General features: G+C 64.2%; 57 protein-coding genes and 1 pseudogene (2 of these 58 only partly in view). 25 read left to right on the top strand and 33 right to left on the bottom strand.

Features of this window, described 5'->3' with window-relative positions; genetic code table 11:
- From minD to IVA78_RS30160, 3 genes are all read left to right on the top strand, one after another.
- Nucleotides 1–721: the 3' portion of a septum site-determining protein MinD gene (gene minD / locus IVA78_RS30170; RefSeq protein ID WP_247277290.1), read on the top strand. It extends 95 nt beyond the left edge of the window; 721 of the gene's 816 nt are visible here — the last part of the coding sequence; its start codon lies beyond the left edge, outside the window; it ends in the stop codon at nt 719–721.
- Nucleotides 718–1002 carry a cell division topological specificity factor MinE gene (minE, locus tag IVA78_RS30165; protein WP_247277289.1) on the top strand — a complete coding sequence of 95 codons (285 nt, stop codon included), beginning with the start codon at nt 718–720 and terminating at the stop codon, nt 1000–1002. The genes minD and minE overlap by 4 nt, the downstream gene beginning before the upstream one ends.
- A 172-nt stretch (nt 1003–1174) precedes the next feature.
- Entirely contained in the window at nt 1175–1360 is a 186-nt protein-coding gene (locus IVA78_RS30160; protein WP_247277288.1) for a hypothetical protein, read from the top strand.
- Nucleotides 1361–1380: 20 nt separating this feature from the next.
- Here IVA78_RS30160 and IVA78_RS30155 read toward each other — a convergent pair whose 3' ends face one another.
- Nucleotides 1381–1629: a hypothetical protein gene (locus tag IVA78_RS30155; RefSeq protein ID WP_247277287.1), complete on the bottom strand. Its 249-nt coding sequence runs from the start codon at nt 1627–1629 to the stop codon at nt 1381–1383.
- Between the two features lie 113 nt (nt 1630–1742).
- Nucleotides 1743–2135, bottom strand: a complete 393-nt coding sequence (locus IVA78_RS30150) for a hypothetical protein (RefSeq protein WP_247277286.1) — start codon at nt 2133–2135, stop codon at nt 1743–1745.
- A gap of 128 nt (nt 2136–2263) precedes the next feature.
- Here IVA78_RS30150 and IVA78_RS30145 point away from each other — a divergent pair, with 128 nt between their 5' ends.
- On the top strand, nt 2264–3049 hold the full coding sequence (locus tag IVA78_RS30145; RefSeq protein WP_247277285.1) for an SDR family oxidoreductase: 786 nt from the start codon (nt 2264–2266) through the stop codon (nt 3047–3049).
- Here IVA78_RS30145 and IVA78_RS30140 read toward each other — a convergent pair whose 3' ends face one another.
- A complete protein-coding gene (locus IVA78_RS30140; RefSeq protein ID WP_247277284.1) occupies nt 3050–3280 on the bottom strand; it encodes a hypothetical protein in 231 nt (76 codons plus the stop codon).
- Between the two features lie 371 nt (nt 3281–3651).
- Entirely contained in the window at nt 3652–4665 is a 1014-nt protein-coding gene (locus IVA78_RS30135) for a hypothetical protein (protein WP_247469115.1), read from the bottom strand.
- 288 nt (nt 4666–4953) lie between these two features.
- Here IVA78_RS30135 and IVA78_RS30130 point away from each other — a divergent pair, with 288 nt between their 5' ends.
- Nucleotides 4954–5607: a L,D-transpeptidase gene (locus IVA78_RS30130; protein WP_247277282.1), complete on the top strand. Its 654-nt coding sequence runs from the start codon at nt 4954–4956 to the stop codon at nt 5605–5607.
- Nucleotides 5608–5676: 69 nt separating this feature from the next.
- Here the strand turns inward: IVA78_RS30130 and IVA78_RS30125 are convergent, their stop codons facing one another.
- Together IVA78_RS30125 and IVA78_RS30120 are read right to left on the bottom strand one after the other, a co-directional pair.
- A complete protein-coding gene (locus IVA78_RS30125; RefSeq protein ID WP_247449176.1) occupies nt 5677–6105 on the bottom strand; it encodes a hypothetical protein in 429 nt (142 codons plus the stop codon).
- A gap of 118 nt (nt 6106–6223) precedes the next feature.
- Entirely contained in the window at nt 6224–6688 is a 465-nt protein-coding gene (locus IVA78_RS30120; RefSeq protein WP_247277280.1) for a MarR family transcriptional regulator, read from the bottom strand.
- A gap of 101 nt (nt 6689–6789) precedes the next feature.
- Here IVA78_RS30120 and IVA78_RS30115 point away from each other — a divergent pair, with 101 nt between their 5' ends.
- From IVA78_RS30115 to IVA78_RS30095, 5 genes are all read left to right on the top strand, one after another.
- A complete protein-coding gene (locus IVA78_RS30115; RefSeq protein ID WP_247449172.1) occupies nt 6790–8712 on the top strand; it encodes an FAD-binding monooxygenase in 1923 nt (640 codons plus the stop codon).
- A gap of 154 nt (nt 8713–8866) precedes the next feature.
- Nucleotides 8867–9829: an SH3 domain-containing protein gene (locus tag IVA78_RS30110; RefSeq protein WP_247277278.1), complete on the top strand. Its 963-nt coding sequence runs from the start codon at nt 8867–8869 to the stop codon at nt 9827–9829.
- A gap of 169 nt (nt 9830–9998) precedes the next feature.
- Nucleotides 9999–10277, top strand: coding sequence for a hypothetical protein (locus IVA78_RS30105; RefSeq protein ID WP_247277277.1), 279 nt, complete (start codon nt 9999–10001; stop codon nt 10275–10277).
- A 68-nt stretch (nt 10278–10345) separates the two neighbouring features.
- On the top strand, nt 10346–10747 hold the full coding sequence (locus tag IVA78_RS30100; RefSeq protein ID WP_247277276.1) for a hypothetical protein: 402 nt from the start codon (nt 10346–10348) through the stop codon (nt 10745–10747).
- Between the two features lie 70 nt (nt 10748–10817).
- Entirely contained in the window at nt 10818–11138 is a 321-nt protein-coding gene (locus IVA78_RS30095) for a hypothetical protein (RefSeq protein ID WP_247277315.1), read from the top strand.
- Between the two features lie 22 nt (nt 11139–11160).
- On the opposite strand, the gene IVA78_RS30090 is transcribed toward IVA78_RS30095, so the two are convergent.
- Both IVA78_RS30090 and IVA78_RS30085 read right to left on the bottom strand, forming a co-directional pair.
- Nucleotides 11161–11505: a multidrug efflux SMR transporter gene (locus IVA78_RS30090; protein ID WP_247277275.1), complete on the bottom strand. Its 345-nt coding sequence runs from the start codon at nt 11503–11505 to the stop codon at nt 11161–11163.
- A 207-nt stretch (nt 11506–11712) separates the two neighbouring features.
- Complete coding sequence (locus IVA78_RS30085) at nt 11713–12378, bottom strand: class I SAM-dependent methyltransferase (protein WP_247277274.1); 666 nt, start codon at nt 12376–12378, stop codon at nt 11713–11715.
- Between the two features lie 97 nt (nt 12379–12475).
- On the opposite strand from IVA78_RS30085, the gene IVA78_RS30080 reads away from it, so the two are divergent.
- Together IVA78_RS30080 and pdxY are read left to right on the top strand one after the other, a co-directional pair.
- The gene (locus IVA78_RS30080; RefSeq protein WP_247277273.1) at nt 12476–13108 is read left to right on the top strand and encodes a TetR family transcriptional regulator; all 633 of its coding nucleotides are present in this window, start codon (nt 12476–12478) and stop codon (nt 13106–13108) included.
- 110 nt (nt 13109–13218) lie between these two features.
- Nucleotides 13219–14037, top strand: coding sequence for a pyridoxal kinase (pdxY, locus tag IVA78_RS30075; RefSeq protein WP_247277272.1), 819 nt, complete (start codon nt 13219–13221; stop codon nt 14035–14037).
- Between the two features lie 2 nt (nt 14038–14039).
- Here pdxY and IVA78_RS30070 read toward each other — a convergent pair whose 3' ends face one another.
- Complete coding sequence (locus tag IVA78_RS30070; RefSeq protein ID WP_247277271.1) at nt 14040–15341, bottom strand: hypothetical protein; 1302 nt, start codon at nt 15339–15341, stop codon at nt 14040–14042.
- A 345-nt stretch (nt 15342–15686) separates the two neighbouring features.
- Here IVA78_RS30070 and IVA78_RS30065 point away from each other — a divergent pair, with 345 nt between their 5' ends.
- The 3 genes from IVA78_RS30065 (at nt 15687) to IVA78_RS30055 (ending at nt 16574) form a co-directional block, all read left to right on the top strand.
- Entirely contained in the window at nt 15687–15857 is a 171-nt protein-coding gene (locus tag IVA78_RS30065; protein ID WP_247277270.1) for a Flp family type IVb pilin, read from the top strand.
- Nucleotides 15858–15943: 86 nt separating this feature from the next.
- Entirely contained in the window at nt 15944–16150 is a 207-nt protein-coding gene (locus IVA78_RS30060; RefSeq protein ID WP_247297183.1) for a hypothetical protein, read from the top strand.
- Between the two features lie 169 nt (nt 16151–16319).
- Nucleotides 16320–16574 (top strand): hypothetical protein, encoded by a 255-nt coding sequence (locus IVA78_RS30055; RefSeq protein ID WP_247277268.1) that lies wholly within the window; start codon nt 16320–16322, stop codon nt 16572–16574.
- A 92-nt stretch (nt 16575–16666) separates the two neighbouring features.
- Here the strand turns inward: IVA78_RS30055 and IVA78_RS30050 are convergent.
- A pseudogene (locus tag IVA78_RS30050) lies at nt 16667–16862 on the bottom strand (helix-turn-helix domain-containing protein); the annotation flags it as partial.
- A gap of 289 nt (nt 16863–17151) precedes the next feature.
- Here IVA78_RS30050 and IVA78_RS30045 point away from each other — a divergent pair.
- From IVA78_RS30045 to IVA78_RS30030, 4 genes are all read left to right on the top strand, one after another.
- Nucleotides 17152–18558 (top strand): adenylate/guanylate cyclase domain-containing protein, encoded by a 1407-nt coding sequence (locus tag IVA78_RS30045; protein WP_247469113.1) that lies wholly within the window; start codon nt 17152–17154, stop codon nt 18556–18558.
- A 113-nt stretch (nt 18559–18671) separates the two neighbouring features.
- Entirely contained in the window at nt 18672–19073 is a 402-nt protein-coding gene (locus IVA78_RS30040) for a VOC family protein (RefSeq protein ID WP_247469111.1), read from the top strand.
- Between the two features lie 252 nt (nt 19074–19325).
- Entirely contained in the window at nt 19326–19961 is a 636-nt protein-coding gene (locus IVA78_RS30035; protein WP_247469110.1) for a cell envelope biogenesis protein TolA, read from the top strand.
- Nucleotides 19962–20758: 797 nt separating this feature from the next.
- Nucleotides 20759–21265 carry a hypothetical protein gene (locus tag IVA78_RS30030; protein ID WP_247277264.1) on the top strand — a complete coding sequence of 169 codons (507 nt, stop codon included), beginning with the start codon at nt 20759–20761 and terminating at the stop codon, nt 21263–21265.
- A 144-nt stretch (nt 21266–21409) separates the two neighbouring features.
- Here the strand turns inward: IVA78_RS30030 and IVA78_RS30025 are convergent, their stop codons facing one another.
- The 3 genes from IVA78_RS30025 to IVA78_RS30015 all read right to left on the bottom strand — a co-directional run bounded on the left by IVA78_RS30025 (nt 21410) and on the right by IVA78_RS30015 (nt 24872).
- Nucleotides 21410–22207, bottom strand: coding sequence for a transglycosylase SLT domain-containing protein (locus IVA78_RS30025; RefSeq protein ID WP_247277263.1), 798 nt, complete (start codon nt 22205–22207; stop codon nt 21410–21412).
- A gap of 618 nt (nt 22208–22825) precedes the next feature.
- Nucleotides 22826–23803 carry a hypothetical protein gene (locus IVA78_RS30020; protein ID WP_247469130.1) on the bottom strand — a complete coding sequence of 326 codons (978 nt, stop codon included), beginning with the start codon at nt 23801–23803 and terminating at the stop codon, nt 22826–22828.
- A gap of 286 nt (nt 23804–24089) precedes the next feature.
- On the bottom strand, nt 24090–24872 hold the full coding sequence (locus tag IVA78_RS30015; protein ID WP_247469109.1) for a class I SAM-dependent methyltransferase: 783 nt from the start codon (nt 24870–24872) through the stop codon (nt 24090–24092).
- A 109-nt stretch (nt 24873–24981) separates the two neighbouring features.
- On the opposite strand from IVA78_RS30015, the gene IVA78_RS30010 reads away from it, so the two are divergent.
- Complete coding sequence (locus IVA78_RS30010; protein ID WP_025575662.1) at nt 24982–25248, top strand: DUF2312 domain-containing protein; 267 nt, start codon at nt 24982–24984, stop codon at nt 25246–25248.
- Nucleotides 25249–25465: 217 nt separating this feature from the next.
- Here IVA78_RS30010 and IVA78_RS30005 read toward each other — a convergent pair whose 3' ends face one another.
- The 3 genes from IVA78_RS30005 to IVA78_RS29995 form a co-directional block, all read right to left on the bottom strand.
- A complete protein-coding gene (locus IVA78_RS30005; protein ID WP_247469108.1) occupies nt 25466–25693 on the bottom strand; it encodes a DUF2442 domain-containing protein in 228 nt (75 codons plus the stop codon).
- Nucleotides 25694–26783: 1090 nt separating this feature from the next.
- Nucleotides 26784–27704 (bottom strand): hypothetical protein, encoded by a 921-nt coding sequence (locus IVA78_RS30000; protein WP_247469107.1) that lies wholly within the window; start codon nt 27702–27704, stop codon nt 26784–26786.
- Between the two features lie 13 nt (nt 27705–27717).
- Complete coding sequence (locus IVA78_RS29995) at nt 27718–31491, bottom strand: vitamin B12-dependent ribonucleotide reductase (RefSeq protein ID WP_247469106.1); 3774 nt, start codon at nt 31489–31491, stop codon at nt 27718–27720.
- A gap of 758 nt (nt 31492–32249) precedes the next feature.
- On the opposite strand from IVA78_RS29995, the gene IVA78_RS29990 reads away from it, so the two are divergent.
- Nucleotides 32250–33146: a DMT family transporter gene (locus IVA78_RS29990; RefSeq protein WP_247469105.1), complete on the top strand. Its 897-nt coding sequence runs from the start codon at nt 32250–32252 to the stop codon at nt 33144–33146.
- On the opposite strand, the gene IVA78_RS29985 is transcribed toward IVA78_RS29990, so the two are convergent.
- The 3 genes from IVA78_RS29985 to IVA78_RS29975 all read right to left on the bottom strand — a co-directional run bounded on the left by IVA78_RS29985 (nt 33112) and on the right by IVA78_RS29975 (nt 36717).
- Nucleotides 33112–35403, bottom strand: a complete 2292-nt coding sequence (locus IVA78_RS29985; RefSeq protein ID WP_247469104.1) for a CHASE3 domain-containing protein — start codon at nt 35401–35403, stop codon at nt 33112–33114. The genes IVA78_RS29990 and IVA78_RS29985 overlap by 35 nt on opposite strands.
- Nucleotides 35400–35822 carry a response regulator gene (locus IVA78_RS29980; RefSeq protein ID WP_247469103.1) on the bottom strand — a complete coding sequence of 141 codons (423 nt, stop codon included), beginning with the start codon at nt 35820–35822 and terminating at the stop codon, nt 35400–35402. The genes IVA78_RS29985 and IVA78_RS29980 overlap by 4 nt, the downstream gene beginning before the upstream one ends.
- A gap of 226 nt (nt 35823–36048) precedes the next feature.
- A complete protein-coding gene (locus IVA78_RS29975; RefSeq protein WP_247469102.1) occupies nt 36049–36717 on the bottom strand; it encodes a BA14K family protein in 669 nt (222 codons plus the stop codon).
- 241 nt (nt 36718–36958) lie between these two features.
- On the opposite strand from IVA78_RS29975, the gene IVA78_RS29970 reads away from it, so the two are divergent.
- Nucleotides 36959–37369 (top strand): NADH:ubiquinone oxidoreductase subunit NDUFA12, encoded by a 411-nt coding sequence (locus IVA78_RS29970; protein WP_247277255.1) that lies wholly within the window; start codon nt 36959–36961, stop codon nt 37367–37369.
- A 414-nt stretch (nt 37370–37783) separates the two neighbouring features.
- On the opposite strand, the gene IVA78_RS29965 is transcribed toward IVA78_RS29970, so the two are convergent.
- On the bottom strand, nt 37784–38470 hold the full coding sequence (locus tag IVA78_RS29965; protein WP_247469101.1) for a DJ-1/PfpI family protein: 687 nt from the start codon (nt 38468–38470) through the stop codon (nt 37784–37786).
- 91 nt (nt 38471–38561) lie between these two features.
- On the opposite strand from IVA78_RS29965, the gene IVA78_RS29960 reads away from it, so the two are divergent.
- Nucleotides 38562–39500 (top strand): GlxA family transcriptional regulator, encoded by a 939-nt coding sequence (locus IVA78_RS29960; RefSeq protein ID WP_247469128.1) that lies wholly within the window; start codon nt 38562–38564, stop codon nt 39498–39500.
- Nucleotides 39501–39721: 221 nt separating this feature from the next.
- Here IVA78_RS29960 and IVA78_RS29955 read toward each other — a convergent pair whose 3' ends face one another.
- Entirely contained in the window at nt 39722–40459 is a 738-nt protein-coding gene (locus IVA78_RS29955) for a hypothetical protein (RefSeq protein WP_247469100.1), read from the bottom strand.
- Nucleotides 40460–40960: 501 nt separating this feature from the next.
- Here IVA78_RS29955 and IVA78_RS29950 point away from each other — a divergent pair.
- Nucleotides 40961–41578: an NYN domain-containing protein gene (locus IVA78_RS29950; RefSeq protein WP_247469099.1), complete on the top strand. Its 618-nt coding sequence runs from the start codon at nt 40961–40963 to the stop codon at nt 41576–41578.
- 1113 nt (nt 41579–42691) lie between these two features.
- Here the strand turns inward: IVA78_RS29950 and IVA78_RS29945 are convergent.
- Nucleotides 42692–43699, bottom strand: coding sequence for a Na+-dependent transporter (locus tag IVA78_RS29945; RefSeq protein WP_247469097.1), 1008 nt, complete (start codon nt 43697–43699; stop codon nt 42692–42694).
- Between the two features lie 11 nt (nt 43700–43710).
- Nucleotides 43711–44658: an alpha/beta hydrolase gene (locus tag IVA78_RS29940; RefSeq protein WP_247449166.1), complete on the bottom strand. Its 948-nt coding sequence runs from the start codon at nt 44656–44658 to the stop codon at nt 43711–43713.
- A gap of 205 nt (nt 44659–44863) precedes the next feature.
- Here IVA78_RS29940 and IVA78_RS29935 point away from each other — a divergent pair, with 205 nt between their 5' ends.
- Nucleotides 44864–45889 (top strand): DUF2155 domain-containing protein, encoded by a 1026-nt coding sequence (locus IVA78_RS29935; protein ID WP_247277248.1) that lies wholly within the window; start codon nt 44864–44866, stop codon nt 45887–45889.
- Nucleotides 45890–45898: 9 nt separating this feature from the next.
- Here the strand turns inward: IVA78_RS29935 and aat are convergent, their stop codons facing one another.
- From aat to IVA78_RS29885, 10 genes are all read right to left on the bottom strand, one after another.
- A complete protein-coding gene (gene aat, locus IVA78_RS29930; RefSeq protein ID WP_247277247.1) occupies nt 45899–46579 on the bottom strand; it encodes a leucyl/phenylalanyl-tRNA--protein transferase in 681 nt (226 codons plus the stop codon).
- Between the two features lie 62 nt (nt 46580–46641).
- Nucleotides 46642–47745 (bottom strand): histidine kinase dimerization/phosphoacceptor domain -containing protein, encoded by a 1104-nt coding sequence (locus IVA78_RS29925; protein WP_247469096.1) that lies wholly within the window; start codon nt 47743–47745, stop codon nt 46642–46644.
- The gene (locus IVA78_RS29920) at nt 47742–48182 is read right to left on the bottom strand and encodes a response regulator (protein WP_247277245.1); all 441 of its coding nucleotides are present in this window, start codon (nt 48180–48182) and stop codon (nt 47742–47744) included. Before IVA78_RS29920 ends, IVA78_RS29925 begins: the two co-directional genes overlap by 4 nt.
- A complete protein-coding gene (locus IVA78_RS29915; RefSeq protein ID WP_247277313.1) occupies nt 48179–49696 on the bottom strand; it encodes an ATP-binding protein in 1518 nt (505 codons plus the stop codon). The genes IVA78_RS29920 and IVA78_RS29915 overlap by 4 nt, the downstream gene beginning before the upstream one ends.
- Before the next feature lie 97 nt (nt 49697–49793).
- The gene (gene accC, locus IVA78_RS29910) at nt 49794–51152 is read right to left on the bottom strand and encodes an acetyl-CoA carboxylase biotin carboxylase subunit (protein ID WP_247277244.1); all 1359 of its coding nucleotides are present in this window, start codon (nt 51150–51152) and stop codon (nt 49794–49796) included.
- Nucleotides 51153–51201: 49 nt separating this feature from the next.
- Complete coding sequence (gene accB / locus IVA78_RS29905; RefSeq protein WP_247469095.1) at nt 51202–51690, bottom strand: acetyl-CoA carboxylase biotin carboxyl carrier protein; 489 nt, start codon at nt 51688–51690, stop codon at nt 51202–51204.
- A gap of 36 nt (nt 51691–51726) precedes the next feature.
- A complete protein-coding gene (aroQ, locus tag IVA78_RS29900) occupies nt 51727–52194 on the bottom strand; it encodes a type II 3-dehydroquinate dehydratase (RefSeq protein ID WP_232956704.1) in 468 nt (155 codons plus the stop codon).
- Between the two features lie 226 nt (nt 52195–52420).
- Nucleotides 52421–53338 carry a DUF1236 domain-containing protein gene (locus tag IVA78_RS29895; RefSeq protein ID WP_247277242.1) on the bottom strand — a complete coding sequence of 306 codons (918 nt, stop codon included), beginning with the start codon at nt 53336–53338 and terminating at the stop codon, nt 52421–52423.
- 223 nt (nt 53339–53561) lie between these two features.
- Entirely contained in the window at nt 53562–54329 is a 768-nt protein-coding gene (locus tag IVA78_RS29890) for a DsbA family protein (RefSeq protein WP_247277241.1), read from the bottom strand.
- Nucleotides 54330–54428: 99 nt separating this feature from the next.
- On the bottom strand, nt 54429–54886 hold the end of the coding sequence (locus IVA78_RS29885; protein WP_247469126.1) for a M48 family metalloprotease. 943 nt of this gene lie beyond the right edge of the window; only the last 458 of its 1401 coding nucleotides appear in the window; the start codon falls outside the window, past its right edge; the stop codon is at nt 54429–54431.

Here is a 54886-nt window from a genome sequence, read left to right as displayed (position 1 = left end):
CAAGGTCGTCGTCGTCGATTTCGACGTCGGCCTGCGCAATCTCGACCTCGTGATGGGCGCCGAACGCCGCGTGGTGTTCGACCTCATCAACGTAGTGCAGGGCGTAGCCAAGCTGCCCCAGGCGCTGATCAAAGACAAGCGGCTCGAGAATCTCTGGCTGCTGCCGGCCTCGCAAACCCGCGACAAGGATGCGCTGACGGAGGAGGGCGTGGGCAAGGTCATCGCCGATCTGCGCAGCCGGTTCGACTGGGTGATCTGCGATAGCCCGGCCGGCATCGAGCGCGGCGCCTCGATGGCCATGCGCTTTGCCGACGAGGCCGTGATCGTCACCAATCCGGAAGTCTCCTCGGTACGCGATTCCGATCGCATCATCGGCATGCTCGATTCCAAGACGGTGCGCGCCGAGAAGGGCGAGCGCGTCGAGAAGCACATTCTCATCACCCGCTACGATCCCTCCCGCGCCGCGCGCGGCGAGATGCTGACCATCGACGACATTCTCGAGATCCTCGCCACGCCTTTGCTCGGCATCATCCCCGAGAGCCAGGACGTGTTGCGCGCCTCGAACGTCGGTACCCCCGTGACGCTGTCGAACGCGGACGGCGCACCCGCGCGGGCCTATATCGACGCGGCGCGGCGGCTGTGCGGCGACACCGTGCCGATGCAGGTTCCGACCGAGCGCAAGGGCTTCATGGATCGTCTGCTGCGACGGAGGGCTGCATGAGCATGGGTCTGCTCCGACTTCTGCGCGGCAACAAGGCCTCGTCTGCTCCCGTCGCTCGCGAACGGTTGCAGATCCTGCTCGCGCATGAACGAGGGATACGCGGCCAACCCGATCTGCTCGGGGTGCTGCGTGAGGAAATACTCGCCGTCGTGTCCAAGCACGTCAAGCTGGACCCGACCAAGGTCATCGTTCGGCTCGAGCGCGGCGACGACGTGTCGACCCTGGAGGTCGATATCGAGGTACCCAACGATTTCGAGCGCAAGCGCGTGGCGGTCGCGTAGGGGACGCGGCCGAAGACTTTCAATTGGGGTGGGTGAAGGCGGTCCGCCGGGCATGGCGGGCCGCCTTTGTCGTGAGGTAAGCGGAACGGGTCGCACGGCGAGATCGTTGTGGGAGACCCGCGCAGCGCCGCCGAGCCGGGCGCCGCGGTTTCCTTCAAACGGGAGAGCGCCCATGATGTCCGAGCTCCAGGTCCACACCGTCGCGCGGCAGATGCTGGAACAGCATGGATTCGCTGCGATTGCGAAGGCCGCCGAGCAGGCGCAGGCCTGCGAGGGCCGCGGCGAGGCCGAAGAGGCCAAGGAATGGCGTCACATCGCCGACGCCATGAAGATCATGCGCGGTCCGCACCAGAGCTGACGACTTAAGCGCGGACGTACTCAACGCTCGCCGTGATCGGTGGCTTGCGTCGAACGTCGATTCTGCGTCTGGGGCTGCGCCCGCTCGCCTGTGGCTTTGCAGGGAAGGGGTTCCCACGAGCCGTCCGGCGCCTGCTGATAGGCAGTACAGGGCGACGAAGTGGATTTTTCCTCGCTTCTCTGGGCGTCGGAATTCTTCGCCAGCACGGGCGCAGTCAACACCGTGGCGGCCGCAATCGCGCCGGCGAAAACGAAATGGATACTCCGCATGAGGGCTCTCCGGTTCGAATTCGAAGAGGCCGCATGCTGTGGAGAATTGTGACGATTTTTGGTCGGGAGCGTCGGCTGTTGGGAGCGTGCTTAACGCTGCAACAGCCGCCTTGTCAGCCGCCCTTGCTGCGGATCAATCCGGCGAGGTTGGTCTTCTGGGCCTCGCACCAGCCGGGCATGCCGAGGCGGCGCTGGTCCATGTCGGTCGCCTGGGTGGCGACGGCGACCTCCGCCATCAAATCATCGTCCTGCTTCTCGCCCATCTTGCCGCCGGTGTGCATCCAGGCGATCGCCTTGCGCACCTTCTCGGTGGTGCCATCAGGCAGGTGCATCTGCTGCGCCTTCTGCACGAGGTCCTGATAGACGAGATCCGTGTTGGGGCACTCGACCTTGGCGGCGAAGGCCTGCAACACCATCGTCACATAGGTCGACCGCGGCGGCGCGTCGGCCGCCTGGGCCGGCACGGCCAGCAGCAACAAGCCCGTCATCAGAAAACCGGTGCGCATCCTTGGTATCTCCTCCGTTTTTTGAGAGGCTAGCGTCCGCCGCGCTGCTCCGCAATGGTGCCGGGAGGCCATTGTCGTTCCTCGGCGCGGCGCGCTAGATTGGTCGTCCGCCGGCCCCGGAACGCGACATGAGCCTGTTCAGCACGCCATTCGATCCCGCACGCGACACCGCGCTCGTCACCGGCGCGGGCAACGGCATCGGCCGCGCGATCGCGCAGGCTCTGGTCGGCGAGGGCGTCCGGACCGTGTTTGCCGATATCAATGCCGAGCGGGTGAGGGTCGCGATCAGCGCGAGCAAGAGACCCGAACTGGCGGTGCCCTGGATCGGCGATCTCGCCAGGCTCGAGGCATGCGATGAGCTGCTGGCCGCGGCGCAGGCAGCGCTCGGGGACATCACGCATTTCATCCACAGCGCGTCTCCGCCGCGGCGAGAGGCGGACCATGCGCTCGCGGTCGATCGCCAGACCTGGCAGCAGATGCATGCCGTCAATCTCGATGCCGGCTTTCATCTGGCGCGCGAGATCGCGACACGGCTGATCGCCGCGAAGCGGCCGGGCTCGTTCCTGTTTCTCACCTCGCTGCATGCCGGCACGCCGCGCAACCTGCCGCACTATTCGACGGCGAAGGCGGCAATGGCGATGCTGGTGAAGGAGCTCGCCAAGACGTTCGGCCGCCACGACATCCGTGTCAACGCGCTGGTGCCCGGCGCGATCGCAGCCGGCGGGTTCGTCGCGGATGCCTCGCTGGCGCGGCACATTCCGCTCGGGCGCCTCGGCGAGGCCGATGACCTCGCACCGATGGCGCTGACCGTCTTGTCGAACAAGCTGTCCGGTTATGTCACCGGCGCAGCGTTCGTCGTCGACGGTGGATTGTCGCTGACGAATTGGTTCGAAGCGCCAGTGGTTGACGTATAGCTAGCGCTGCCACGCAGGGACGGGATCGAGCGGCGTGCGATAGACCTCGTTGTGATCGCGGTCCGTGACGCGCACCGAGCAACCCTTCTGCTGGAGCTCCGGCTTCACCTGCGACAGCTCGGTCGCCAATTGATCGGCCCGATCGGAGGCGACCTCGATGTCTTCGAGGATGATTCCACCCTGGTTCTTGAACTCTTCACCGACCACAAGATCGAAGGAGTAGTAAGGCATCCGAATTCCCCGGTGTGACGACCCAAGTTTGAAAAGCAAGTCTTCAACGGAAGTCTCGACACATCCGGCATGGTACCACTGAGTCGATCGTTTCGAATGAACCGGCCGCGCAATCTCTGTGCTTATGGCGCAGAAATGATGTGCAGCAAGCGGGTTCATTAAGAATTTATTAAATATGCGGCGTGATCATAAAGCATCGAATTGCAACAGAACCGGGCTCCGGGAACCGGCAGTTGCAAGAGAAGGCCGCCGGCATAGATCCCGACGGCCTTTTCTCTTCAGCGGAAGACACGCAAAGCATCGCTTCCCGTAATCGTCCGGACTCGTCGACTCGGACAGCGTAGGCGACGTTGCGACGCTGTGGTGTCGCGCTAGCGCAGCGGCATTGGCGGACGTACGACAGGTCCATCGTCATCGGCTACGGCTTGCGTCGTCGCAACCGGCGGCGGGACCGCGGCAGCCTGCGATGGCGGCGGAGGTGCAAGCGGTGCTGGCGTATAGGCCGGCATGTAGGTCTGGCTAACGGCCGGCTTGGGCTTGCGAACTGGCGGCGTCGCAGGCCGCGGCGGCAGCGCAGAGGTGCGGGCGCGCGGATCGGCCGGCTTGGTCTCAACAGCGACGGGCCTGGGCGCAGGCGGCTTCGCCATCTCGCGCGCCATCTGCTCCTGTCCGGCCTTCAGCTCGGCGATGTTGGCCTTGAGCTGCTCGATCTGCTGCGCCATCGCGGCGAGATCGTTCGTCATCGACTGCATCGACTGCATCGATTGCGCGGTGTCGGGCTGCGCTGTCGCGGGCGCGGCGGCAAGCTGGGTTGCAGGCGGCGTCGCAGATTGCTCCGCCGTTTGTTCGGCTGCCGCTGGTGCTGCGGGCGGGGCGGCCTGCGCCGCGGCGACGGGCGTCGTCTGCGACGTCGAAGACATCAGCGACGTCGAAGGCATCAGCGACGCCAATACCGGCGTCCATTCGGCGAACATTTGCTTTGCTGTGTCGCCATGCTTCTCCCAGGCAATCGCGGCAGCCGCGCTGCCTCCCGCGAACAGGAACGTGACGAACGCACCGCGCAGCCACTTGCCGACCGCGGATCGCTTCCGATGGCCGGCACCATCGCTGGCCGTCACGCGAACCGCCGTGTCGACTGAAGGTGCCGCGGCGGGTTTTCCGTAGACGACGTTGATGGTGGGCTCCGGCGCACGCGCCTGACTCGGAGCGAACTTCGGCTCCGGACGGCGCGCGAGCTCCGGCGCCAGCGCCGGTGCCGCGCTCCCCGGGCGCGAGTCCAGCACGATCTCGGGAGAAATCTGAACCGAGTCGTGCGGATCGTTGTCCTTGACCAAGTCCTTCACGATCTCGTCGACGATTTGCTTGCTGTTCAGCGTCGCCAGCATCGCAGCTCCTTTGAAGCCCAGATGTTTAAAGCCTTGGTCGTCCGCATTGGCGCGAGCCGATCATCTGTTGTGGTGGGCCCATCCCAAGTCCCAGGGAGCACGAGTCCAGCCGGGTTTGACCAAAGCAAGGCAAGGAGATGGAGATGATGCGACGCTCTCCTGCCGTTTGTGGTGATGGAACCCGCCTTGTCGAACACGTGGAATTGTTCCGCGTTCGCCTTGTTTTTTGCACGATTTTGACAGCATGTAGTGGCGCTGGGGGTGATATCCCGCTATCGGGGGCCAGCGGTGCCAAGATCTTTAATCGTTCTATTCGTTGCTGCTCTGCTGCCGCTCGGCGGCTGCATGCAGACGACTCTCTCCCCGTCGACCGACGCGAGCATGACACCGCGCGACCGGCAGCTGCTCGCGCATGTGCCTTACGCGAAGGCGAGCGTGCCCGAGCAATATCTGCGCCACATCGTCGACTACCATCGCAAGGAGCAACCGGGGACCATCCTGGTCGATACCGATGCGCGCTATTTGTATTTCGTGCTGCCCGAGGGCAAGGCGATCCGCTACGGCGTCGCGGTCGGCGAGGAAGCCATGGCGTTCTCAGGCGTCGCCCGCGTCGGCCGCCTGGCGGAATGGCCGGACTGGGTTCCGACGGCGGATATCCAGGCGCGGCTCGGGCCATATCCGGCGCGCGTTCCCGGTGGTCCGGCCAATCCGCTGGGGGCGCGGGGAATCTACCTCTATGTCGGCAACAAGGACACGCTCTACCGCATCCACGGTACCAATCAGCCCGAATATATCGGGCAGGCGATCTCTTCGGGTTGCATCCGGATGCGCAACGAGGACGTCATCGATCTCTATGAGCGGGTGAAGCTCAATTCGATGGTCGTGGTGCTGCCGCCCGGGCAGAACGCGCAGGCCGAGACGGGCACGCGCTGGCGCAGCTGAGGGCTGACCGATCGGTCGCTTCTGTCGCTCGCGATCATTGCCAGCAATCCGGCGACATGGGGCGTCGCGCTATTCCGGCCTGGCGATCCGCCATTGCAGCGTCGTGGCATTGCCGTTGGCATCGCCCGGCGCCTTGTCGGCGGGCGAGGTGTAGAGCGGGCGATAACGGTAGGCCCACATCTTGCTGCCGTCGTTGCGGTTGATCACGGTGAAATCGCCGACGGCCTTGGCGTCGGCGGTCGCGGCGAGCGGAACCCAGCTCTCGGTGCACTTGCCGTTGCAGTTCGATGTCTTGCCGGTGGTGTCGCGCTCGTAATAGTAGAGCGTCATGCCCCTGAGATCGACCAGCTTGGGACCTTGCTTGGTCAGGACCACCTTCGCCGGCGCGATCGTCGCCTCAGGTTTCGGCGGAGGCGGAGAGTCGCCGCCATGGCCGTTTGCGAGCGCATGACTTGCCGAGAGCGCGATCGCCGCGGCCGCAACAACGAACCTGAACATCCGAAACCCCCGAGCCGCAAAGTTAACCGCGCGTTAAACGCCGAACGGGCCGACCGTAGCAGCCGAACGTTAGTTCCAAGTTTCGCGGCGCTGCGACAATACGTACAAAACGACGGGCTTATACCTCCACATCGCGCAGCGGCGCGCGACTGAGCTCGTTGCCGGCGGCAATCGCCTTGCGCAAGAGCCGCATCAGCTCCTCGCCTTCCTTCGCGGTGAGGCCGCGCAGCATGATGCGCTGCGCAGACTCGACGGCAGGCGTGATCTTGCGCAGCGTGCGCCGGCCTTCGTCGGTGATCTCGAGCTCGCGCGCGCGGCGGTCGCGGCTGGACGGGCGGCGCTCGGCAAGGCCCTTCTGCACCAGGCGATCGATCACGCCGGTGATGGTGGTGCGGTCGTAGGCGATCAAACCCGCGAGCGTCACTTGATCGAGCCCCGGATTGGCCTTGATGGTCGCGAGCGCGGCATATTGCACCGGAGTGAGATCGAAGCCGGCATCTGCGACTTCAGCCAGGAATACCGCGACCGCGATCTGCTGGAACCGGCGCGCCAGATGCCCGGGCATGTGGTTGTTGTCTTTCACTGAATTCTCCGTTTGGCAGGGACGGGGTCCGGTCATTTGACAAGTATACTGATAGTCAGCATACTGAGCAATATCCAAAGAAGCTGGCGGGAGAGGTGCTCATGCAATTCCATCTGAATGGATTTCAGCCGGGCGATCCCGAGATTGCGGATCCCGCCGAGCGCGTTCAAGCCTCGGGTGCAGCGGGCGCGGTGCCTGAAGAGGTCGATGTCCTCATCGTCGGCTGCGGGCCCGCCGGCCTCACGCTCGCCGCCCAGCTCGCGCAATTTCCGGATATCAGGACCTGCATCGTCGAGCAGAAAGCAGACCGCCTGCTGGTCGGCCAGGCCGACGGCATCGCCTGCCGCACCATGGAGATGTTTCACGCCTTTGGTTTCAGCGCGCGCGTGCTGAAGGAGGCCTATTGGGTCAACGAGACGACGTTCTGGAAGCCGGACGAGCGGCAGCCCAAGACGATCGTCCGCAGCGGCCGGGTCCAGGACGTCGAGGACGGGCTGTCGGAATTTCCGCACGTCATCCTCAACCAGGCCCGCATCCATGATGGCTTTCTCGACGTCATGCGGAAATCGCCGGCCAAGCTCGAGCCGTATTACAGCCGGCGCGTGCTCGATCTCGATGTCGATCCGGCCGCCGGTGCCGGCGATTATGCCGTGACGGTCCGCCTCGCCCGCGTCGATGCCGGAAGCGAGGGCAAGATCGAAACGATCAAGACGCGCTATGTCGTCGGCTGCGACGGCGCGCGCAGCACGGTACGAAAGTCGATCGGCCGGGAGCTGCACGGCGATTCCGCCAATCACGCCTGGGGCGTGATGGACGTGCTGGCGGTGACAGACTTCCCGGATATCCGCTTCAAGTCGCTGATCCAGTCCGCGAAGGACGGCAGCTTGCTGATCATCCCGCGTGAAGGCGGTTACATGGTCCGCCTCTATGTCGAGCTCGCCAAGCTCGAGATCGGTGAGCGCGTCGCCAATCGCAACATCAGTGCCGACGACGTCATCGCCAAGGCGCAGCGGATCTTGAGGCCGCATACGCTCGAGGTGAAGGAGATCGCCTGGTGGTCGGTCTACGAGATCGGCCAGCGCCTCACCGACAAGTTCGATGACGTGCCGGACGCCGAGATCGAAACCCGCCAGCCACGTATCTTCATCGCCGGCGATGCCTGCCATACCCACAGCCCGAAAGCGGGGCAGGGCATGAACGTCTCGATGCAGGACGCCTTCAATCTCGGCTGGAAGCTCGCCGCCGTCCTGCGCAGGCAGTGCGCCCCAGGCCTGCTGCATTCCTATTCGGCCGAGCGCCAGGCGGTTGCCAAGGAGCTGATCGACTTCGATCGTGAATGGGCGGGGATTCTCGCCTCCGCCGCGAAGGCCGGCGGTGCCGATGCGGCGAGGACGCAGGACTATTTCGTCCGGCACGGCCGTTACACGGCCGGGACCGCGACGCATTACCGTCCCTCGCTTCTCACCGGCACGGCCGCGCATCAGCATCTCGCGGCAGGTCTTGTGATCGGAAAGCGCTTCCACTCCGCGCCGGTGATCCGGCTGGCGGACGCCAAGCCGGTGCATCTCGGTCATGCGGCGCAGGCCGACGGCCGCTTCCGCATCTACGCGTTTTCGCCTGCGGAAGATCCCGCCGCAGCGGGCTCGGCCATTCGCGCCCTGTGCAATTTCCTCGCCGAAGCCAGGGCGTCGCCGATCAGGCGATACACGCGGGTCGGCGCCGACATCGACAGCGTGATCGACCTGCGCGCTATCTTCCAGCAAGATCATCGCGAGCTTGCCCTCGAGGCGATGCCGTCGCTACTGCTCCCGCGCAAAGGCCGCTACGGCTTGATCGACTACGAGAAGATGTTCTGTCCCGATCTCAAGAGCGGCAACGACGTCTTCGCCATGCGCAGCATCGACCGGAAAGCCGGCTGCATGGTCGTGGTGCGGCCGGACCAGTATGTCGCGCATGTGCTGCCGCTCGACGGCTTTGCTGCGCTTGCGTCGTACTTCGACGCCGTCATGTTGCCGGCGAATTGACGGCCCGGCTGCGCGCCGGAGCGCTGTGGCAATGAACGGCGAGTGAATATTGAACCGCGCGCGGTGTGCATTTCGATCTTTCGACCCGTGCGACCACCGTATGCGGAACGCCCGTTCCGCTTGCGCGTTCCGACTGGCAGAGGAGGAACACGCCATGAGACTCAAAAGCGTTTTACTTGCCGCATTGCTGCTCGCCCCGACGGCCGCGCTGGCCGCGCCGGGCATCGTCACCGTCTCGACCGGCCTGCGTGCCGGACCGGGCACGGGCTTTCCCTTGGTCGACCGCATCCCCGGTGGTGCCCGCGTCAACATCCATGGCTGCCTGCGCGGCAATGCCTGGTGCGACGTGAGCTTCTCCGACGATCGCGGCTGGGTATCGTCGCAATATCTCGAATACCTCTATCGCAACCACTACGTCTATCTCCCCGATTATGTCGAGGAGATCGACGTGCCCGTCGTCCCCTTCGTGTTGACCTCGTATTGGTCGAACTACTATGCGGGACGTCCCTGGTATCGCCGCCAGGCCTATTGGAATAATTACTGGACTTCGCATCAGCGTTTCGCGACGCGGATGACGCTTGATCCACGTGCGGCCCGTATCGGCCGCGCGGCAACGCGCGATGCGGCGATCGCACTCGAGCGCAGCGGCGTGCACGCCAGGGGTAATGTCGCGGTCACCGGACGGGATGCCGCCGTCGGGCGGCCCAATGCAATCGCCAAGCGCGACGCCGCGGTTACGATCGACCGGACCCGCGCCGCGCGGAGTGAGCGCATCGCGAATGAGCGAACCGTCGTGCAGAGCCGGAGTCCGCGCGACGCGCAGGCGCGCATGATGCACGACCATGCTGCGAGCCGTGCCGCCGTGCGCGCGCAGCCGATGGCGCGCGCCCATGAAGTGCCGCGCGTGTCGGCCGCGCCTGCAGCCCGGCCCGCGATGCCGCACGTCGCCCAGCCGAACGTCAGCCACGGCTCGCCGATGAATGCCCGAGCGCAGATGCCGGCGCCGCGCGCGGCGGCACCTGCGATGCCGCACCCCGGCGGCGGCGCTCCGCACATCAATGCGCCGCGTGGTGGCCCGCCAGCGGGCGGCCCCGGTGGCGGCCATCAGAAGCACTGACGTTGCTTAGGAAAGCCCGGCCCTTGCGCCGGGCTTTCTGCTTGTCGGACCCAGGTTCTCTGCGCATACAATTTAAGGAAGTTTTTCGCGAGCAGATTTCATCGATCGTAATATATCTACTCAAAGCTGTAAGCATCCACTCGGGGCAGCGGGGCACGGGAGGATGACGATGAGACAGAGTCAGGCGGAGACGCGCCGCCAAAATGTCGCGAAGCGGTCGATGACCAAGGAGGCCAAGCAGCTGTCCAGCCTGATTGCCGGACTGCGCAAATCTCTCGAAGCGATCCACAAGGAACGGGCGAGCGCAAAGCTCACCGGCGCCGAGATGGGCATGCTCGACGAGCGCCGCAACAATCTGCAGCTCACGATCGCAGCCCTCGACGATCGCCTGTCGGCGGTGCAGGGGCTGATCAATCTTGGCCGGCCGCACATCATCCGGGTGCACTAGCGACGCTCGCGCAGGCGCTATCGGTTCCGTGACAGTCGTGACGGCGCCGGGGGACGATTCGGCACGATGTGACGACGCGCCTGCGGCGCTGCACGCTTGGCGGCAAGCAAACCCGCAACAGCAGAAGCGCATCCCTGATGCGGCGCGCGCTCATCTTGTTACCGGGCTGCGAGCGCGCCGGCGCCGTACTGTCTGCGGATGGCACCAAATTGCCACGCTCCTGGCGAATTGCCGCCAAAGCCCGCTGCCACGAGAGGGGCGGGGTGCAGGGCAACGCCAGGGGATATGCATTGGCCTACAAAATGGTCGCAGAACGCGACAACGAGAAGTATAGCTTCGCCCGCGAGAGCCGGCTGCTCATCGTGGCCAAGGCCAGGGTGTGGGCCAGCGAGGGGTGGCAGGTCGTCATCACCGATCAGGACGGCAAGGCCTATGCGCCGCCCGAATTCGATCAGTTGTCGGCGGCGTGACCGCAAGGCGGTCCAGGGGACAATGTTGATTTCGCTGTTTCGACCGGGGCGCGGCTTGATCGCGCCCTTGATGAGTCTTGCCGCCGGCGCCGTCCTGACGGCGACGGCTGCAGCCGCGCAGAACCTTGACGCCGGCAAGTCACCCGCAAGGCTCTTTGCCGACGGTTGCGCGAGCTGTCACCGCACCCCACGGGGCCTTGCCAGGGGACGCTTCAGCCTGACGTTGTCCTGGTTCTTGAAGGACCACTACGCAACCAGTTCCGATTCCGCCAAGGCGCTCGCCGCCTATCTGGAGTCGGTCGATGGGCCGCCACCCCGTAATGCGGCCAAGCCTGGCGCAAAACCGCCGCGATCCGCGCAGCGTCCGCCCAAACCGGTGCAGGGCCAGTAGCGCGTGCCGGGACTGCCGGGCGTCAATGCACCGTCGTCTCCGAGAACAGGTTGATCACCACGACGCCGGACACGATCAGGGCGATGCCGACGAAGGCGGCGCCATCGAGCATCTGGCGGAATAGCACGAAGGACACCGTGGCGGTCAGGATGATGCCGGCCCCGCCCCAGATCGCATAGGCGATGCTCAGGGGGATGATGCGGATTGCCGCCGACAGCGCATAGAACGAGGCGACATAGAACAGCACCATCGCCAAGGTCGGCCAGGGTCGCGTGAACTGAGCGGATTGCTGCAGGAAGGCGGACGCCGTGACTTCGAACACGATGGCAAGTGCGAGCGCCGCGTAAGCATTGAAGGCGGAGGTCATGAGCCTCTCGGCGTAAGAAAGATTCTGTGCGGTATACGTCGAGCCCCCTGGAACGGGCTTTTGCCGTGAGCAGGTAACACGCGTGAGTGACGAACCTGCGACACCGATTGGAATGCGGACAGGACGATGACGCGGCCGAGGCAACACGAAGCCGCCGCGCGATCCATCGCGTGGCGGCACGAGATGCCGCGGTGCGTCGACACGGCGTCAGTTGATCCGCACCGACAGCTCGACGTCTTCGGCAAAGGCCGTGGACATGTAGCCGTTTCCGGGCTTGCGCACACGCGCCAGATAGTCGGGGCTGTCGTCGGCGTTGTCGGCGACGATGATCGCGCCCGGCCTGAGATGGCCTTCGAGCAGATCCAGGATATCCGAGTAGAGCGCCTTGGCACCATCGAGCAGCACGAGGTCGATCGTATCGGGCAGATCGGCACTGAGCGTCTTCAGCGCATCGCCCTCGCGGATTTCCACGAGGTCGATTACACCGGCGGCCGACAGGTTGTCCCGCGCCCGCGCTGCCTTGGACGGCTCGAACTCACTGGTGATGAGGCGGCCGCCGCCATTGTCACGCAGAGCTGCGGCAAGATGCAGGGTCGAGATGCCGAACGAGGTGCCGAACTCGACGATTGCCCTGGCGCGGGAGCTGCGGGCCAGCATGTAGAGCAGGCTGCCGGTCTCGCGCGAGACCGCGAGCGGAGCGTCCCTCAGGCGTCCATAGAGGTCGCGGTAAGCGGTCTTGCTGCGCATCATCCGCGCCCGGTCGGCATCGGACAAGTCGGCGATAGCGGCCAGCGTTGCGCTGCTTGCAGCTTCGGCCTCGTCGAACAGTCGATCCAGCAGCGGCGTAAGCGATGTGGTGGTTGGGGTGGTCATTTGGCGTCTCCAGAGTTCGCGGCGAAGCGCGTGCTTGCGCGGAGACCGAAATACGACTAATTCGTCGCATTTCCTATTCGCATTGCTCGCAGGCACCATGGCCGACCGTCGAAGTCGTTCAATTTCCTCGCGAAAACAGCCGCAACAGGCCCGCTCCACCGGGCTGGTGGCGGCCATCCTGGATGCCGCTATTCAGGTCTTGGCGAAGGAGGGGGCGCAGCGTTTCACGACGGCGCGGGTGGCGGAGCGGGCCGGGGTGAGCGTTGGATCGCTCTACCAATATTTTCCGAACAAGGCGGCGATCCTGTTCCGCCTCCAGAGCGACGAGTGGCGGCGCACCAGCGAGCTCCTGCGCGGCATCCTGGCGAACCGGGCGAGGCCCCCGCTGGCGCGGCTGCGCGCATTGGTCCATGCCTTCATCCGCTCCGAATGCGAGGAGGCTGCGATCCGCGTCGCGCTCAGCGATGCCGCGCCGCTCTATCGCGACGCGCCGGAGGCGCAGGACGCACGGGCGGCCGGCGAGGGCATCGTCGCCGCCTTCATGCGGGAGGCGCTGCCCAAAGCCTCGGATGCGACGCGCACCCTCGCCGGCGAGCTGATCGCGACGACGCTCAGCGAGGTCGGCAGGAGTTTTTCGGAAGAGACGCGGAGCGAGGCGGAGATCGCAGCCTATGCCGATGCCATCGCCGACATGTTCTGCGCCTATCTTACAAGGCTGGCGCGGCGCTGAGGCATTGCCGGCACGTGGTGCCGCAATCCTGTAGCTAGGATGGAGGTGCGCTCTATCTCGGCTATGATTGCTGCACTTGCCTTGCGTAGTATTTGCCCCTACGGACTCTGATGCTCGTCATCTCCATTCAAAGTCAGGTGGTCCACGGCCACGTCGGCAACAGCGCGGCTGCCTACGCCGTGCAGGCGGAGGGTGTGAATGTCGCGGCGGTGCCGACGACGCTGCTGTCGAACCATCCACGCTATCCGAGCCTGCGCGGGCGGGTGCTGGAGACCGAGCTGGTCGCCGATCTTCTCAGGGGCGTAGAAGAGCGCGATCTCGTCGACGAGGCGGCCGTGGTCGTCACCGGCTATCTCGGCTCGCCCGGCAATGCCGCCGTCGTTGCCGATTTCGTCGAGCGGGCCTTGGTGCGCAATTCGAAGCTCGTCTATCTCTGTGATCCCGTGATCGGAGACGATGGTCGCGTCTATGTCGCCGATGGAATTCTGGACGTGCTCCGGCGCCGGCTGCTGCCGGCCGCGAACCTGACCACGCCAAACCGGTTCGAGCTCGAGCTGCTTGCGGGCCTCACGATTGCCGATGCGCAGGACCTGCGCGCGGCCTGCGCGGCACTCGCGGGACAGGCCGGCCTCGACGTCGTCGCCACCGGCTGCACGCTGGCGGACACGCCCGAAGGACAGTTGGAGACGATCCTCTGCGCCGAGGGCCATTTGTCGCGCTTTGCCACGCTGCGTCTGCCGATCCGGCCCTATGGCACGGGCGACCTTCTCACCGGCCTGATCGCGGCGCATCTCGCCAAGGGGCTGACGACGGAGGTGGCAGTGCGGCTGGCAGTCGAAACCATCTTTGCGGTGCTGGTGCGCACGCAGGAGGCCGGCACAGCCGAGATGCGTCTCGTGCCGCTGCCCACGCCGGCCCGCAAGCCGTAGCTTCAGGTCGCGCGTTTGCCGGCCGATTGCGCCGCCTTCTGCGATTTTGCCGGGCTCTTCTGCTCACGCATGGCCTGTGCTTTGGGCGGCTTTGCGTGGGCCGCAGCGCGCACTTTGCTGGGCTTCGCGTTGGCGGCTTCCTTGCGCTCCGCCGTGCCCCGGCGCGAGATGTATTCCTGGCCGTCGATCGGGCCGACATGCGGCGGATCGCGGCCGAGATAGGGCCGGCCGATGCCGAATGCCTTGCCGTTGGCATCGACCCACTTCCACAGGATTTCAGTCGAGACCCAGCGCTGCGCGCGATTGCTACCCTGGGTGCTGACGATGTCGGCGGCCATGCCGTGCCCGTAACCACCACGCGTGCTGCCGCCGTGATAGGAGCGGTCGGAGGCGGCCTTCAGGCCGCTCGCGATCGACTGGCGATAATCGTCACGGAACGCGCTGGTGATGCCCGGCGAGAGGCCGGCGGCTTCGGCGGCGAGCAGCGTCCGAAACAGCTTTCGCTTGAAGCTCTTGTCCATGCCGCCGATGACGTAATCCATCATCGACATGCCGGCATGCTCGGCCGCCTTGGGATCCTTCCAGCCGAAATCCTCGTCGACCAGCTTGGTGAAGCTGCGCATCACGGTCACCGTCTTGCCCTTGCGCTTGACGGTGACGGCGCGGCGTTCCTGCACCTTGATCGAATCCTCCTTAGGCGTGCGCTGGTAGAGCGCCCAGAGATAGCGATCGATGCAGGCGTCCACGACGAAGCATTCGTCGAGCACGGCGACGGTGTCCGCGGGTGGCGACGCCTTGCTTGCAACGGGGGCGGATCCGCTCGCGATCGTGGCGGGGGACAACGCGTCCGTGGTCACGATCTCGGTGGGATCGGCAGATGCGAGTTTGAAGGGCTCTGGCGCCGGCGCAGGCGGAGCCTCGCTGACGCTCGGTGCTGGTTCAAGCGAAATTTGAGGCGCGGGCGGCTCCGCCGACAATATCAGCGCGGGATCGGCCGACGCGAGCTGGACGGCGGGGGCAGGTACCTCCGCCTCCGGCGTGGCTGCCGCTTCGATCGTTACGAGGCTCGCCGCAGCCGCCGCAATGTCGGCGGTCAAGGCGACACCGTCCTCGATGGTCGCAGCGCGCGGGACGTCGGCGAGGTCGAGGCGACCGAGATCCTTCGCGCGCGAGACGGCAGCCGCATTGGCGCCGCTGTTCTCGATAAGGGCTGGCGCGTAGGCCGACAGGGAGAGCACCAGCCAAGCAGCGAGAACAGCGGAGGGGCATGAGACCGCCACAAGAAGAGACCGCCGATCATTCATGATCCCTGCCTCCAAACGTTCTGTTCGAACCAGTCTTGTTCGAACAGTCATGATGCCAACAGACTTGATGCAAACAGTCTTGCACGGAAAGGCACGCAGCACGTCAATTGTTCGGAAGAGGGTGTGGCGGCGCAATGGCGTAAATCAACGAAAACGGGCTTTTCGAAGAGGTGTTGCGAAGTTGCAACGCGGGTTCCATGGCGGCCGCATGTGCGGCTGCGACGGAATGCCTGCAACCAGCCGGTTTGTCGTCAAATTGAGCGAACCCCATTTACTCAATCTTGGATTGCTTTAATGCACTTTTCGCGGGCCCGCAATTTCTGGTAGCAATAGGAAGGCACGTCAGTGAAGTTGAAATGCAAATGGGCCGAATTCGTCGCCAATGAATCCGGCGCCACTGCGATCGAGTACTGTCTGATCGCGGCCGGCATCGCACTCGCGATTATCGAGATCATCTATGCGCTCGGCACCAACCTTGTCGCAAAACTGCAATCGCTCGCGACCGCGCTGAAATAGGCGGTCAAGGGGTTCGCGATCGGCTGTTTGACAAGACGCCTGGCGCTTCGCGGCAACTTTGCGCACGGCCGTGCGTTGATCGGCCCATGAGCACGCATTCCTCGCTTCGTCCCATGGACGACTTCGATCCCACCGAGCCCGCCATCCTGCACGATCGTCTGTCCGACACGATCATTACCTGGACCGCCGAACAGGCCGATGACTACCGGAAGGCCAGCCGGCCACGTGAGGATGGAACCGTAGCTTGGAAGGCCTACCTCTTCGATGGTTGGGGCAACGTGCTCGGCGGCTGACCTCCGCCCGCAAAGCGCGATGGCCCGGCCGGCGTGATTCGGCCAAGACTTTGTACGCATTAAGCATATCGCCATACGCTGCGTGCGCTGTTGCAATGCAACAGCGGATGTCGCAATGCAGCATGACGCGCTTAAATGTGCTCGGAATCTTCCATCAGGAGCATCACCAATGAACAAGAAGACTTTGACGATCGCCGCCACCGTCCTGACGATCGCGGGCGCGACTTCGGCTTTCGCCGCTGAGCTGCCGACCTATGAGGCCAACGGATTTCCGGTCTCGCCCTTGCAGGTGCGCGTCCTCGGTGCGGCCCATGTCGAGCAGCAGGTCGCGGCGCCCACGACGGTTGCTTCAGTGCACCAACTGAAGGTGCTCAGCCCCCACAAGGTCAAGACTGCGGACGTCACGACGGGCGCAGCCCGCTGAGTTGACATCGCATGAAGGGCAGGCGGGTCTCGCCGCGCGCGCCATCCGCCCCCTCGTGCGACCATGAACGACGAAATTGGACGCGCGCGCAGGCTCGACGGCGAGCGGCCGAAGAGTTCGGCGAGCGGCGTTGAAGCGGCGCAGGCAGCCGAAGCCGGCCTGGAACGCGATCTCAGTTATAGTGTGATCACCGGCATCGAGCAGGCGCTTGGCGCGTTGCACGCGCAGCGTCTTGGCAAGCGGATGCGGCGTGGCGCCGACCTTGCGCTCGAACAGCCGCGCCAGATGGCCGCGACGCAGCACGCATCGCGGCGCTGTTCACCGATGACGCCGAATGGATCGCGCCGCAGGGCAACGCCACCGCAATCGCGCTCGGTCACACCGACCACTTGGTGGGCGCGCGAAGCGATAGCGGCGGGGATGGGGAAAACAAGGGAAATCCGGCCTTTGCCGGGCTCGGCAAACTCCCATCATCGTGACGCAGCAATTGACGACGATGGCTTGCGCTCCTCCTTACCCGGCATAGGTAATCGGAAAGCGGATGTCCGCGTCACCCCCTTCCATGTAACATCACGGCATGAGCGAGATCGAAACCCTGTTCGGTGTCCTGCGCCAGTCGGCCGACGCGCCCGTCGTCGACATGCTCGAGCGCATGATGCGGGAGGGACCGGACCATGCCCTGTGCAAGATCAATGCGCTGCATCTGGCAAGGATGGCCAATCTCGGCGAAGAGCAGGTGATCGCGGGGCTGCTGCATGCGGTCGGGCTCGGCATCCTCGAGATGACCTGGAGCGTGATGTGCCCGAGCTGCGCCGGCGTGCTCTCGGCCAACAAGAGCCTGAAGACGGTCAACAGCCCGCAATATCACTGCGCCTTCTGCGCCGCCGGCTATGAGACGACGCTCGACAATTTGGTCGAGGTGACCTTCGCGGTCAGCCCGCGCGTGCGCAGGATCGCCGCGCACAATGCCGAGGAGCTGCCGCTCGCCGAATATTACCGCCAGGTGTTCTGGAGCTCGGCGATCGAGCTTCCGCCCGACCTCGACGGCCTGCTTCGCGAGCTGACCCTGGAATCCGTCGACCTGCCGCCGGGCGAGCGCGCCATTCTCTCGCTGCAAGTGCAGCCGGGCATGCTGATCGTGTTCGATCCCGTGACCCACACCGCACAGTATATCGAGGTGAAGGGCGAGGAGACGGCCGAGCGCCAGACCCTGTCGTTAATCTTGAACAGGACCGAGGTCCCGGTCGACGCCGTGAGCCTGCGCCCGGGCCCGCTGCGGCTGACGCTGGAGAACCGCACCGACGGCCGCGTACTGCCGGCGGTGTGGGTGATGAACCAGCGGCTCGATGATCTCCTGACCCGGCGCAAGCCGAGCCTCACCGCAAAGCGCCTGCTCACCAACCAGACCTTTCGCGATCTCTATCGCACCGATACGCTCGCGATCGGCCAGCGCCTCAAGATCCTCAGCCTGACCTTCCTGTTCTCGGACCTGAAGGACTCCACCGGGCTTTACGAGCATGTCGGCGACCTCGTCGCCTTCGATCTCGTCAATGAGCATTTCCGCCTGCTGCAGGAGATCATCGCCTCCGAGCAGGGCGCGGTGGTCAAGACCATTGGCGATGCCGTGATGGCGACCTTCGAGACGCCCGATCGCGCCATCGCCGCCGCGATCCGCATGCGCGAGGCCATGAGCGAGCTCGGCGCCCAGCGTCAGCACCAGGGCCTGCTGCTCAAGATGGGCATTCACGAGGGCTCGTGCCTCGCCGTCACCCTCAACGGCCAGCAGGATTATTTCGGCCAGACCGTGAACATCGCCTCCCGCGTCCAGAGCCTCGCCGTCTCGCGCGCGATCGTAGTGACGGAGGCGGTGGTCGACAACGCCGAGGCGCGGACGCTGCTGGAGGCCGGCGGCCTCAACCCGACGCGTCGCAGCGTCGCGCTGAGCGGGATCGCGGACAAGGTGTCGGTGTACGAAATCCCGTAAGACCGTCGCCCGGCGCGCAAGCGAAATCCGGGACTGCACCTGCGGCGCCATCCCGGATTGCGCGACGCTCCATTCGGGCTACGCTCGCTGCGCAACCGCGCAACGAGTCCATCATGACCTTCCTCCTCAACATCGACGTCCCCGACGTCGCGCAAGCGACGACCTTCTACACCGAAGCATTCGGCCTGACGGTCGGCCGCCGCTTCGGCGCCGACTTCGTCGAGCTCTTGGGTTGGCCGGCGCCGGTGTATCTGCTCACCAAGCAGGCAGGCACAATGGGCGCCGGCGGCGATCGCCGCCGCTACGCGCGGCACTGGACGCCCGTGCATATCGACGTCGTCGTCGATGATGTCGATGCCGCCGTCGAACGCGCGCTGCGCGCCGGCGCGATCCTCGAGGTTGCCGCAAGGGATGCGCCCTATGGGCGGATCGCGATGCTGGCCGATCCGTTCGGGCACGGCTTCTGTTTGCTGGCGTTCAGCGAGCGCGGATATGACGCGCTGCTCGGGGCTTAGGTCGAGCGGGGCGGAGCCCGTCAAAACAAAACTGTGAAAACAACCCCATGCACAGTAGAAAACATGAGGGATTTCAGAGTTCTGCGAGTCCGAATATTTTTCCCATCGGGCGAGCAGGGCACGTGCCACCGATGCTCCGGACCGACTTCGGCGATCCCGAATAGAGTTTGACTCGTCGGGCAAAACAGGGGCAGACTGGCATGATGGCGCCGGTGCGACGGAAGCTGGTGCGTCGCCAGGCCGTGGGGCGAGATGCCAAAAAAACTCAAAAGAAAACTGAAGTCCTATCAGACTTCGCTCGGCTTCTACGACCAGGCGGTCGCCGCGCCCTCGATGAAGGCAGCGCTGGAGGCGTGGGGCGCCAGCTCCAACCTGTTCCATCAAGGTGTGGCGAAAGAGACCGACGACCCCGACATCGTCGCCGCGACCATGGCAAGCCCCGGGGTTGTGCTCAGGCGTCCGGTCGGCTCGGACGGCCCGTTCACCGAAAGCGCCGAACTGCCGACTGACCTCGGCGACGGCGAGGCCAGGCCGAAACGTAAACCCAAGCCAAGCAAGCGTCCGGCCAAGACGGCAAAGACACCGTCCCGCAAGATTGACGATCGACAGGCGCGCGAGGCCGCCGCGGCGTTCGAGAAGGAAGAGCGGCGGCGCGAAGCCGAGCGCAGGAAAGAGGAGACCGCCCGCGCCAAGGAGCGCGCACGCCGCGACAAGGCGGTCGCGAGCACGCAGGCGGCGCTGGACAAGGCGAGGCGCGAGCACGAGGCTCGCACCGAAGAGATCGAAGCCGAGCGGGCTGCCCTCGATGAACGTGCGGAGGCGGAGCAGAGCCGGTGGGACAAGCAGAGGATGAAGCTGGAGGAGGCGGTGCGTCGGGCGCGGGAGTAGGCGGCTGGTGGCGGAGCGGCCGGATTCGCCAAAGCCGGCAGCGGGCGTTCGAGCAGGTCGAAAACGAATTAGGCTTGCCTTGCTTTGCGTCCTTGCGCACTCTGGCGGGAAGGAGGCCAACGCATGAAGACAATGACCGCCGCGTGTGCGCTCGGAACGGCCCTGGTGCTGTGCAGCCTTGGAACGTCAGGTGCTGAAGCCCGGGCGCGGAAGGCGCAAGCCGTTCGTGAACCCCAGCAGAGACTTATCGTCACGGCGCCCGTGCTCAGGCCAACGCCGTGGGATTACTATATCGTTCCACGATATCGCTATCGTCCTGAAGACGACCGGGTCGATCCATACGGCCCGCCACTGGTTTCGTCGTGGGTCCGCTATGAGGGATGGCGGTGGCCATACTGGTGGTGAACAACCATCAGATTCTGCGGCATGTGGTGATCGGCCATCGACGGACGCAGAACTGACCGGCTTGCGGTCGGCGGAAAACGCCGCCGATGATAGGCCGCGCGCCGAATGCGCGGGCACAACACCCGGATTTCGCCACGCGCGCTCCGGGCCACGCTCACACAACCGCTTATTTCTCGCTCGACAGCTCGAGTCCCTGCGCACCTCCCATCTCCGCCACCCGCGATCAGAACAGGTTGAGCACGTCCAGGTTCAACATCGCTGCGTGCGACGTCAGCGATTAGGAAAATGGCAAACCTGAGACTGTCAAGGATTCATTGAGGTAGAATGACATTTATCCCCGTAATAAACCCAATGCTGTTAAGGGTTCGGGGTGCGTATTGGGAGGATCAATCATGGCAAGTGTTGAACAATTGCGCAGACGGGACGGAGTGAATCTGGTCCAACTCGAAGCGGACATTGCGTCGGTACGCTCGGGAAGCTCTATTACTTCCATTGCTCTGCCTGATTACGTCGAGCACACCGCGGGCGTGTCGCGCGTCGGCGCGCTCAGTGCAGAGGCGGTCATCCGCGACTACGAGTCTGCTGCAAAAGAGATCGAGGCCATGGGCACCGAGTTGATCGACGCCGCGCACAAATGCGAGGCGCTGACAGCCCAGGTCCATGATGCGATCGCGTTCATGCGAGAGACGGCGGCGGGGTATCGTGAAGAGGGACGGAGGATCTTCAAGCGCATCGAAGAATGCGCGCTGTTCACCGAGGACGTCCGCAAGACTTGCGAACAGGTCAAGCGTAGAATGGCCGAAGTCTCGGTAGGCCCGTCTTCCGATGAGGAGCTTGCGCCGCAAGAGCCCGAGTTGAGCGGGATCGCCGGACAGGTGACGATGAGCGAGATACGGTGAGGCGCGCGTAGAGCGTAGTTCGTAGGATGGGTCGAGCTCTTGCGAAACCCGTCGTCGCGCGCAGCGTCGTTAGTATCGCTTCCGCTCGTCGAGTTACGGCGGACAAGTCGCTCCGCCCATCCTACGGTCTGCGAAACGCATCATCTAATCGCCGTCATCCGCCGCAAGGCGCTGAAACTGCCGCTTCATCGCGTTGACCCTGGCGACGTAGCTTGCGACGAGGTGATCGCCGCAGCGCTCGCCGGCCAGCATCTGAAACTTGCGGCGCGCATAGGCTGTGGCGGGACCTGCGCCGCAGAGATGGATGAAGGCGGCCAGATCCTGCTTCTGTTGCGCGCCTGCCTTGAGATCGCCCGCGAGGGTGAGAACCAAGGCCACTTGGCGGTCCAGATACACCGATGCCAGCTCGACGGCATGGCTCGGGATCGCGCGGATGTAGAAGCTGTTGAACCCGCAAGCCGTCTCCGTGACTGCGTTGCCGCGGACACAGAACCGGGCCGCTTCAGCGAAGGCGGGATCGGTCATCTGGTAGAGACCGACGGCGCTGGAGGCCGGCCGGTAGATCGCGAGCGGATTGAAGCTCCATCGCCAGCGCCAATAGGTGCGCGCGACGGGATTGCCGGAACTTTCGACCTGCGCCAGCGCAGCCAGCAATTCCGGCGTGACGACAGCGGTGGAATAGGTGCGGAAGAGCGACCCGTAATTCGCCCACGTCTCCGCCGGCTCCTTGTCGAGGGCATGTCCGAGAAGGACGAACAACTCGGTCGGCTTGCGGATCAACTGATAGGCCATGTTCAGAAGCGCGATGGCCGCAAGCAGGATTGCGACGCCAGCCGCGATCCGAACCATCCGCGGTGATCGCACGAACGTCTTGCGCATCCACCGGGCGCCTCGCCGGAGCTTGCGAAGGCGAGAGAGGAGGCGCTTGCTTTTCTTTGGCATGCCGTTTCGGGAGTGCGACCAGCGCAGATGATGGACTTGGTTAATGCAATCTAGGCTATTTGTTTGAGCATGATCTTTGCGGAAAACCGCTGCGCACTTTCGCTCGCGGCTCCATGGCGTCAACATCAGCAAGGCGGAGACCGTCAACGGATTCGGAATCGCATCCTCTCTGACATCCACGATCGAAGGTGCCGGATCATGAAGCGCAGCACAGGTACTCCGGCATCGTGATCGAGGACGACGATCGCCGGCACAGCGTGTCATACAAAGTGTTCTGGACCTTCACATATCGGAACGGCACGACGCGGCAGGTCGAGCAGGGCATCGACTACACGTTCGTTTCGGCCGGGGAAACGACCCATCCGATCGTGCGCACTCGCCGTGTACCGCGCCCAGATAAAGTTCACGGATGTCAAGAGCGGCCAGACCGATCGCATGTTCCAAACCTACTTTCCTGAGCTCAGAATTGCTGTCACCAGCCGGACTCCCGAGGTTGTGTTCGTCAGTCAGAGGACGTCGTTCGAGCCGTTTCCAATGCTGCGGTAGCTCGTAAGATGGCCCTATCCTACGGGCCTTACATCCAATCGCGCCTTCGGGAAAAAAGCCCGCCCTGCGGGCTCACCAATCCGGATAGCCGTAAGGTTCGACCATGTAGGGCGGCGGAGGCATCCAGGGGCCTCGCGGCGGTCTTGCCCGCCGGGCTTCGGCCGCTGATACATGCGGCCGGGCATGCGCAGCCGCATCGTTGTTCGTCACGCTTCGCACGACGGGCTTCGCGGCTGCAGACGCGGACGAAGCGGTGAGTTGTGTTTGCAGCGCCTGGACCTGCGCGGCGAGGCGCGCATTGTCCGCCGCATCCTTCTCCTGCGCCGCCTTGAGCTGTTGAATGCTGTCGGCCTGCTCACGCAGGCTCTGCTCGTTGCGGTTTTTCAGTTGCTCGAGCTTCCCGTTGATGCTCGCAAGCTCGCTCGTGATGGCCTTGAGCGATTGCGCAAGATCAGACGACGACGGGTCAGGCGCTGTGGCGCCAGGCTTTGGGGCGCCGTCCGTTTCCTTAGCTATCGGCGGCGCGGGCAGTGGGCTCGACTCGTCCGCAGCAGCCAGTTGCATTGCCGGCGGCTGCGCCGGACTTTCCACCGCGGGCGGGGGCCTGCTCGCGGCCGACGGAACCCATCGTGCGATGATCGACGTGCTGATTGATTTGGCCTCATCGCGATATTGCGACGCGAAGGCGGCACCGAGAAGGCCGATTGCAAACACCAGGCCGACCAAAGCGCGCACCAGGGTCCGGTCTCCCTTCATGCCTTGATCGCGAACCTTGGCATCAGGCGCCGCCTTGTTTCCGGAAGTTGCAACTGCCGTCGCACCAAGACTTGCGTGCGAGGCCCGCTGGCCTTCGCTGTTGCGTTCCATTCCGGAAACCAGCCGGTCCAGCCGCGCAAGGTCTTCCTCTGCGCTCTTGATCCGGTCATAGGCCCGCGCCAGCCCGCCGTCGGCGCGCGCCTCATCCGGCTTGGCGGTGTCAGGCTTGTCGGCACCAGGCTTGTGGGTATCAGGGCTGGGGTCGTTCGTTTCAGGCACCGATGCGCTCTCCATCCGGTCGGGCGTCAATGGGAGGCGGTCCGATCACTGCAAGGATAGGTCTCGCCGCTGTCCAACACAACGCGTGTGCAAAGGAAAAATTATGGCGGGCTCGGGAGCCGGGCGGAGCGAGGCCGCTAGCGTCTCCGGCGCATGAATTACGGTGACAGTGCACTTAATTGACACCGACCAAGCGTGAATCGAGCCGCAGATTCGGCAGGGCGGCGATGGCGGACGAATTTAGTGCACTGTCACCGCGATTCCTGCGGGTTGTCACAGGAATTCCTGCTTCCCCACATGTTCAGCGCGGCTTACGTCCGCTGATCGCGTGCGCGCGGGCGCTGCAGGTGATGAGGCCGTCCGCATCAGTGGGCAGGCGCGCCCTCACGCGCTGCATGAGTGCGGCGACGTCGGCCGCCGGCATGGCCGCGATCACGGGTGCGGCGGAGGGGGCCTTCGTCTCGACATTCCAGAACTCGTCGAAATCGGCAAACGTCCGCTGCACGGTGATCTCGCGGGCCTCGATCTGCTGCAGCCCGGCCGCGCTCCAAAGGCCCTGAAGCGCCGCTAGAGTGGACACTTCCATGTGCGGCGGACGCGTCGGCGACAGCCCCATCGCGTACATCTCATCGAGGATCGGATCGAGCGGAAATCCGCCGCCCAGCATGTCCCACATGTAGGTCGCAACGAGGCCGCCGGGACGAACGATGCGCGCCAATTCCGCGACACCTTTCGAGGGGATCCGCACGAACACGAGAACCAATGCCATGACTGCGGCATCGAAACTTTCCGCCTCAAAGGGCAGTGCCATGGCATCGCCGATTTGAAACACGGCCCCGCGCGCGCCGGGCCGCGTGCGGGCAAAGGCGAGCTGTCCCTCGGAGGGATCGATGCCCTGCACGTCGCTGGGCGCGCAGCGTGCAAGAATGAGCTCGGTGAAGGCGCCATTGCCGCAGCCGACATCGATCCAGCGCAGCCCTTGTGCCGGCTCGAGCCAGTCGAGAAAGACCTCGCCGACCGAACGGCTCCAGACTCCCATCACCTGCTCATAGGCGGCACCGTCGTCGAAGCGAAGCTCGGGCATGGAACGGCTCCCTCGGCGCTTTTCAGCAGGCAATGCGCGGGCCGCGAGGTTAACACATTGGTCATTTCTTTGCGGGCATTTTCACGATCTCAGTCAGCAAAGAGGCACCATGTCCGACATCACCATTCCCGGCGGCAAGATCCGTTCCTTCGTCGAGCGAATCGAGAATCTCGACAGCGAAATGCAGGAGTTGAGCGAACAGAAGAAGGAAGTCTTCGCGGAAGCCAAGGGCGAGGGCTTTGACGTGAAAATCCTCAAGGAGATCATCAAGCTGCGCAAGGAAGACAAGAACGAGCGCGATGAGCGCGAAAGCCTGCTCGATCTCTACATGCGCGCGATGGAGACGGCGTCGCCGGAGCAGGCGAAAGCGGCGTGAGAGGATCAATTTGTGAGAAGCGGTAGCTGCAATCTCCGGATTGCGACTATCGCGCCGGGATGGTGTGAGCCCCTCGCGAAAACACCACCAACGGCCGTCATGCGATGACGTTTCGCCAGGACACAACCTGTCCTGCAAGTTGTCCCAAGTATCACCTCCATGCAGCCCCCATTTCGCACCGAAGTGGCGTGGCCGCCTATGCAACGTGCTCCGAGGATCATGTTACGTCGCCGTGTCCTGCGAGGAGGCCGGCAATGGAGATATCTTCGTCAAGCGCTTCCCAGTGCAGCCCGACCCGGCTGAGTTCGGCCTGATCGAGCTCGGCGGGCGTTGCATGCAGTAGCCGCGGAAACAACGCGAGCGGAATTCCCAACGTCCGGCCATCGGACAGTTCGACCCACATCGTGTGTTCGTCAAAACGAATGCTCATTGGCGAAATGGTCATGCGGAGCCTTCGGAAGAGTATTGCGGTCTGTCTCCCGGCGCACAGTATATCGAGATTTCGGGCAGGCGCGCGTCGGCGGTCCTCATCGCCAGATACGCAGCAGGCGGCCTTTGGGGTCGCCGCCGCCCAGAACTCATTCGACGGTGTCGCCGAGACCCTCGCTCGTGAGCAGCGGGTGGCGAAAACTGGCTGAGAACCAGGATCGACTCGGAAACGAAATAACCCGCCCTTGCCGGCTGGGTTCTTTGTTTCTACGAAAGTAGTCAAATAAGGGCAGACCGTAATCCCCGTGACGGTAGATTAGTCGGCCGCATTTCCGACTGGACAGGCCCTCATCTCATCACCACTCTGTCCTACCCGGTAGTAATAGCAAAATGCGCTTCGGTGCACGCTGCCGTAAAAGGTGACGTCAGTGCGATAGACAAAGCACCCTTGAATGACAGCGATCCGCCTGCGATCGCTTCGGTCCAACGTCAGGTTCGACTTGACGTGCCTGTATTCGAACTCAGGGAACGCGACACGGTCTTGGAATATGGCCTTCGTGTCACATTTTTCGCGCTTCCACCACCCAGCCCGATTACCGCATTTGTCGTGGGAAACATCGCTCGTGCAATTCGTGAAGAAATCGAAATAGTCGCTGTCGACATCGAGAGTGGCTGCCCAACTATCAGCCCAGTCATCCCCAAATTTGAGAGCAGGCTCTTTGCCTACATTTTTGTACGTCACCATGATGGTAACGACACCGTCATCGCCAATGCTAGCCGTAGCTTTCGAGGGGCCCACCCAGGCCCGTGTCGACGCCACGAGTGACTGGTACGTCAAATACCCCACCCAGACAGCGGCCACCGCCGATACGATCGAGAAAAGACCACTAATGCGGGTCATCTAACTGAAGTGCCGTTGTTTGAGCGACCAGACGTTGACCGGTACGCTTCGCTCCCGTCAAAATTCACAGAGCGGTACCGCATCTTATTTGTTCTCAGCGCGAGACCGGATGAGCACGGCGAAAATCCGCTGCGCTCGTCCGGGCTACGACTGAAGCAGGCGCCTAATCTGGAGAGAGGGTGCGCAATCACCGGGAAAATCAGGGCTAACCAGCTTCAGCTTGTGCACGGCTCGTCTTCTCGTGCAGGTGGAGATTCTGTGCGGCGAGCAATTGATTCCCGTGCTCCAACCTCTCCACGAGCTCTGTGTATGACGTAGGAAAACTATCTACTTCATCTGAAATCTTGAGACTGATTGGGATTCGGTAGCTTCTTAAGGAGACAAGCAGCGCGACGACCATTCCAGCCGCTGCAAGAAACAAGAGGCATGCCGTGAGTGCCTTTGGAATCAGCAGGAACCACGTCCTTTCGCTCGTGATCTCGTAGATTTGGAAGAACAGCAAAACCGCCGAAGCAAAGAGAAGCAGGAGCAGCGCCGTGGATTGGCCAAAACGCTTCAGTGCTCGATTCTCAAAAGTAACATCCCGACTGACGGGCGAACTCTTAATCCCTTTGATCGTTCCGAGAAATTCTGGACATGTGTTCGCGCCTTGTTTCTCAACTACGTCGTAGAGGATCTCTATGGTGAACCCGTCGCCCGGATCTAAGTAATCGAATCTGATCGTCACATCCCCTGCAGTATCCAACTGAGCAGTCGTGCAGTTAACATCTCGCGAAGCTTTTACGATCGCGGCGTTGATAATCTGTACATTGCCGGCCTTCAATCGCAGCGGGTCGGCCGTGGCGATCGCGCTGCCATCGATGGTGGTATTGCCGCTGTTCCAAATGAAGAACAACACGCGTCGCGGATCACGAAGCTGCCGCTGTTTATAAAACAGAGTAACGTCTGAAAATTCAGGAATTCGAAACCAGATGAAGCGAGAGTATTCGCACGCAAAACTCAACTCGGTTCGTTGTAGAGACCGTCTGTAGAAGAAAAATGAAATAATCCCGCCGCCTAAAATGCCGAGTATGGCAAGGATTGAGTCCTTGCCATACGAGTTCCAAAGGAGAAGTGCAGTTTCCATGCGCTTTCCTGGATTAGGAACACCCCGTCGTGCTGCCGCAAGTATCACACTTCATGCAGGTGCCATTCCTCACCAGGGTGAAGTTGCCGCACTCCGAGCACATCTCGCCCTCATAGCCCTTGGCCTTCGCTTCCGCGCGGCGCTCGGCCTTGGTGGGGGCGGCGGTTGCGGCGCTGCCGGCCTTGCTCCACTGGAGCTGCTCGAGCTTCTCTGTTGGCGATAGATCGTGGCTCGCTTCCTGCTTCAGCGCGACTGCGCCTTCGAGGGCGTCGCCGGCGCCGCGGGCGGTGGCGCCGTGGGAGGCGAGCGAGGTGACGCGGCTGCCGCCGGCAGGCGCGCTGTCGTTGCCTTGCGAGACCGCGGTGGAGCCGCCGCGCATCACGACGAGCTTGTCGGTGCGCGAGCGGGTGAGGCCGCGCGAGACCAGCTTGGTCGCGTGGTGGCCGCCGTCCTCGTCCGGCTCCTTGCCTTCCTCGACGCCCTTGCCGAGCGCGTCAAAGCCGGTCTCGTTGGGATCGACATGGGCGAGATCGAAGCGGCTGAGGTAGCTCACCGCGAGCTCACGGAAGACGTAGTCGAGAATCGAGGTCGCGTACTTGATGCTGTCGTTGCCCTGCACGGGGCCCGCCGGCTCGAAGCGGGTGAAGGTGAAGGCATCGACATATTCGTCGAGCGGCACGCCGTATTGCAGGCCCAGCGACACCGCGATGGCGAAGTTGTTGATGAAGGAGCGGAGCGCCGCGCCTTCCTTGTGCATGTCGATGAAGATCTCGCCGAGACGGCCGTCGTCATACTCGCCGGTGCGCAAGTAGACTTTATGACCGCCGACGACCGCCTTCTGGGTGTAGCCCTTGCGCCGATCCGGCATCTTCTCGCGCTCGCGCATCACGATGATGCGCTCGACCAGCTTCTCGACGATCTTCTCCGACACCTGGGCGGCGCGCGCCGCCATCGGCTTCTCGTAGAGCTGCTCGACCGCATCGTCCTCGTCCTCGTCGTCGCTGATGAGCTGCGAGTTGAGCGGCTGGGAGAGCTTGGAGCCGTCGCGATAGAGCGCGTTGGCCTTCAGCGCAAGCTTCCACGACAGCATGTAGGCGGACTTGCAGTCCTCCACCGTGGCGTCGTTCGGCATGTTGATGGTCTTGGAGATCGCACCCGAGATGAAGGGCTGCGCCGCCGCCATCATGCGGATGTGGCTCTCGACCGAGAGATAGCGCTTGCCGATCTTGCCGCACGGATTGGCGCAGTCGAACACCGGATAGTGCTCGGCCTTGAGGTGCGGGGCACCTTCCACCGTCATCGCGCCGCAGATGTGGACGTTGGCCGCCTCGATCTCGCGCTTGGTGAAGCCCACGGCCTGGAGCAGGTCGAAGCCGGTGGCGGCAATGGCTTCAGCGCCGATGCCGAGCTGGTCGCGGATGAAGTCTTCGCCAAAGGTCCACTTGTTGAAGGCGAACTTGATGTCGAAGGCGGTCGGCAGGGCTTTTTCGACCTTGGCGATGGCTTCATCGGTGAAGCCCTTGGCCTTCAGGGTCGAGGCGTTGATGCCCGGCGCGTTGGAGAGCGAGCCGTGGCCGACGGCGTAGGCTTCGATCTCCGCGATCTCGCTCTCGCGATAGCCGAGCGCGCGCAGCGCTGCGGGGACCGCGCGGTTGATGATCTTGAAGTAGCCGCCGCCGGCGAGCTTCTTGAATTTCACCAGCGCGAAGTCGGGCTCGATGCCGGTGGTGTCGCAATCCATGACGAGGCCGATCGTGCCGGTCGGCGCGATCACCGTCGTCTGGGCGTTGCGATAGCCGTGCTGCTCGCCGAGGGCAAGCGCCGCATCCCAAGCCGCCTTGGCATGCGCGACCAGATCTTGCTGCGGGCACGAGGCGTGGTCGAGCGGCACCGGGTTGACGCTGAGCGCCTCATAGCCGGAGGATTCGCCATGGGCGGCGCGGCGGTGGTTGCGGATCACGCGCAGCATGTGCGCGGCGTTCTTCTTGTAGCCGGGGAACGTGCCGAGCTCGGAGGCGATCTCGGCCGAGGTCTTGTAGGTGATGCCGGTCATCACCGCAGTCAGGGCGCCGCAGAGCGCGCGGCCTTCCTTGCTGTCATAGGGCAGGCCCATGGTCATCAAGAGGCCACCGATATTGGCGTAACCGAGCCCAAGCGTGCGGAACTCATAGGAGAGCTCGGCGATCGCTTTGGACGGGAACTGCGCCATCATCACGGAGATTTCGAGCACGAGGGTCCAGAGCCGGCAGAGATGCTCGTAGCCCTCGACGTCGAAGTGCTTCGTCGTGGTGTTGTAGAACGTCAGCAGATTGGCGGAAGCGAGGTTGCACGCCGTGTCGTCCAGGAACATGTATTCCGAGCACGGATTGGACGCGCGGATGTCGCCGGACGCCTTGCAGGTGTGCCAGTCGTTCATCGTGGTGTTGAAGTGCAGGCCCGGGTCGGCCGAGGCCCAGGCGGCGTGGCCGATCTTCTCCCAGAGGTCGCGCGCCTTCAGCGTCTTCGTCACCTTCTTGGAGGTGCGAGCCGTCAGATTCCAGTCGCCGTCGGTCTCGACGGCGCGCAGAAAATCGTCCTTCAGCGAGACCGAGTTGTTGGAGTTCTGGCCGGAGACGGTGAGGTAGGCTTCCGAGTCCCAGTCCGTGTCGTAGGTGTCGAACTGGATGTCCTTGTAGCCTTGCTTGGCAAACTGGATGACGCGCTTGATGTAATTGTCAGGCACGAGGCTGCGGCGCGCGAGCTTGATCTCGCGGCGCAGGGCAGGGTTCTTCTCGGGGTCGAAGCAATCGTCGCCCGAGCCTTCGCAATTGACGCAGGCCTTCAGCACCGCCTTGAGGTGCTTCTGGTTGATCTTGGATCCCGTGACGAGGGCGGCGACTTTCTGCTCCTCCTTCACCTTCCAGTCGATATAGGTCTCGATGTCGGGGTGATCGACGTCGACCACGACCATCTTGGCGGCGCGGCGCGTGGTGCCGCCGCTCTTGATGGCGCCGGCGGCGCGGTCGCCGATCTTGAGGAAGCTCATCAGGCCGCTCGAGCGGCCGCCGCCCGAGAGTTTCTCCCCCTCACCGCGCAGGCGCGAAAAATTGGAGCCGGTGCCGGAGCCGTATTTGAACAGGCGCGCCTCGCGGACCCAGAGGTCCATGATGCCGCCCTCGTTGACGAGGTCGTCACCGACGCCCTGGATGAAGCAGGCGTGCGGCTGCGGGTGCTCATAGGCCGACTTGGACTTGGTCAGCTTGCCGGTGAAGGGGTCGACGTAATAATGGCCCTGGCCGGGGCCGTCGATGCCATAGGCCCAGTGCAGGCCGGTGTTGAACCATTGCGGCGAGTTCGGCGCGACCATCTGCATGGCGAGCATGTAGCGGAGCTCGTCGAAGAAGGCCTGGGCATCTTCCTCGGTCGAGAAATACTTGCCCTTCCAGCCCCAATAGGTCCAGCAGCCGGCGAGGCGATCGAACACCTGTTTTGCGCTGAGCTCGCTGACATAGCGCTCTTTCTCAGGCAGGACAGAAAGCGCCTCGGTGTCGGGCACGGAGCGCCACAGGAAGGAGGGGACGGATTCCTCTTCGACCTTCTTCAGGCGCGCGGCGACGCCGGCCTTGCGGAAATATTTCTGGGCGAGGACGTCGGAGGCGACCTGCGACCATTCGGTCGGCACCTCGACGTTCTCCAGCTTGAACACGACCGAACCGTCGGGATTGCGAATCTCCGACGTGGTCAGCCGGAAATCGATTCCCGCATAAGGTGACTGTCCCGAAGTGGTGTGGCGCCGCTCAATCCGCATGGTCTTGCCCCGTCCTTAATCTTTGACCGAACCGCCTCCGTTCAGGCGTTCCGGTCGACATTTCGCTTCGCGAGTCCTTTTGGCCGTTCGGCCTCGGGCATCGCAGTTCAGCCGGTGAACCCGGCCCTTGTTCTCCCGACGCGATTGCTCGGTGCGCGCACCTCACATCCGCCGGCATGTCCAGGCCCATCCGCCCCCAAGGGAATGAGCCCGACATGCGTTCAACGCCCCGCCGTCACTTCAACCGTTGCCATGCGAGCCTGTTGCCGGCCCGTTCTGGCGCCCGAAACGTCCTCCATCAAAGGGCAGACAAGCCCTCATCCGCTGCCTTTGGCTGGCGGGCGGAGTGTTGATTTGCGAGACCCTTTGGGGGAGTGCCGGCGGGACGCAAACTCACTCGCGCCGAACGGACCGAAAGCTAGGACTCTCCGTTGCGCCCGTCAAGAACTAGTGCGAGTTCCTGAATCAAATACTAAATATGGTGGATTGTGGGGGATAACAGGGGTCTCGGCCGCGCCTGCTGTGGAGCCAAGTATCAGTGAGTCCTCAGGGATTCCCAACCAAAAAAATTTGCATGCCGCACTGTTCGCAACTCTTCATCCCGCTGTTCACAGGGCAGGTATATTTTTGGCCGATGGGATTGCGTCAGCGGGACTCACGTAGCCCTACGGAAGGTGAGGGCAGGCATGCCCCCCGAGGTGGTGGTTTGCGCAGCGAATCCGCGCCAAGCTGACCTTCGATTTTGCCGGACCAACCCCATGCATGATTCGACCCGCCGGGATGCGCGGCCGCGCATCGCCCCGGCCGGACTGATGTTCCTCGCGATCACCTCGATCGGCTGGGGCTTCAACTGGCCGGTGACGAAATTCCTGCTCGCCGAGCTGCCGCCGCTGACGCTGCGCGGGGTCACCGGCGTGCTCGGCGCGGTGCTGCTGGCGCTGCTCGCGGTCGTGCGACGGCAGAGCCTGCGGGTCGAGGGCGTGGTCTGGCCGCGCTTACTGACCGCCGCGGTGCTCAACGTCACCGGCTGGATGGTGCTGATGGGTCTGGCGCTGCTCTGGCTGCCGGCGAGCGAGGCGGCGCTGATCGCCTACACCATGCCGGTCTGGGCCTCGATCATCGCCTGGCCTGTGTTGGGTGAGCGGCCAACGGTCCTGCGCACGCTTGGGCTGGCGATGGCTTTTGCCGGCCTTGCCTCGATCATGGGCGGCAACGGCATCGCCGCCAGCGCGGAAAAGCTGCCGGGCATCATCATGGCGCTGTGCGGCGCCTTCGGCTTTGCCGTCGGCACGGTGTTCTCGAAAAAGTACCCGATCCGCCTGCCGCCGATCACGGCGGCGGCCTGGCAGATCGGCATCGGCTGCCTGCCGATCTCGATCATCGGCCTCCTGGTCGAGACCACGCATCTGTCGCGGGTGACGCCGCTCGGCTGGTGGCTCTTGGTCTACTCGACCGTGGTGCAGTTCTGCATCGCCTATGTCAGCTGGTTCGCCGCGCTCGCGCGCCTGCCGGCCTCTATCGCCGCGATCGGCACCATGGCCGTGCCGGTCATCGGCGTCGTCGCCTCGGCGATCGCGCTCGGCGAGCCGCTTGGCGCGGGCCAGATCGCCGCGCTGATCTTCACGCTGGCCGCCGTGGTGCTGGCGACGCGCTAATTTTGGTTGCCGCGATCCCGCCGCCCAGCGCCTTTCGGATCATCTCCGCGAGCTGGTTACGGCGGTAGGGTTTCGTCAGCAGCAACACGCCGTCGTCGAGCTTGCCGTGGTGGACGATGGCGTTGTCGGTATAGCCGGAGGTGTAGAGCACCTTCAGGCCGGGCCGGCGCTTGGCCACCTCCTCGGCGAGCTCGCGGCCGCTCATGCCGCCGGGAATGACGACGTCGGTGAAGAGCAGATCGAACGGCTGGCCGGCCTCGATCAATTGCAGTGCGGCGCGGCTGTCGGGCGCGGCCACCGTCTTGTAACCGAGGCTCTGCAGCTGCGCGGTGACGAAGTTGCGCACCAAGGTGTCGTCCTCGACCACGAAGATGGTCTCGGCGCCGCCTTGGGCCTGCGGCGCGACGGGAGTGGCCACATCAACCGTGCCTTCGCCCGGCGGCAGATAGAGCTTGATCGTGGTGCCGTAGCCTTCTTCGCTGTAGATCTTGATATGGCCGCCAGACTGCTTGACGAAGCCGTAGACCATGGACAGCCCAAGGCCCGAGCCCTTGCCGACTTCCTTGGTGGTGAAGAACGGCTCGAATGCCTTCTGCTGGACCTCGGCCGGCATGCCGGTGCCGGTGTCGCTGACGGCGAGCATCACGTAAGGGCCGGGCCGGACGTCCGGATTGTTCTGCGCATAGGCCTCGTCGAGCTCGACCCGGTGGGCCTCGAACAGCAACTTGCCGCCGTTCGGCATGGCGTCACGAGCGTTGATCGCCATGTTGAGCACGGCATTGGTGAGCCGGGACGGATCGATATGCGCCGTCATCGGCCCCTGTTCCAGCACGGTCTCGATCTGGATCTGCTCCCCGAGAGTGGGGCGCAGGAGCTTTGCGATATCCGCGACCGCGGCGCTGATCTCGACGTTGCGCGGCTGCAGCGGCTGCCTGCGCGCGAACGCCAGCAGATGCTGGATGAGGTCGGCGCAGCGCTCTGCGGCATCGTCGATCAGCCGCGCCCTGCGCTGGAGCTCGGGCTGGTCCTTCAGGCTCGCCACCAGCGTCTCCGTGTTGCCGGAGATCACGGTCAGCATGTTGTTGAAGTCGTGCGCGACGCCGCCGGTCAGCTTGCCGATGGCATCCAGCTTCTGCGACTGATAGAGTTGGCGCTCGGTCTCCCGCGAGGTGGTGGCGTCGTGATAGACCAGCACAGCGCCGGAGATATTACCTTGCCCATCCCGCATCGGCCGGCCGCTGATCATGAGATGGCGGGGAGAATTGTCGCTGTGCGGGCGGACGATCATCTCCAGCTCTTCGAACTGCTCGCCGCGCAGCACGCGCGTCGACGGCAGCTCGTCGGCCTTCAGCGGCGTGACGCCGTCGCCGTGAAACACATCGGACAGCGCGCGCAGATTGCGCAAATTCATGCCGGCACGATGCAACAACATGCGCTCGGCGGCCGGATTGGATAGCAGGACGGTGCCCTCGGCATCGATAACCAGCACCGCCTCCGCCATGCTGCGAAACGTGCTCTGGAGCACGTTGACCGACAGGCGCAGCTCGTCATGGGCTGCGACCAGATGCTCGGTGCGCTCGGCCACCGCTGCCTCGAGCGCCTCCTTGGCGGCCGTGGTCTCGGTCAGCGTGCTCTGGAGCGCGACAGTGGTCCGCCGGCTCTCGCGCATCACCAGCGCGACAAGGAGCAGGATCAGCACGGCGCCCGCAACGTCGATGCCGAGCAGCACGATGCCGGTGCGGCGCGAATCCTGGGAGCGCGCGGTGAGCAGGCGTTCTTCCTCGGCGCTCAGATGGTCGAGATTGCGCATCACCGTGTCCATGAGGCCGCGGCCCTCGGCCTTGCCGTTAAGTGCGGCAATGCCGGCCTGATCGTTCTCAGTGCGCAGGCGCATCGCCGCGGCGGCGATCTCGATCCGGCGCAGCGCCAGCGGCTCCGTGCCCTCCAGCAGCGCGACCTGATCCGGATGGTCGCGCACGTCGCGCTTGAGCTCGGCGAGGGCCGGCGCGATCCGGGCGCGGACTGCCTGGAACTCATCGCTGAAACCCGCGCTGCGATAGAGCTCGTAGCCGCGCGCGGCGCCCTCGGCACGGCGCAGCAGCACGCGCAGGTCGGAGATCTTCTTCTGCACCTGGACGGCGTGGTTGACCCAGGCCGCATCGGACCGCGACTTGAAGTCGAGGGCGATCGAGGCTGCGGTGATGATCAGGAGGATGGCAAGTCCAGCACCGAGAATGACGCGCTGCGTTGGGATCAAGGGGCTTCTTTCTTGTCCTTCGGCTGTGCGCTCTCGGCGGCACCGGCGAGGCATTCCCGGATCGTGGTCAGCAGCGCGTCCGGGGTGAACGGCTTGCGCAGGCAGCGGGTCGCGCCGAGCTCCAGCGCCATGCGGAGAAAGTCGGGGGAAGGCGAGGCGGATGAGGCGAAGGCGTAGCCGGACATCGCGATCAGCGGCGTGGCCGGCGCGCGCTCGTGAAAGATGCGGATGGACTCGAAGCCGCGCATGTGCGGCATGAAGATGTCGACCAGCATCGCGTCGAAAGCCTGTGTTTCGAGCGCAGCCAATCCCGTTTCTCCGCCGTCGGTCAGCGTGACGTCGAAGCCCTGACGTTGGAGGAGGACTTCGATGGTCGCGCCGACCATCGGATCGTCATCAACCACGAGAATACGCGGCATGACACTTCCCAGCAATCGAGGTCCCCACTGTGATGGTGATATCCGCGAATCGTGGGTCGGGTCAATTTTGGATTGGATGGCAATTGATATGCACGGCGCGGTGAATAAAGGTCCATTTGAATGAAGCGTGATCCGAAAGTGGCGCGAAGCAAGTGAAGCGCACGACCAATACGAGAAAAGCGCCGCATCGCTGCGACGCCTTTTACTTCAAATGCCACAGATCGGCTTACGGGCAGGGATGCCGCTGGCTGTCATAGCCGAGATACGTACCCGAGGCCGGGTCGTACGACTTGTAGCGCTGCGCGCAATAAGCGTACGAGTCGCCGCCGCTGTCTGGCACCACGGCCACTGTCGGCTCATCATAATAGCTGTCGTAGTAATAGGGGTCATCGTAATAGCCATAGCCGCCGCCGTAATAGGCGTACGAGCCGAGGCCGCCGATCGCCGCACCTGCCGCGAAGCCGGGCCAGAAGCCGCCGCCGCGCCGATGATGCCAGTGGCGACCGCTCCAGTTGCTCCCGCCCTGCCAGTTGCCCGCGGTTGCGACGCTGCGGCTGCCGCTGAAGGACGGCGACATCGCGGGGCGGCTCACCGTGCCGGCCGCGAAACTGCCACCGCTGGGACGCATCGCAGTGCCGGCCGCGAAACCGCCGCCGCTCGGACGAACCGCTGCACCGGCCCCGAAATTGCCGCCACCGCCATGGAACGCGGCGCCGCCGCCGCCCATGCGTGCACCGCCTCCGCCGAAATGAGCACCGCCGCCACCGCCGCCACCGCCGACATGGGCGCCGCCCGCTCCGACCACGGCGGCACGACTCTGCGCGAAACTCGGGCTCGCCAAGGGAAGAACCAACGCCATCGCCGCGGCAGCACTCAGGTATTTCAGACTGTTCATGGTCAAACTCCTTTCCCGGAAGCAAACCCTATGAAAGCGCTGGGGTTCCTGGGATCACGCCGGTTTGCGTGCGAAAGAGAGCTTCAGCCGCTGCCGCTGTACCCGGGATGAATGGATCGCGGCCGCTTTGCGGCAGATCTTGCTCGGTAGCCGGATCTGCGGAGGCACCGACGCACCCTCCGAACTGGACATTTCGCCGTTCGGATGGCATCAGGACCCGAGGAAGCAGGGCCCTTGCCGCATGAAACAATTCTTTCTCAAGTTCTTCACCTGGTGGAATGGCCAGACGTTTGGCACCCAGCTCTGGACCAAACGGTACGGCGAGCTGGTCGGCCAGGACGAGCAGGGCAATCTCTATTATCGCACCCGCGGCGGGGCGATTGATCCGACGCTCGGCTTCGAGCGGCGCTGGGTCGTCTATAACGGCTATGCCGAAGCGAGCCGCATCCCGCCGTCCTGGCACGGCTGGATCCATCACGTCGTCGATGTGCCGCCGACCGAGACCAACTATCAGCCGCGCGAGTGGGAAAAGCCGCACCAGCCGAATCTCACCGGTACGCCGAAGGCCTACCGTCCTTCGGGCTCGACCCTTGCCAGCGGGCGGCGGCCGAAGGCGACCGGCGACTATCAGCCCTGGACCCCGGCCAACTGAGCGTCTGCCCGGACGCGAATCTTTATCGCGACATTGGATGCACGCGCATCCGTTTCGCGCCGCTGGGGACAACGGGAACAGCGGGGATGCCGCCTGCGCCGGCGTTGCGCTCACGCCAGCGATGCGGCTCAATGGTCCCATCTTACGGAGATGGGAGACCATCGCGTTCGGTTCGGGCAACAGTTCGCGACTGTCCCGAGATGCAGCGGCCGCCGACCAGGACTCGATCGCGGAGATAGGCCCCCGGTCTGGAAGTTCGAAATCGCCCGATGGAATGTGCAGCCGCCGTAAGACAGGAAAGGCCGCTTGGGAAACCGAGCGGCCTTTTTCTTTGGGGGACCAGCACGAAGGTCACGTGCCCCAGACGCAGCGCAGCGCCACATGTTGGCCGCGTCGGGGACGCGAGAGCGCAGGCTACGCCATCCGCTCCGCTGCGCGCTTCACCGCCTCGAGCCGCCGCGCCTGGTTTTGCGCGCCGCGTTCGCGGAGCAGGGCCAGCACCTCGGCAGGCGCGGTGACGGGCGAGCCTGAATTGAACGGCGGGGCGGGATTGTATTCCATCTGGAGCTGGATTGCTTCCGCTGTGGTGCGGTCGACCAGGATCGAGACCAGCGTCAGCGCGAAATCAATGCCGGCGGTGACGCCGCCGCCGGTGATGCGGTTGCGGTCGATGCAGACGCGTGTCCTGGTCGGCGTTGCGCCGAACTGGCCGAGCATCTCCATCGCGCTCCAATGGGTGGCGGCGCGGTAGCCCTTCAATAGGCCGGCGGCGCCAAGCGCCAGTGATCCCGTGCAGACCGAGGTGACGTATTTGGCGCCTTCGGCCTGCCGGCGCAGGAAATCGAGCACCTCCTCGTCGTTGAGCAGGTCGTTGGTGCCGCCGCCGCCGGGCACACAGATGACGTCGAGTTGCGGGCAGTCGGCAAAGGTCATGGTCGGCGTCAGCGTCAGCACGGAATCGCTCGGCACGGGCTCGATCCGCTTCCAGATCAGGTGCAGCCTCGCGCCCGGAAGCATGGCGAACACCTGCAAGGGCCCGGTGAAGTCGAGCTGGGTGACGCGCGGAAACACCAGGAGTCCGATCTGGAGCGGTGACGACATGGGAGCCTCCGAGAATGAGCTTGACGCCGGCAGGATCGCATGGTGCCCTTCCGTCCGAAATGACGTAATTCCCTCAGTTTCGGACATGACTATGATCGGCATCCTGATCTTCCCGGATTTCCAGTTGCTCGACGCGGCAGGCCCGATCTCGGCATTCGAGGTCGCGGCGCGCTGCACCGGCATGGCCCCAGGCATTCGCGTGCTGGCGGCGAAGGCGGGGCTCGTGCGCAGCTCGTCCGGGGTCGAGATGATGGCGCGCGATTTCAAGTCGGCGAATGCGATCACGACGCTGGTCGTGGCCGGCGGCGCGGGCGTCGCGGACGCCGCGCGCTGTGAGGTCACGCGCGCCTTCGTGCAGCGGCTGGCGCGGCGTGGCGTGCGGGTCGCCAGCGTCTGCTCGGGTGCCTATGTGCTGGCCGAAGCCGGCCTGCTCGATGGGCGCCGCGCCACCACTCATTGGGGGCGGACGCGCGATTTCGTCGCGCGATATCCCAAGGTGAAGTTCGAGCCGGACCAGATCTTCACCCGCGACGGCAATGTCTGGACCTCGGCAGGCATCTCCGCGGGCATCGATCTCGCGCTCGCGATGGTCACCGAGGACCACGGCGAAGAGATCGCGCAGCAGACCGCGCGCCAGCTCGTGCTCTATCACCGCCGTAGCGGCGGCCAGTCGCAATTCTCCTCGCTGCTGGAGCTGAAGGCGCCGAACGGCCGCTTCGGCGCACTGTTGTCCTGGGCGCGCGAAAATCTCGACGCGCCGCTGACGGTGGAGGACCTTGCCGATCGCGCCGGCATGAGCGCGCGACATTTCGCCCGTGCCTTTGCCGCCGAGACCGGCACGACGCCGTCCAAGGCGATCGAGCGGTTGCGGCTCGAAGCGGCACGCGAGCGCGTGCAGTCCTCGCGCGAGGCGATCGAGCTCGTCGCGGAAGTGACCGGATTCGGCGACCCCGAGCGAATGCGGCGCGCCTTCATCCGCTCCTTCGGCCAGCCGCCACAGGCGCTGCGGCGCGCGGCACGGGCAGGTTAGAGCGCGCGAGGGCGAGGCCTTGCCCTGCGGTCCAACGCATCGGCATTTGAAAGGCGACGGATACCGTGCCTGAGACGTCGGCGCGAGTTCTCGAAGACGTGCGGAAAGTTTGCGGCCGTCACGCCGCCGGCGCTGCCGTCGACGTCCTCGAGATTGAGTCACCGATCAGGCGGCGCGCCAGCCTCGCTTCCGCCTGGTGTGGCCCCGGGCGCTTCGTTCCCTCAACTGCGCAACAGCACCGCTTCGCGCAGCGCGCGGCTCGAGCTTAAGACAGAGCCGATTCCCAGGACCATCAGCAGCAAGCCCAGCCAGGTTGCTGTCCAGCCCTTTCCTCCATCGCCCGCCTCCGCAGGGGGCATGGCCACCGGAATAGCCGGTGGCACCGAGGCGGCGGCCGCGTCGCGTACCGCCGCCTCGGGCTTCTCCACGTCAATTTGGAACGGCACGGCATGTTCGGACGTGAACCGGCCGGTGGGAAGATTGGTGACAGGTGCGGCTGGCATCACGGCCGTCGTGCCAGTGCCGACAACGAGAGCGGCATCAGCTACCCTGACTTCGCGTGCAGGCGGCGGCGGCTGGACCCCCTCTGCCGGTGCGGAGCGTTGCAACTCCGCGCGTGCATCAACCACCGGGCTCCGCCTGAGCCGCGCGGCATCGTTCTGGTCGGGATTGGCGCCGCGGTTGGCCGCGCGACGATGTGCCGGCTTTTGCACCCTCGTGACACCCTCGGCCAGGAACCAACATTTGCGATGGCCGTCCCGCCGATAGACCCAGTGTTGGCCCGCGCCGGGCGAGTCGCCGGGCCGCGGCAAGCATTCCGCTTGCACGGGAGGGCTTGCTGCGGGCTCGCGCGAAGCGTTACCGAAAAAATCGGCAAAAGGGTTGGAAAACGCAGGTGTCGCTGCAAGAGCTCCAACAAGAACTAAACTCGTCAAGCAAAGCCGCAAATAACCGGACATCGAAAACTCCCGGTGTTGCGCCCCCCTACCAGTTCGACCCTTCGCGGCAAGATGGGCCGCGATGCGGCTCAAATCTGGCAGCGCCATGGATTCATTGTGTGCCCGCTGCGAGATCCTGAGCCGAATCCGAACGCGCTCCCAGCAGCTCACGCTTGCAAAATGCAGTGGCTAGTTCATGTGGTTGAGCCCCTCTTGCCGCCAGGCGGGTGGGCTAAATAGGTCAGCGGAAATGGCGCACTGAAGCGCATCAGGATTTGATTGCAGCGCTTGCGGACAGGTCGAGAATGCCCCGGGCTCACCCATCCACGGAGATGCGCTGTCTCATCCGAGACGTTTGTCCGTGCTTTGGATATTGCGAATTAATCTTCGGCTCACAGCAAATCGTTTGAAGGCTAATGATCGCCGGTATAGCATGAGCTTTTAAAGGGGTTTGAACGTGCCGCCTTCGTTAATGTGCACTCAGCCCGCGGCATGCCACCTCGTCCCAGAAGTCAAGGCATCATGTCATCTTCCAACCGGATTGCGCTCTTCATCGACGGAGCCAATCTCTATGCCACGGCCAAGACGCTCGGCTTCGACATCGATTACAAGCGCCTGCTGAAGGAATTTCAGAGCCAGGGGACGTTGCTGCGGGCGTTCTATTACACCGCCATCATCGAGGATCAGGAATACTCCTCGATCCGTCCCCTGACCGACTGGCTCGACTACAACGGCTACACTGTCGTGACCAAGGCAACCAAGGAATTCATCGACGCCTCCGGCCGCCGCAAGGTCAAGGGCAACATGGACATCGAGCTCGCCGTGGATGCCATGGAGCTCGCCGAGCATATCGACCAGATGGTGCTGTTCTCGGGTGACGGCAATTTCCGCTCCCTGGTCGAGGCCGTCCAGCGCCGCGGCGTGCGGGTCACCGTGGTCTCCACCATTGCCAGCCAGCCGCCGATGATCGCCGACGAGCTGCGCCGCCAGGCCGACGTCTTTACCGACCTCCTCGAGCTGCAATCCAAGCTCGGCCGCGACCCGTCTGACCGCCCGGCACCTCGCGAGCGCGAGTTGCGCTATCGCCCGGCACCAGGTCAGACCATCGCGGGACCCAAGGGAAACTTGCTCGAGGAGTGAGCCCCGAACGAGACCGCTGGTGGAATGGCCGCCGGTAAGGCTCGGGTGCCGACGCACGTGGTCGTTCTTCGAGCTGGGCGCAGAGATGAGCATGGCGAATAAGCCCGGCATTTGCGCCGGGCTAAATCGCCAATAAGATTCAGGTTCTCAGCAACGGATCAATTAGAAAGGAGTTCGCGGGTGGCAGTCGGTTCGGTTTCTGACACTGGGATGCTCGCTCACGAGCTTGCATAGCTGTGTTGCCGCCCGGCACGCTCCGGCGGGGAGGCCCGATTGGGCGGAGATGCGCAATCGGCGCGCAACACGACCTAGTACTGAAGCATTCGAAATTGATGTGAAGCCAAAAGCGAAAATAGTTCACGCGTGGCACGCTGTCGGAACCTAATTAACTGCGACAAAATAACAAATTTAGTTATGTTCGATAATCGTGATGACTCCACCATAAAATAAAAAAATATGTTGGGGAAAACACGGGAGGTTGGAATGGAAGCTGCCCGCCGCTTTCGCGCAATGGCGTCACTTTGCCGGCAAACTGCCGCGCTTTACCCTGAGAGAAGCTGGAAATTGCTCGCAGAGGCAGAGTACTGGGAGCATCTGGCGACTGCAGCTTTAGCTCACTGAGTTTCGGCCTCGCGAATATTCACTTCCTTGGTGTTCTTGATGTTTTCGTCGACTTCTGAGTTCAAATCATATTCTGAGGCAGCGATGTCCAGCACTGATCAGGTTTATACTTGCGCTGTCCTGCGCGAACGTTTGCAAGCGATTGTGGCGGAGCTTAGAGAAGTGGAGACGCTTCGAAGAAGGCTCCGAAACGTAGAAGCGAGAACAATCAGCCGAAGACGGCGTGCCAAAGTGGGCCGCAGAGCAAGAGCCGTTTGAGGACGCTCAGTCATCGAAACATTGAGGGGGCGCGGGATACGCTCCGCCGGCGGCCTGCGAATTAAGGATCTAAGCAGGTTATATACGATTTAAACACTTAAACAGTGGCCGCGTTAACTGGCATTGTAGCTGAATGCTGCACTGAACGTCTGATTCGGCGTACAGAGGACATTCGCAGCGTGGGACCCCCGTCCGATTGCGCTCGAAAAGCAGACATCCGGAATTATGCGTTGCTTAAGTAGCGCTACTTGCCGTCGCCCCGTCGGAAGTATTTGCGCGCGCGGTCAATCGCCGCGCGATCGGCATCAGCATGTACGGCGCAAGATGAATCGGAAACTGCGTCAGCGCGAAATAGAGCCAGGTCGTCGCCGGCAGCGCGCCGGCGGTTGCTGCCAGCATCAGGCCCAGATTGCGCTGGGAGACCATTAGGCCGATCGCGAAGGCGCGCTCGGTGCCGATGCGACGGAAGATCAGCGTCGTCACGGCGAGCAGCGTGAAGTAGACCATAAACGCGAGCAGCGCGACGGCGATCGTGAACAGGGGATCGGCGATGAGGTCGGTGGCGACGTCGCCCATCACCGCAGAGGCGAACACCAGCAGGATAACGATGTTGAGGCCGTCGATCGGCCGCTTGTGGCGCTGGATCGTCTCGGTGCCGAACAGGCGACGGATGATCGTCGCGGCAAGCAGCGAGGCAGCGAGGATGCCGAGCAGCTTGAGGCCGAGCGTCAGCGGCCAGATGCTGAGCATGACGCCGAGAAAGAGGCTCGCGAACAGGGACGCCGTGAAGGGCACGAGCGCGGTCGAGGTCACCAGCGTGACCAGCACCAAGGTGGCATCAAGGCCCATCAGCGCGGCGAGCGCCGGCGAGGCCATCATCGGCGAGGCCGTGCCCTGGAGCATCAGTGCAAGCGCAAGGCCGGGCGAGCTAGTGGTGAGCCCGCTCACGTAAGCGGCGAGGGCGACGATCAGCGGCACTCCGATCGTGGTCCAGGCGGTGGCAGCCGCGACCAGCGCCGGCCGGCGCAGATGTCCGTACAGCGCCACGAGATCGACGCGCATGAAGGAGATGCAGAGCAGAAAGAAGATCGCCTCGGTGACATAGGGGCGCAGGAGCGCGCCGAGCGGCGGCACGGCGACGGCGATGAACACGATGGCCGCCACCGCGCGGGTGCCCTGGCCGCCGAGCCATGTCAGCCCGCGCAGGGGGAGGGCGAAGAGGGATCGAAGATGAGAGGCCATGCAAACGGCGTTCAGCCCAATCCCTTCAACCACGCGCCGATCTCGCGCGCGGCGACATTGGCCTCTCGCAGCAATTTTCCCATGGTGAAGAAGCCATGGAATTGGCCGGGATAATGCTTGTAAGTGACGGGCACGCCGGCCTGCTTGAGGCGCGCGGCGTACTCGGCGCCTTCGTCGCGCAGGGGATCGGCACCGGCGGTGAGTACGTAGGCCGGCGGCAGGCCGGCAAGGCTCGTCGCGCCCGCCGGCGAGGCGCGCCAGTCATGGATGTCGGCGGCGCCATTGAGATAGTGGTCGCGAAACCAGCGGATCACCGAATGGGTCAGCAGCACGCTGGTCTCGGGCTCGCTGTGGGAGCCGTGCGTCATGGCGAAATCGGTCGCCGGATAGATCAGCACCTGTCCTGCGAGGGCGGGACCGTTGCCGTGGCGCGCGGCGAGCGCCACGACCGCGGCGAGATTGCCGCCCGCGCTGTCGCCGCCGATCGAGAGGCGCGAGGCGTCGATACCGAGCTCGCGCGCATTGGCGGCGACCCATCCGGTCGCGGCGATAGCGTCCTCGGGTGCGGCGGGAAACTTGTGCTCAGGCGCAAGGCGGTAGTCGACCGAGATCACGATCAGCGCGCCCTCGACCGCGAGCTGGCGGCAGACAACGTCGTGGGAATCGAGATCGCCAATCACCCAGCCGCCGCCATGGAAGAACACGAGCGCCGGCGACAGGCCGTCGTGCCGGCGCGGCTCGTTTGGCACGTAGAGGCGCGCAGGGATCACCCCATGCGGCGCTGGGATCGCGAGCTCTGCGACGCGGGCGAGCTCCGGCGGCTCGGGGTTGGTGGCAAAGCGCGCCTGCGAATAATAGGCGCGCGCCTCCGGTGCGGTCAGGGTCTCGTAGGCCGGGCGGCCGGCCTGCTGGAAGGCCTTGTAGACGGCAGCAGCATCGGGATCGAGCACAACGGGCATGGGCAGAGGCCTTCTGGGTTTCCAGTTCTGGTTGGACGTCGTTTTCGCACGGCGATGCCCGCCTGCCGGGAAGGGGGTGTCTTCCGACTATCCCATCCGGAAGCCGGTCTGGCCAGTCGGCGCCGGGGCGGGGCAGGGATGCCGCCCTTCCCCCGCCGTATTCGCCGTGTTAACCGGAGGGCCTGCGAGCGGCGGTATCCCCTAAATGTCCAACGAGCCCGATTCGCTGTTGAAGCCGCGCGAGATGTTCAAAACCTTTTCCCTGACAGGCCTTGCGGCACTGCTGGCCGCCACCGTGTTGACGGTTGCGACGCCTGCGCAGGCGCAGATCGGCACGATCTTCTCCGATCCGCCGCCGCTGCGGCCGCCCGGCAACATTCCGCGCGGCCAGCCGCAGCCGCAGCAGATCCCCGATGACGACGAAGAGGTGCCGGAGCTGCCGCCGCAGGGTCGCGTGCTCCCGTCGCGCCCGATGCCGCCGCCTCCGGGCCGGCAGGGGAACGTGATGCCGGGGCCGGTCGAGACCCAGCCTCTGGCGCCGCCGCCGGGCTCGACCGTGGCTCCGCCGAACCAGCCGCCATCCGCGGCGATCGCTCCGCCCGGTCCGCAAGGTGCCCCAGGTGGGCCCGGTCAGCGCCAGCCGCAGCAGAAGGGCGCAGTCCCGCAGGCGCCGGCGAGCCTCCAGCCGGGCGACGAGGTCGTCACCGAGCCGCCGGCCCAGAAGATCGTGAACAAGAAGGCGACCTTCTCCGGTCTCGACAAGATCACCGGACGCATTATCAATTTCGACGAGGAGATCGGCGAGACCGTCCAGTTCGGCGCGCTGCGGGTCAAGACCGACGCGTGCTATACGCGGCCGGCAACGGAGGCCACCAACACCGACGCGTTCGTCGAGGTCGACGAGATCACCTTGCAGGGCGAGGTGAAGCGCATCTTCTCGGGCTGGATGTATGCCGCAAGCCCCGGTCTGCACGGCGTCGAGCACCCGATCTACGACATCTGGCTCACCGACTGCAAAGAACCGCAGCAGACCATTGCGACCGCAGCGCCGGATCCCGCGGCCAAGCCGGCCCCGCCACCGCCTGCGCAGAAGAAGGCTGCGCCGAAGCAGGCCGTGCAGCAGCGTCCGCCGCAGCCCTTGCCGCCACCTCCGCAACAGCAGCCCGCGCCGCCACCGCCGCCGCCACAGCAGCAGCCGGGCCTGTTCAATTTCCCGGGCTTCAGCCGGTAAACTCAGTGATTATTGCCGCGAGGCGATGATATCGAGCGCGCGTGCGCCCGGGATCGGTTCGCCCGCAGAGAGCCTCAGGAAATCGCCGGGCTCGCCTGCGAGCGCCTTGTCGAGCAGCGCGGTGTAGCGCCGCCGCGAAATCTCGACCGCGCCGAAGCTCTTCAAGTGCTCGGTGACATATTGCGTGTCGAGCAGCTCGAAGCCGCCATGGATGAGCCGCGCGACCAGATGCACCAGCGCGACCTTCGAGGCGTCGCGCGCGGTGTGGAACATGCTCTCGCCGAAGAAGGCGCGGCCCAAGCTGACGCCGTAGAGCCCGCCGACGAGGTCGTCGCCCTGCCAAGCCTCGACGCTATGGCAATGGCCGAGCTCGTACAGGCCGCCATAGAGATCGCGGATGCGCTTGTTGATCCAGGTGTCCTCGCGCCCGGCCTGCGGCGCCGCGCAGCCGGCGATGGTCGCCTTGAACGCGGTGTTGACGGTCACGCGAAACGTATCCGAGCGCACCGTGCGCGCGAGGCGCGAGGCGACGCGAAATCCCTCCAGCGGGATCACGCCGCGCAGCTCCGGCTCGACCCAGAACAGGGTCGGATCGTCGGCGCTTTCCGCCATCGGAAAGATGCCGCAGGCATAGGCACGCAACAGCACGGCCGGCGTGATTTCAGACGAGGCAGAGTCGCGAGACGTCATGGCGCGCGACAATAGCAGGATCGCAATGCGGTTGCGATGGGTGACGCAAAGCCTCGCGCCCGTCAGCCCGCTGCGGCGTGGTTGGTCTTACCGGGGGCCGTGGGTACGCGGCGGAACCTGAGCACGATGCGGGTCCCGGAATGGGCGGGATCACGCTCCACGGAGGCGTCGAGCTTGGCGGCCATGGCCGCGACGATGCGCTGGCCCATGCCGGTGGAGCGCGGATCCGCCTTGCCGTTGTCGCCGACGCCATCGTCGGTAATCGACAGCAGGAGATCGTCGCTGTGCGAGATCAGCTCGACATGGATCGGGCCGGCGCCATCGGGATAGGCATATTTCACCGCATTCATCACCAGCTCGTTGACGATGATGCCGACGGCGACGGCGCGGTCCGGATCGATCTCGATCGGCTCGGCCTTCAGCGTCAGGCGCGACATCCGGTTGCCTTCGGCCGAGCGCCTGAGATCCTCGAGCAGCGAGTCCAGATACTGGTTCAGAACCACGCTCTTCAGGTCCTGCGAGGTGTAGAGGCGGCGGTGCACCTGCGCGACCGCGGCGACGCGACCCATGGCATTGGTCAGCGCCGCCTTGACCTCGTCCTGCGCGGCGGAGCTCGCCTGAAGGTGCAGCAGCGAGGCGATGATCTGGAGGGAGTTGCCGACGCGGTGGTTGACCTCGCGCAGCAGCAGCTCGCGTTCGGCGGCGAGCGCCGCGTAGCGGTCGCGCGAGGCGTGGATCTCGGCTTCGGCTTCCTCGCGTGCCCTCTGCAATTCGGCCTGGCGCAGCGCGCCTTCGGCGGCGACGTGGAGGAGCGGGATGAAATCGCCCTGGACGTCCTTGACCAGATAATCGGCCGCCCCGGCCTTCAGCGCGGTGACCGCGATGCTGGAATCCTGCGACGCGGTGACGAACACCACCGGGGGCGCGTCCGGGATCGCCATGATCTGCTCGAGCGTCTCCAGCCCGTCGAGGCCCGGCATGTACTGATCGAGTGCCACGACATCGATGCCGCCCTCGGCGCCCGCGCGGCGGATGCGCTCAAGGCCTTCCTCGCCGCTCGCGGCATGAACGACCCTGTAGCCGCGCCGCGTCAGGCCGCGATCGACCAGGCGCGCCAGCGCGTCGTCGTCGTCGATGTAGAGCAGTGTTGGCGTGTGCTGATTCATGTGGCGGCGGGCGGGACCTGGATGACCGAGAAGAACAGGCCGAGCTGCCGGATAGCATTGGCGAAGTTCTCGTAGTTGACCGGCTTAGTGACGTAGACGTTGCAGCCGAGCTCGTAGCAGCGCTTGATCTCCTGGGTATCATCGGTGGTGGTCAGCACCACCACGGGCGAAGCCTTCAGATATTTATTCTCCTTGATCTGCTTCAGGATGTCGATCCCGGTCATGTCGGGGAGGTTGAGGTCGAGCAGGATCAGGAGCGCATTGCCCTTCTGCACGAGCCCGGAGCCGTCGGCACCGAACAGGTGCCTCATCGCGTCCGTGCCGTTGGCAAAGGAGACGATCTCGTTGTTGACGCCGGACCTTCGGATATTGCGCTCGATCAGGCGGGCGTGGCCCTCGTCGTCCTCGATCATGATGATGGTAACTGGCTGAGTCATCGATCTGCGTTCCGGTTGCTCACGTTCCAGGCGATCGGCAGCGTGATCGTGAAGGTGCTGCCAGCGTTCAGTTCCGATGATACCGACATGGTGCCGCCGAGGCGACGCACAAGTGCACGCACATGTGCAAGACCGATGCCCTGGCCGGGCTTGTCCTGGGTTCCCGCGCGGCGGAACAGGTCGAATATCCGCTGGTGATCCTTCGGATCGATGCCACGGCCGTTGTCGCTGATCTCGAAGATCGCGTAGCCGAGTTTGGTGCGCCCGCGGATTCTGATCTCGCCGGGCACGCCGCTCTTCAGGTATTTGATCGCGTTGTCGATCAGGTTGGAGAAGATCTGCTCGAGCGCGAGGCGGTCGCTGACGAGGTTTGGCAAGGGCTCGACGTGAATCTCAGCCTGTGCCTCGGCGGCCTGGTGCGCCAGCGTCGACACGATGGCTCCGATCAGTTCGCTTGTATCGATTTTCACCGGCTGGAATTCGCGGCGGCCTTCGCGGGTGAGGTTGAGGATGGCGGAGATCAGCCGATCCATCTTGGCGATCGACGTCTTGATGAAGCCGAGCGCCTCGGAGAAGTCCTCCGAAAGCTGCTTGTCGGCGCCTTCGAGCACGATCTCGCCGGAAGCGGGCGGCGGCCCGTCGGCGGGGACATGGGTGAGACCGCCGATACGACGGAAAATGTCGCCGCCGAGCTCTTCGAGCTCGCTGGTAAAGCCCATGATGTTGACGAGTGGCGAGCGCAGATCATGGCTGATGATGTAGGCAAAGCGCTGAATCTCGTCATTGGCTTCGCGCAGGTCCGCGGTGCGCTCATCGACGACCGTCTCGAGGTTGGCATAGGCATCGCGCAGGCGGTTCTCGGCCTCGTCGCGGGCCCGCGCCGAGCGCCGCACCAGCCAGATTGAGATCATTGCCAGTAGCACGACGAGGCCGGAGCCAATGCCGGTCATCGATGCGGCGAGGGTCTGGCTGCGGTCGGAATTGACCGTACGGAGGCGGAACAGCCGTTCCTCTTCCTGAAGCATTCCGGTCGCGATTTCGGCGATCGCGGCCGTGGCGTCGGTAGAGGCGAACTCGCGAACCAGCGCTGTGGCCTTCTCCGGCTGATCCTGGCGGATGAAATCGATCTCCTGCGCCAATTGGCCGAGCCGCGTCTCGATCGCCGAGCTCAGCTTGTCGATGCTTTTGCGTTGTTCCGGATTATCGCCGATCAGGTGCGTAAGCCTGTCGAGGGCAGGTACGATGGCCGCTACAGCTTTGTCATGGTCGGCTTTGAAATCCGCCCCTCGCGTCAGCAGGTAGGCCCGGGCGGCGCTTTCGGCACGCCGGATTTCCAGCAGGAGGGCGTTAATCTGGTTCTCCGCCTCGATGGTGTGGATGACCCATTTGCTGTCATCCCTGGCCTTGTTGACGAGGTAAACGGAGCCGGCGCTGATCACGGTCAGCACCAAAAGGCCCGCCGAGAACAGCAGGATCTGCCAAAATGCGCGCCGTCGCTGCGCCCAAGCCTTCACGACGGTCTTAGGTTCAGCAGAATTCAAAACGCCCCCTTGGAACTGTCCCCGCGGTCCAGAACGCAATCAGGGCCAAACGGTTCCAGAAGCAGGAAGATTATCTGGGGGTAGGTTCCGCCTTGCCGGCCAGGTACTGTTCCAGCCAGTGGATGTGATAGTCGCCGTTGATGATGTCGTCCTCGCGCACCAGCGCGCGGAACAACGGCAGCGTGGTCTCGATGCCCTCGACAACCATCTCGTCCAGCGCCCGGCGCAGTCGCATCAGGCATTCGGCGCGGGTCTTGCCGTGCACGATCAACTTGCCGACCAGGGAATCGTAATAGGGCGGGATCGTGTAACCCTGGTAGACGGCGGAATCGATGCGGACGCCGAGGCCGCCGGGCGGGTGATATTGCAGGATCCGGCCGGGCGAGGGGCGGAAGGTTTGCGGATTTTCGGCGTTGATGCGGCACTCGATCGCGTGGCCGATGACCTGGACCTCGTCCTGCCGCGCCGGCAGATCCCCGCCCGCGGCGATGCGAATCTGCTCCAGCACGAGGTCGATATCGGTGATGCTCTCGGTGACGGGATGCTCGACCTGGATGCGGGTGTTCATCTCGATGAAGTAGAACTCGCCGTCCTCGAACAGGAATTCGATGGTCCCGACGCCGAGATATTTCATCTCGCGCATCGCTTTCGCGCAGGTCTCACCGATCTTGGCGCGCGCAGCCGCGGCAAGTACCGGCGAGGGGCCCTCTTCCCAGACCTTCTGGTGGCGGCGTTGCAGCGAGCAGTCGCGTTCGCCGAGATGAATGGCGCCGCCGCGGCCGTCGCCGAGGATCTGGATCTCGATGTGACGCGGCTTCTGGAGGTATTTTTCGAGGTAGACGGAGGCGTCACCAAAGGCGGACTTGGCTTCGTTGGCCGCTGTTGACAGCGCCACCTGGAGGTCGGTCTCGCTGTGGGCGACCTTCATGCCACGGCCGCCACCACCGGCCGCAGCCTTCACCAGCACGGGGAAGCCGATCTTCTTCGCGATCGAAAGCGCATCGTCATCGGGACCGACGGCGCCGTCGGAGCCGGGCACCACGGGGATGCCGAGGCGCTTGGCGGTCTTCTTGGCCTCGATCTTGTCGCCCATCAAGCGGATGTGCTCGGCCTTTGGGCCGATGAAATGCAGGTTGTGCTCTGCGAGGATTTCCGCAAAGCGCGCGTTCTCGGACAGGAAACCGTAGCCGGGATGCACCGCGTCCGCGCCGGTGATCTCGCAGGCCGCGAGCAGTGCGGGCACGTTGAGATAGCTGTCCTTCGAGGGTGGCGGCCCGATGCAAACGCTCTCATCCGACAGGCGCACATGCATGGCGTCGGCGTCGGCGGTGGAGTGCACCGCCACGGTCGCAATCCCGAGCTCCTTGCAAGCCCTGAGGATGCGAAGAGCGATCTCGCCGCGATTGGCTATGAGGATCTTGTCGAACATGATGTCCTTATGGGGACGGAAAGCGACAGGGCGGCAACCGCCCTCAACGTTATTCGATGATGACGAGCGGCTCGCCGTATTCGACCGGCTGGCCGTCCTCGACCAGGATCTGTGTCACCGTGCCGGCGCGCGGTGACGGGATCTGGTTCATCGTCTTCATGGCTTCGATGATCAGCAGCGTCTGGCCGACCGAGACCTTGGTGCCGATTTCGATGAACGGCTTGGCGCCGGGCTCCGGCGCCCAATAGGCGGTACCGACCATCGGCGAGGTCACGGCGCCGGGATGTTTCGACAGGTCGGTCGCGGCCGTTGCGGGCGCGGCGGCGGCCGGCTGCAGCGTGGCGGGAGTGGCCGCCACTGGCATCGGCATGGTTGCAGCAACGCTGACATTGCGGGCGACGCGCAGGCGCAGGCCCGCACGTTCGATCTCGATTTCGGTCAGGCTGGTCTCATCGAGCAGCAGGGCAAGCTCGCGAATGAGCGCGGAGTCCTCGCTGGAAAACTTTGCGGCTGCTTTGTCGTCTGGCTGGCGCGCCATGTTGTTTGATCCGAATGTTCTGTTGGAAAGGGGGCGTCAGGCTTTGGGTTTGATGCCGAGCTTGGCGGCAAGACCCTGGATGGCGAGGCGGTAGCCCTCGATGCCGAAGCCGCAGAGCGAGGCGAAGGCCGCGCGCGCGGTGTAGGAGTGATGACGGAAGCTCTCGCGGGCGTGGATGTTGGTCACGTGCACTTCGACCGTGGGAATCTGCACCGCGAGCAGTGCGTCATGGAGCGCGATCGAGGTGTGGGAGTAGCCGCCGGCATTGATGATGATGCCCTTCATCTTGCGCGCATGCGCCTCGTGGATGAAATCGATCAACTCGCCTTCGCGGTTGGACTGCCGGCAGTCGGCCTTGAGGCCGAAGCTCGCCGCCGTCTCTCGGCACAGTGCCTCGACGTCAGCCAGCGTCGCATGGCCATACTTTTCGGGCTCGCGCGTCCCCAGCATGTTGAGGTTCGGCCCGTTGAGGACGAGGATCGTGTCGGTTGCAGGTTCAGCCATTCCAATCCCGGGAGAGGTGCTTCGGCGTGGCGGGGTTATAGGTAACAAAGCGGGCGAGGGGAAGAGTTGAAGGGCCTCCCCGCTGGCTTCAAGGACCTCATCCAGTGGGCAAAAACCTGTGCGGAAGCTGCGGAAATTGCTTGTTAACCAGTCCAAAGCATGGCTGCCGGCCGAACGCAAAGGGGCGGGCATCGCTGCCCGCCCCTGAGGTTGCCGTGATCCGGTCTTAGACGTTCAGGACAGCCACGATCTCGTAGGTGTCCGGATTGATGATCACGATCTCATCGCGAACCAGGACGTACTTATAGGTCCGCCACTCCGGATAGATCGTCACGACCCGCGACGGCAGGGCGTGCAGCGTAATGCCCTCGCGCGGAATGCGGGTGCCGACCGACACCTGGAAGTTCACATTCGTCACGGGGGCGACACGCTCCTCGCGGATCACGGACGTGATCTGAGTCCGCTGCTCGGTCGAGAGTTTCGCAGCGGCGCCTGCCTGGCCGACCGTGGTCGAGGTCGAGCTCTGGCCCTGCGCGTTCTGGGTCGAGCTGGTGCCGGCCTGACCCTGCGCGTTCTGGGTGCTGCTGGTGCCGGTCTGACCCTGAGCATTCTGATTGGTGCTCGTGCCGGTGCCCGGACGGTTCTCGGCATTGTTGGTCGAGGTGCCGCTCTTGCTGCCCTCAGCCTTCATGTCCTTCTGGTCCTTGCTGCCGGATTTCGTCGAGTCCTTGCTCGTGTCCTGGCTCATGCTCTTGGACTTGTCCTGCTGGGACTTGTCCATCTGGCCCTGCGCGCGTTCGTCGGTGCGCTGGCCCTTGGTCGCGCCAGACTTATCCTCGGCCGCGTTCTTGTTCATTGCGCCGCCGGAGTGCTCGTCCTTCATCGCGCCGGAAGACTTGTCCTCAGAGCTTCGATCGGACTTCATGCTGGAGCCGCCGGCCTGGCCGACAGTTCCCTTCTCGGCGCCAGAGGACTCCTTGCCCATGGAGCCGCGCTCAGCGGCGCCGCCCGAGGGCTGCGAGTGCTGCATCTGCTGCGAGCCACCAGCGCCGCTATCGCGGCCCGTGGTGTTTTGTGCGTTCGCCAGACCGGTGCCCGCGACGAGTGCGACTGCGGCAACCGAGATCATAAAGCGGTTCAACATCGAAATTCTCCTCACGTGTTCTTTGCGTCATTGCCCGCGCCGACAACGAAAGGAGATTTGAGTTGTTCCGGAACTTCGCCTGTTCCGCAGCATTTGTTTCTTGAATACCAGATGAATGACCTTGCACGAAGGCGCCACTGTTCGGCGCACGGAAAAGGCCGGCTTTTCAGCCGGCCTTATTCCGTGTGCGAGTTGTGAAGGGCGCGATTGGCAAGTCGCCTCTTCAACAAGTCGCCTTGCCGCAGCGGGCAATGCCGATCTTTTCCCTGAGGCTTTCGACCCCGACGGCGCCGATCACGATCTGCTTGCCGATCACGTAGCTCGGCGTGCCGTTCATGCCCATCGCTTCGGCGAGCTTGAAATTCTCCTCGATGGTGGCGCGCACTTCGGGGCTGGCGATGTCCTTCTCGATTCTGGCGGTGTCGAGACCAGCCTCCTTGGCGGCCTGAATCGCGCGGGCCTTGTCCGCCGCGCCGCGACCGCTGAGCAGTCTCTGGTGGAAGTCGAGATATTTCTTGCCGGAGGGATCTTGCATGCGCACGGCGACGGCGACCTGGGCCGCCTCGACCGAGCCTTGGCTCAGCACGGGAAATTCCTTCAGCACGACCTTCAGCTTCGGATCGCTCTTCATGAGGTCAAGCATGTCGCCCATGGCGCGTTTGCAATAGCCGCAATTGTAGTCGAAGAATTCGACGAAGGCGACGTCGCCGTCCTTGTTGCCGAGCACGACTTGGCGCGGCGAGTTGAAGATCGCGTCGGCATTCTGCGCGATGCTGGCCTCGCGCTTCTGGGTTTCGGCCGCGGCCTGGCGCTTGCCGAGCTCGGCCATGGCCTCCTCGAGCACCTCGGGATGGCTGACGAGATAATTCTTGATGATCGCCTCGATGTCGGTGCGCTGGGCATCGGAGAAGCTGTCGGCCGACGCGGGCGCGGCTGCGCCGAACAAGGCGAGCGCAAACAGCGCGGGAGCTAGCAGGCGCAGCGAAGGCATGGGCAAATCCTCTTATCCAAGGCAGGTTTCGGTAAAACGTCGCGGCGGACTAAAGCTCGATGTCGTGACGTCGTGGTGTCGGGCGTCGATTGCGTTGCGTCAGTTGCGGGGCGGCTTGGCCGCCAAGATGTCGTCGGCCTTGACCCAGCCGGGTGTGCCGACAGCGAAACGGGTTTTCGCGCGCGTGGCGAGCTCGCGGGCGGTCTTGTTGTCACCGCGCAAGTAGGCGGCCTGCGCCGACGCGAGATCCGCCTCGGCATAATCTCCCTTTCGCCCATAGGCCATCGCGAGCTGGGTATAGCCGAGCGCGGCCTCGGGCTCTCGTGCCACCGCGGCGCGGAGAATCCGAACGGCGTCGTCGGTGTAGGCCTTATTATCGGTTCCAACCAGAGCCTGCCCAAGTAACATCTCGATGAGGGGTGCATTGTTCGAAAGCTGCACCGCCTTGCGCAGGGGAGCTATCGCCTCGGCGGGCTTGCCGCTCTCCAGCAAGGCCTGCCCGCGCACCTCGTAGAAATACGGATTGTTCGGCTGGACCTGGATCAGCGCGTCGATCT

It is taken from the genome of Bradyrhizobium sp. 137 (genome assembly GCF_023074095.1).
Taxonomy (GTDB): Bacteria; Pseudomonadota; Alphaproteobacteria; order Rhizobiales; family Xanthobacteraceae; genus Bradyrhizobium.
The sequence above is the reverse complement of the archived record's forward strand: the minus strand, read 5'-3'. Positions and strand labels throughout refer to the sequence as shown.

Excerpts from the sequence above, each read along its gene's own strand:
- IVA78_RS30000 (WP_247469107.1), bottom strand. The coding sequence starts at position 27,704 with ATGGAAACTGCACTTCTCCTTTGGAACTCGTATGGCAAGGACTCAATC.
- IVA78_RS30160 (WP_247277288.1), top strand. The coding sequence starts at position 1,175 with ATGATGTCCGAGCTCCAGGTCCACACCGTCGCGCGGCAGATGCTGGAA.
- IVA78_RS30040 (WP_247469111.1), top strand. The coding sequence starts at position 18,672 with ATGACCTTCCTCCTCAACATCGACGTCCCCGACGTCGCGCAAGCGACG.
- IVA78_RS30145 (WP_247277285.1), top strand. The coding sequence starts at position 2,264 with ATGAGCCTGTTCAGCACGCCATTCGATCCCGCACGCGACACCGCGCTC.
- IVA78_RS30070 (WP_247277271.1), bottom strand. The coding sequence starts at position 15,341 with ATGAATGATCGGCGGTCTCTTCTTGTGGCGGTCTCATGCCCCTCCGCT.
- aroQ (WP_232956704.1), bottom strand. The coding sequence starts at position 52,194 with ATGGCTGAACCTGCAACCGACACGATCCTCGTCCTCAACGGGCCGAAC.
- IVA78_RS29945 (WP_247469097.1), bottom strand. The coding sequence starts at position 43,699 with ATGGCCTCTCATCTTCGATCCCTCTTCGCCCTCCCCCTGCGCGGGCTG.
- aat (WP_247277247.1), bottom strand. The coding sequence starts at position 46,579 with ATGACGTCTCGCGACTCTGCCTCGTCTGAAATCACGCCGGCCGTGCTG.
- IVA78_RS29940 (WP_247449166.1), bottom strand. The coding sequence starts at position 44,658 with ATGCCCGTTGTGCTCGATCCCGATGCTGCTGCCGTCTACAAGGCCTTC.
- IVA78_RS29995 (WP_247469106.1), bottom strand. The coding sequence starts at position 31,491 with ATGCGGATTGAGCGGCGCCACACCACTTCGGGACAGTCACCTTATGCG.
- pdxY (WP_247277272.1), top strand. The coding sequence starts at position 13,219 with ATGCTCGTCATCTCCATTCAAAGTCAGGTGGTCCACGGCCACGTCGGC.
- IVA78_RS30020 (WP_247469130.1), bottom strand. The coding sequence starts at position 23,803 with ATGGAGAGCGCATCGGTGCCTGAAACGAACGACCCCAGCCCTGATACC.
- minE (WP_247277289.1), top strand. The coding sequence starts at position 718 with ATGAGCATGGGTCTGCTCCGACTTCTGCGCGGCAACAAGGCCTCGTCT.
- IVA78_RS30060 (WP_247297183.1), top strand. The coding sequence starts at position 15,944 with ATGAGCACGCATTCCTCGCTTCGTCCCATGGACGACTTCGATCCCACC.
- IVA78_RS29920 (WP_247277245.1), bottom strand. The coding sequence starts at position 48,182 with ATGACTCAGCCAGTTACCATCATCATGATCGAGGACGACGAGGGCCAC.
- IVA78_RS30005 (WP_247469108.1), bottom strand. The coding sequence starts at position 25,693 with ATGACCATTTCGCCAATGAGCATTCGTTTTGACGAACACACGATGTGG.
- IVA78_RS29950 (WP_247469099.1), top strand. The coding sequence starts at position 40,961 with ATGTCATCTTCCAACCGGATTGCGCTCTTCATCGACGGAGCCAATCTC.
- IVA78_RS30055 (WP_247277268.1), top strand. The coding sequence starts at position 16,320 with ATGAACAAGAAGACTTTGACGATCGCCGCCACCGTCCTGACGATCGCG.
- IVA78_RS30105 (WP_247277277.1), top strand. The coding sequence starts at position 9,999 with ATGAGACAGAGTCAGGCGGAGACGCGCCGCCAAAATGTCGCGAAGCGG.
- IVA78_RS30085 (WP_247277274.1), bottom strand. The coding sequence starts at position 12,378 with ATGACCACCCCAACCACCACATCGCTTACGCCGCTGCTGGATCGACTG.
- accC (WP_247277244.1), bottom strand. The coding sequence starts at position 51,152 with ATGTTCGACAAGATCCTCATAGCCAATCGCGGCGAGATCGCTCTTCGC.
- IVA78_RS30125 (WP_247449176.1), bottom strand. The coding sequence starts at position 6,105 with ATGTTCAGGTTCGTTGTTGCGGCCGCGGCGATCGCGCTCTCGGCAAGT.
- IVA78_RS30110 (WP_247277278.1), top strand. The coding sequence starts at position 8,867 with ATGAGACTCAAAAGCGTTTTACTTGCCGCATTGCTGCTCGCCCCGACG.
- IVA78_RS30155 (WP_247277287.1), bottom strand. The coding sequence starts at position 1,629 with ATGCGGAGTATCCATTTCGTTTTCGCCGGCGCGATTGCGGCCGCCACG.
- IVA78_RS30030 (WP_247277264.1), top strand. The coding sequence starts at position 20,759 with ATGGCAAGTGTTGAACAATTGCGCAGACGGGACGGAGTGAATCTGGTC.
- IVA78_RS29970 (WP_247277255.1), top strand. The coding sequence starts at position 36,959 with ATGAAACAATTCTTTCTCAAGTTCTTCACCTGGTGGAATGGCCAGACG.
- IVA78_RS29925 (WP_247469096.1), bottom strand. The coding sequence starts at position 47,745 with ATGAATCAGCACACGCCAACACTGCTCTACATCGACGACGACGACGCG.
- IVA78_RS30010 (WP_025575662.1), top strand. The coding sequence starts at position 24,982 with ATGTCCGACATCACCATTCCCGGCGGCAAGATCCGTTCCTTCGTCGAG.
- IVA78_RS30080 (WP_247277273.1), top strand. The coding sequence starts at position 12,476 with ATGGCCGACCGTCGAAGTCGTTCAATTTCCTCGCGAAAACAGCCGCAA.
- IVA78_RS29975 (WP_247469102.1), bottom strand. The coding sequence starts at position 36,717 with ATGAACAGTCTGAAATACCTGAGTGCTGCCGCGGCGATGGCGTTGGTT.
- IVA78_RS29895 (WP_247277242.1), bottom strand. The coding sequence starts at position 53,338 with ATGTTGAACCGCTTTATGATCTCGGTTGCCGCAGTCGCACTCGTCGCG.
- IVA78_RS29965 (WP_247469101.1), bottom strand. The coding sequence starts at position 38,470 with ATGTCGTCACCGCTCCAGATCGGACTCCTGGTGTTTCCGCGCGTCACC.
- IVA78_RS30035 (WP_247469110.1), top strand. The coding sequence starts at position 19,326 with ATGCCAAAAAAACTCAAAAGAAAACTGAAGTCCTATCAGACTTCGCTC.
- IVA78_RS30140 (WP_247277284.1), bottom strand. The coding sequence starts at position 3,280 with ATGCCTTACTACTCCTTCGATCTTGTGGTCGGTGAAGAGTTCAAGAAC.
- IVA78_RS30115 (WP_247449172.1), top strand. The coding sequence starts at position 6,790 with ATGCAATTCCATCTGAATGGATTTCAGCCGGGCGATCCCGAGATTGCG.
- IVA78_RS30095 (WP_247277315.1), top strand. The coding sequence starts at position 10,818 with ATGAGTCTTGCCGCCGGCGCCGTCCTGACGGCGACGGCTGCAGCCGCG.
- IVA78_RS29990 (WP_247469105.1), top strand. The coding sequence starts at position 32,250 with ATGCATGATTCGACCCGCCGGGATGCGCGGCCGCGCATCGCCCCGGCC.
- IVA78_RS30150 (WP_247277286.1), bottom strand. The coding sequence starts at position 2,135 with ATGCGCACCGGTTTTCTGATGACGGGCTTGTTGCTGCTGGCCGTGCCG.
- IVA78_RS30090 (WP_247277275.1), bottom strand. The coding sequence starts at position 11,505 with ATGACCTCCGCCTTCAATGCTTACGCGGCGCTCGCACTTGCCATCGTG.
- IVA78_RS30135 (WP_247469115.1), bottom strand. The coding sequence starts at position 4,665 with ATGCTGGCGACGCTGAACAGCAAGCAAATCGTCGACGAGATCGTGAAG.
- accB (WP_247469095.1), bottom strand. The coding sequence starts at position 51,690 with ATGGCGCGCCAGCCAGACGACAAAGCAGCCGCAAAGTTTTCCAGCGAG.
- IVA78_RS30045 (WP_247469113.1), top strand. The coding sequence starts at position 17,152 with ATGAGCGAGATCGAAACCCTGTTCGGTGTCCTGCGCCAGTCGGCCGAC.
- IVA78_RS29960 (WP_247469128.1), top strand. The coding sequence starts at position 38,562 with ATGATCGGCATCCTGATCTTCCCGGATTTCCAGTTGCTCGACGCGGCA.
- IVA78_RS29980 (WP_247469103.1), bottom strand. The coding sequence starts at position 35,822 with ATGCCGCGTATTCTCGTGGTTGATGACGATCCGATGGTCGGCGCGACC.
- IVA78_RS29890 (WP_247277241.1), bottom strand. The coding sequence starts at position 54,329 with ATGCCTTCGCTGCGCCTGCTAGCTCCCGCGCTGTTTGCGCTCGCCTTG.
- IVA78_RS30025 (WP_247277263.1), bottom strand. The coding sequence starts at position 22,207 with ATGCCAAAGAAAAGCAAGCGCCTCCTCTCTCGCCTTCGCAAGCTCCGG.
- IVA78_RS29955 (WP_247469100.1), bottom strand. The coding sequence starts at position 40,459 with ATGTCCGGTTATTTGCGGCTTTGCTTGACGAGTTTAGTTCTTGTTGGA.
- IVA78_RS30015 (WP_247469109.1), bottom strand. The coding sequence starts at position 24,872 with ATGCCCGAGCTTCGCTTCGACGACGGTGCCGCCTATGAGCAGGTGATG.
- IVA78_RS29935 (WP_247277248.1), top strand. The coding sequence starts at position 44,864 with ATGTCCAACGAGCCCGATTCGCTGTTGAAGCCGCGCGAGATGTTCAAA.